We start from the raw sequence: 56,701 nt of genomic DNA, 5'->3' as shown, positions 1-56,701 counted from the left end.
CCGCCACGGGGCGGCGGTACGTATGTCGTGGCAGTCAGGGTTCTTGAGATAGTCGATCAATGCCTGATCCAACGGCGCGGCTTTTTTTACAACGATTTCAGCATCGTCAAAGGGTCTGAAAACTCCGCCGCCACCGGCGCGGTGATTGGTGACAGCGACCAGAAACTCCTGATCAGGGTCAACCAGCTTTCCCTGCCAGCGGATATCCGAGACCCGGCCCACTTCGTTGGATATTGCCTTGCCAGCCGCGTCAAAGCGCGGGGCGCGTGTCGGATCGATCTCGTAGGTCAACCCGTAGATGGCATCATATCGAAAACCCGGAACCTGAGGATCGACCAACATCTGATCACCATCGCCAGGGCGGAGCACATTGAACAAAAGCGCAGAGCGCTCCAACCATCCCGACAAGCGCGCACCCGTCGCCTTCACGGCCCAGACCTGGTTTGCATAGGGCAGCAAACCCGCCACATGGCGACGTTTCAATTCTCCCGCGGGAAGCGATACGAAGTTTTCAGGACCATCAAATCCGCCGGTAGCCGGGGTTGCAACCGCCGCCAGGAGCGGTAGCCTTTCCAGCTCCGTTCCGGCGATTGCCTCCGATATTGCTTTGCGTTTGGCCGCAGCAAGCAGCGCTGGCACGTGGCTCGGACGGGCCAAGGCGAAATAGCTGTGCATGGGATTTGACAACTGGGCAACCGGGCGGGCCAGGTAAGCGCGGGTTTTATCATGCGCCATCTCGCTGACTGCTGCGATTTCTGTATCTTCAGGCGTTTCGCCGTCAACGCTGCGCAGTTGCACAGTGCACGAGACCACCTGCGGATGCAGAGCATTTTCAGGACGATGCAGGCGCAGATCAATTACGCCAAGGTCTGATCCGCTATTGCCGGGCATGACGGTCGGGACCCGTCCGATGAGACCGGTCTCGCTATCAACACCCTGCACCCCATTGTGGTCAGGCCCTGGAAAACGCAGATGGGTGTGTCCTCCGACAACGGCGTCAATTCCTGGGATGCCAGCAATCGCAACGATCTCATTTTGCGCGTCTTCGCCTTCGTCGATTGTTGCGATTCCCATGTGGGCCAGGGCGACGACAACATCAGCGCCCTGATTTCGGACCTCTTGAACAGCCCGCACCAATGACGGCATCGCGGGTTCGACATCAGCGTTGCCTGCCAATTGGTGACGGTTCCATGAGGCGGTCAGCTGGGGCATTGCAGAGACAACTCCAAGGCGCAGAGAAATGGTCTCTCCACTTGCCGTCTGAACTTCCCGCTGAAAAATCGTGTGCGGCATGATCATTGGCAACGCGCTGGTTTTCAGGTTTGCGCAAAGAACCGGCGCTTGAAATTGCGCAAGGCAACGGCCCAGATAGTCGAGCCCATAGTCGAGGTCATGATTGCCAAGACCCACCGCATCATAGCGCAAGGCGTTCAAGGCATCGACCATCGGGTGAGGGTGCGTGCCGGGGTGTTTGGCCAGGAAATCGCTGACTGGGGTGCCCTGAAAGGTATCGCCGTTGTCGAGCAGAATACATAAAGCGCCTGTTTCAGCCGCCTCTTCGCGCGCCTGGCGAATGAGCGATGCCATCTTGGCAAGACTACCCCCATCTGTTTTGCGGTCGTTCACATAGTCATAGGCAATCAATTGCATATGCAGGTCACTGGTGGCCAACAATCGCAGATGTATGTCTTTGTCCGACGTGTCAGATGCGTGGGAGGGCGTTATCTCAAAGATCTCCTGAAAATTGATCGCTTCAACTTATACAAGAACCAGTATCGACCAGATCATGCGAGAGTTGGCAAGACCTCTGGCGCAGGTTCATCACCTTTGGTCTTGCAAGCGGCATTTGAGCGTGCAAGTCCTCGCACTATATTGCAAAGAGGCTGGTCATGAGGCATGCGGAAACGGTTACTTTCGGGGGGTCCGGCCTCGACCGGGCGGGGGAAATACGCGACAATCCCGATGCTCTTGCCGATGCCCGGACACATGCTGACAGTCGTGCAATCGTATTCTGGCGTGGCAAGCCGCTGATCACCCGGGAAACGCCGGCGACATTGGTCCGGCTGCCATTGAATCACCCGGCTCTCGCCGACCCTAATGCAGAAACCGTGATGCTGGGGCGCGAGGAAGGTGCGTTTCGATTCGCGTTTGATATCTCCGGCTGGCAACCGGAAGATCTGGATGAAGATACACTGGGCGGGTTCCTTGATCCTTCCGAGCAGCAGCATCCATTGCTTGCGGACAATATGGTTTTTGCGGAGCTGCGTCGCATTATGACATGGCTTTCGCCGCGCGATGCCGAATTGGCGGCAACCGGCAAAGCCATTCTCGGTTGGCATGAGACCCATCCATTTTGCTCCAGATGCGGTCAAAAATCCGAAGCCTATCAAGCGGGGTGGCAAAGAAAATGCCCCGATTGCGATGCGGCTCATTTTCCCCGAACCGACCCGGTTGTCATCATGCTGATTACCCATGGAAACAAGGTTCTGATGGGGCGGTCCCCTGGTTGGCCAGAGGGCATGTATTCCCTGCTGGCAGGTTTTGTCGAACCGGGTGAGACCCTTGAGGCGGCGGTCAGGCGGGAAGTTCTCGAAGAATCCGGCATCCGGGTGGGAGCCGTCCGCTATCTTGCCAGTCAACCGTGGCCGTTTCCGGCATCGCTGATGGTTGGCTGCGCGGGTGAGGCCATATCAAAGGACATAACCATTGACCCGGTTGAGATCGAGGACGCCCGGTGGGTCAGTCGGGAGGATATGATGCAGGCTTTTTCGGGCCATCACCCGACCATTTTGCCGGCGCGTAAGGGCGCCATCGCACATTTTCTGCTGGAAAACTGGCTTGCGGACAGGTTGGATTGATCGGACAATTGGTAATTCAAGCGAACGCGAGCGGCTAAATGAAATTCTCGACCAATGAAGATGTTGACGCGCCAATCTCATCGGTCTTCGAAATGATATCGTCATTCGCATATTATGAACGCGCTGCCATGCGCCGCGGAGCGGACGTGCAACGCACTGTTGACCCCGGAAAACCGGGCGTTGGCATGGCCTGGGCCGCGCGGTTCTACCTGCGCGGGCGAACCCGTGATGTTGATCTGAAAATGGTTACCTACGACCCGCCAAATGAAATGGTTCTGGAACTCCTGTCACAAGGATTGCGGGGCGAAACACGGTTTGAGCTGATGGCCCTGTCCCGCAGTCGTACCCGAATAATGATCAGTCTTGAATTGCGCCCGCTGACATTGCCCGCGCGATTGTTTCTTCAATCTCTCAAACTTACAAAAACAACGCTCACAAAGCAGTACAAGGCGCGCATCAGGAAGTATGTGAAAGAAATGGAAGATCGATATCAGGCCAGCGCCTGATACCTCACCACCCTTTTGTCAGATACCGGTCCCGAGTTCACCATCTTTTGGTGGTTCAACCGGCCCATGAAAATACTGATCCAGCTCCACTACCGCCGCGTTTTGATGGGCACATTGCTCTATGGGCTCGCCGGTTTCTTGATGTTTCAAGCAACAACGCCTGAGGCATCAATGCTGCAGAACGTTATCATTTCACTTGTTTTCGTGGTGATCGTAGCGGTGCTCGGCTTTGTTGGTGTTGCGGTGTTTCCCAGCTTTCGTGTTGTGATGGAACTTGGCGGGGTGGTGTTTCTTTTTTCCGCGATCATGCAAAATATTTGGTTGGTGACCACAATTCCAGCGCTGCCTGATTGGATGATCACCGTCGGGTACCTCGTTTCTTTCGCTCTGTTACATCAGGGAATCTACGGCACATGGTGGCAGAAGGTTGGGTTGGGTGTTTCAGTGCGACTGCATTCGCGGTTTTCGACACGGTTATCCCCGTCAAAGACATGGTCGCGTCTCGTGCCGGATGAGCATAATCTGGAGGCCTATTATACGCAGACCCTGAGGGGGTTTGACCCTGTCGCAGGTATCGAAAATCGATACATCCAGAAAATCGGGTTGGGTCAGGGGGCCGTATTGGAGGTGCAGATGGATATCACCGAATGCACTCCAAACAAGCGTTTTGCCTATCGTTTTCAAGCGGTGACAAACCAACGAAACGAAGAATTCAATCGCGGGACCTGCGTCATTTCATTGGCTGAGACACCAGATGGGGGGACGTGCGTCGAGATTTTGGAAATCAACGAAAAACTGGCGGTGGGTCAGGCGGTATTGATGTGGATTGACAATCTTGGCGCGCAGGTAGGAGCGTCCGCCGTGGCGGTTCTCGACGGTGGGCGGGATTTCACCCTGCTGGGAAAACTGCGACGAGATGTCCAGGCCTTGGGCTAATTTGCCAATTGATCAGAAACGGCCGGGATCGGCTGGGTAAACCCCCAGGATCTCGATCATGTTGGTGAAGTAATCCAACTCCTCCAACGCGCGTTTGACGCCCGGGTCGTCCGGGTGACCTTCGATATCGGCGTAAAACTGCGTGGCTGTGAAAGAGCCGCCAACCATGTAGCTCTCAAGTTTTGTCATGTTGATTCCATTGGTCGCGAAACCACCCATTGCCTTGTAGAGGGCGGCCGGGATGTTGCGCACTTCGAATACGAAGCTGGTGATCATCCCGTGATCGCCCCGGCGCGACTGGTCAGCCTCAGGCGACATCAGCAAGAATCGCGTTGTGTTGTTGCCTTCGTCCTCGATGTGTCGTGCCAAGAGATCCAGGCCGTAAATCTCCCCGGCCAGCTCACTGGCGAGCGCTGCCATAGTTGGGTCCCCGCCTGCCGCGATATCTTTGGCGGAGCCAGCGGTGTCAGCGCCAGTGACCCGCGAAATACCGTGTTCAGCAAGAAAACTCTTGCATTGTCCCAGCAGAACCGTGTGGCTCATTGCGGATTTGATTTCGCCGATCTCTGTGCCCGGCAGGGCCAGAAGATTGATATGCACGCGAACAAATGCTTCTTCGATAATATGCAGGCCGGATTTCGGCAAAAGAGAGTGAATATCCGCAACCCGGCCATAGGTCGAATTCTCTACCGGCAACATCGCAAGTTCAGCACGACCAGATCGAACGGCTTCGATCGCGTCCTCAAACGTGGCGCATGGCACGGGTGTCATATCGGGCCGCGCAATGCGGCAGGCTTCATGGCTGTAGGCGCCCAATTCGCCCTGAAATGCGATACTGGCGGAATCTGAGGGGGTCATTAGGCAGTCCTTGGGTTTTTTCTACTGGTCGGGGTCGATTGGTCGCGGTAAGTACACCTTGCCACAGCCAAGGTGAAGCAATAGATAGCCCCAAACCCATAGCAATGGACTGACAAGCATGTTCGACACAATGACCTTTACGAAAGCAGCCGGCGGTATCTGCGGTGCACTGCTCGTTTTTCTTCTGGGCAAATGGGCGGCCGAAGAGCTGTACCACATGGAAAGCCATGGAGAAGCGGCCTACGTAATCGAAGTGGAAGGTGGCGAAGAAGTAGCCGAAGTGGAAGAAGTCGATTTTGCCACGATCCTCGCGTCTGCGGATATCGAGAAGGGCGCGAAAGTGTTCAAGAAATGCTCCGCCTGCCACAAGATCGTTGAGGGCGAGAATGGCACAGGCCCCTATCTTTATGGTGTGGTTGGTCGCGATAAAGGCGCAGTATCTGGATTTAAGTATTCTGACGCTTTGGCATCGATGGACGGTGATTGGACCCCGGAAAATCTGAGCGGCTTCCTCGAAAAGCCCTCTTCTTATGCCGCAGGCACTTCCATGAGCTTTGCAGGCCTGAAAAAAGTGCAGGACCGTGCTGACGTAATTGCCTATCTCGACAGCCTCGATAACTAATCTTAACCCGACATTAACCAAAAAAGCCGCTTGCTACAGTGCGAGCGGCTTTTTTGTGCCTTGGGGCGAATTTCGCACCCCGGATCACATTTTCGCAACTTGTAACTTGGCGCTGCGTCCCGTTAGCTTACATGGTTAACGAACAAGACGCCAAAAGCGACGGCGCTAGACCGGAGGATATGCCAGATGACAGGCCCACAGGCGCGCGGGATGACGCGATACCATGCAAATCGAGCGTTGGAATTATGGGTGTCGTTTCTGGTTCTGCTGACAACGATCTACTGGGCCTCTGCCGCAGCCGCCGAGGACAAGATGATCGTCAGTCATGGGTATTCCTTCTATGGCGATCTTACCTATCCGCCCGATTATGAGCATTTCAGTTATGTAAACCCAGATGCACCCAAGGGCGGTGAGATCGCATTATCTGCCCTCGGCACGTTCGATTCGATGAACCCCTACACCCGGAAAGGTCGCGGTGGCGCATTGAGCACCATCATGTTTGAGAGCTTGCTGGGAGATGGCAACGGCGGCATCTCGGTGCCTTCTGATGTGTACGGCGAAAGCTATGGGTTATTGGCAGAACGTTTGGAATATCCGGAAGGCAAGGATTGGGTCATCTTCCACATGCGCAAGGAGGCCAGGTTCTCTAATGGCGATCCGGTAACCGCGCATGATATCGCGTTTTCGCATAATCTGCTGCTCGACGATGGTTTGAAGTCCTATGCAGACGCCGTGCGCAAGCGCATTCCTAAGGTCGAGGTCATCGGCGATCATACGATCAAATTCTATTTCACACCCGGCATATCTCGCCGTAGCCTGATTGATCAGGTGGGCGGCGTTCCGGCTTGGTCGAAAAAGTGGTACGAAGAAAACGATGCCAGGTTGGACGAGGCGCGCCTCGTGACCTCGCCCGGTTCCGGCCCTTACATGATTGATACGGTCGATGTGAACCGCCGCATCGTCTACAAGCGTAACCCTGACTATTGGGGAAAGGATTTGCCGTTCAACGTCGGGCGGCATAATTTCGATCGTATTCGCATCGAATACTTTGGCGACGAAAATGCAGCATTTGAGGCCTTCAAGGCGGGTGAATACACCTTCAGAACAGAAGGGAACTCGCGCCAATGGGCTTCAGCATATGACTTTCCGAAAGTGAAAAACGGGCAGATCATCAAGAAAGAACTGCCCGACGGATCACCCCCGACACCGTCTGGTATCGTTTTCAATCTTGGTCGCGAGGTTTTCCAGGACAAACGCGTGCGCGAGGCGGTTTCGCTTGGCTTCAATTTCGAATGGACCAATGAATCTCTGCAATTTGGTCTTTTCAAACCGCGAGCCTCCTTTACGCAAGACACTGAACTGATGGCGACAGGTGTTCCCGAGGGGGAAGAGCTGGCGTTTCTGCAATCTCTGGGAGATGTCGTTCCGGCAGATATTCTGACGCAAGAAGCGCGAGTGCCGCATGTGTCAAAGGCTGACAGGCTTCTGGATCGGCGTAACCTGAGACGTGCGATGAAACTGCTGGAGGAAGCCGGTTGGGGTGTCGACGCAAATGGCAAACGCGTGAATGCGGGTGGCCAGCCGATGACGCTGACTTTCCTGTTGAATTCCGCTGGCTCCTCGACGCTTCGCGCTGTGGTCGAAAATTTCGCGTCTAACCTGCAAGCCATGGGGATCGATGCGATTGTGGAGGCAGTTGATGCCTCGCAGTACACCGCGCGAGAACGCGACCGGGATTATGATCTGGTCTTCGACAGCTATGCTGCGTTCCTTGGGACAGGAACAGGCCTGATGCAACGGTATGGATCAGAGGCCGCACAGTTCAGCCTGTTCAATCCTGCGGGTCTTGCCAGCCCTTTGGTCGATACGATCATCGAGGCGTCCTTGCAGGCGCAAAGCTCAGAGGAAGAACGCATCACCCTGACAGCACTCGACCGCGCGTTGCGGTATGAATTTATTATGATCCCCACATGGTACAATGACAGCTTCTGGGTGGCTTACTACGATCAGTATGAGCACCCCGAAGAAATACCCGCCTTCGCTTTGGGTCAGCTGGATTTCTGGTGGTACAATCAGGACAAGGCGGATGCCTTGCGCGCAGCCGGTGCACTGAGGTAACTGCCGACCATGGGCGCCTATATTGTCAGAAGGTTACTACTGATCATCCCCACGTTGTTGGGGATCATGTTGATTAACTTTGCTCTTGTTCAATTCGTCCCCGGCGGCCCGGTGGAACAGGCCATTGCGCGGATTCAGGGAGGCGGTGACGTTTTCGAAGGGTTCGCCGGCGCGGGCAACGATGCGGGTAATTCGGAGCTTCCCAGCAATGACAGCCAATACGTCGGCGCGCGCGGCCTGCCGCCGGAATTCATCGAAGAGCTGGAGAAGGAATTCGGTTTCGACAAACCACCCGTCGAACGTTTCCTGAACATGATCTGGAACTACTCGCGGTTCGATTTTGGCGAGAGCTATTTCCGTTCCATCTCGGTCATCGACCTGATCAAGGAAAAGCTGCCCGTTTCGATCACTCTGGGCCTCTGGTCGACACTGATTGCCTATCTGGTGTCGATCCCGTTGGGCATTCGCAAGGCCGTGAAAGATGGTTCCAGCTTCGATACCTGGACGTCAGGCGCGATTATCGCCGCCTATGCTATCCCCGGATTTCTCTTTGCGATCCTGCTGCTTGTGCTTTTCGCGGGCGGGTCCTACTGGCAAATCTTTCCTTTGCGCGGTCTGACTTCGGACAATTTTGATCAGCTCAGCCCGCTGGGCAAGGTGGCGGATTACTTCTGGCACATCGCGCTACCGGTGCTGGCCTCGACCATATCGGCCTTTGCGACCCTGACGCTGCTGACCAAAAACAGTTTTCTCGACGAGATCAAAAAGCAATATGTCATCACGGCGCGGGCTAAGGGTCTGTCTGAGCGCAAAGTGCTTTACGGTCATGTGTTCCGCAATGCGATGCTGATCGTGATCGCGGGGTTTCCGGCCGTCTTCATCGGGGTTTTCTTCGGGGGATCGCTGATCATCGAAACGATTTTCAGCCTGGATGGTCTGGGCCGTTTGGGTTTTGAGGCCGCCGTGGCGCGAGACTACCCGATTGTCTTTGGCACCCTGTTCATTTTCGGGCTGATCGGATTGCTGGTCGGGATCATCTCGGACCTGATGTATGTGTTGGTTGATCCGCGCATTGATTTTGAACGGAGAGAGGGCTGATGGCGCTTTCCCCGCTCAATCAGCGACGCTGGCGCAATTTCAAACGCAACAAGCGTGCCTTCTGGTCGCTCTGGATATTCGCGGTGCTTTTCGGGCTTTCGCTGATCGCCGAGTTTATCGCCTATGACAAGCCGATCCTCGTGCAATACCGGGGCAGCTACTACACACCAATCTGGAATTTTTACCCGGAAACTGAATTTGGCGGCGATTTCCAGACGGAAGCGGTCTACCGCGATCCTGAGGTGAAATGCCTGATCGAAACCGGTGGCCTGCTGGAGTGTTTCGACGATCCGGAGCTTTATTACGAGGACGCCCAGGATGGTATCGTCGACGGGGAGGAGATCGAGAAGGGCTGGGCGATCTGGCCGCTCATTCCCTATTCCTTTGATACGGCGGTGGATCGCCCCGGGGCGGCCCCTTTGCCCCCGAACGGTCAAAACCTGCTGGGAACCGACGGCACCAAGCGGGACGTTCTGGCGCGGGTCATTCACGGGTTCCGGTTGTCGATCTTCTTTACTCTGCTGGTGACGGGCGCTTCCAGTTTGATTGGGATCATCGCGGGTGCCGTACAGGGCTTTTTCGGCGGCAAGACCGACCTGATTTTCCAGCGGGTGATCGAAATATGGGCGTCCACCCCGTCGCTTTATGTGATCATCATCATGTTTGCCATTCTGGGTCGAAGTTTCTGGCTGCTGGTGATCCTGCTGGTGCTTTTCAGTTGGACATCTCTGGTCGGGGTCGTGCGTGCCGAATTCCTGCGCGCCCGCAATCTTGAATATGTCCGCGCGGCCCGCGCATTGGGGGTCAGCAACGTCACGATCATGTTCCGCCACATGCTGCCGAATGCCATGGTCGCGATGCTGACCATGCTGCCTTTCATCATCACCGGAACCATTTCGACCCTCGCCATTCTCGACTTTCTCGGGTTTGGTCTGCCGTCCTCCGCCCCCTCGCTGGGGGAGTTGACCCTGCAGGCCAAGCAGAACCTTCAGGCACCCTGGCTGGCCTTCACCGCCTTTTTCACCTTCGCGATCATGCTGTCGCTGCTGGTGTTCATTTTCGAGGGCATCCGCGATGCCTTTGATCCGCGAAAGACCTTTTCATGACCGCGCTGTTGGATGTCAAAGACCTGCGGGTGAGCTTCCGGCAGGACGGAGCACTGACCGAAGCGGTCAAGGGCGTGAGCTTTGCTGTCGAGCGCGGCGAGACCGTTGCCCTGGTCGGCGAATCCGGTTCCGGCAAATCGGTCTCTGCGCTGTCGACGGTTTCCTTGCTGGGCGAGAGCGCGGAAGTGTCGGGCTCGGTCACCTATGACGGACAGCAGATGATCGGCGCCGGTGAGGATTTGTTGCGTAAGGTGCGCGGCAATGACATCAGTTTCATCTTTCAGGAGCCGATGACATCGCTCAATCCGCTGCACACAATCGAAAAGCAATTGGGTGAAAGCCTGGCGTTGCACCAGGGGCTTGCCGGATCAGAAGCGCGTGCCAGAATTCTGGACCTGCTGGAACAGGTGGGCATTCAGGATGCGGAAAGCCGGATTACAAGCTACCCGCATCAATTGTCGGGCGGACAACGCCAGCGTGTCATGATCGCCATGGCGCTGGCCAACAAGCCGGACGTTCTGATCGCGGACGAGCCGACGACAGCGCTGGATGTCACCATTCAGGCACAAATTCTGGATCTGCTGAAAGAGCTCAAAAACCGCATGGGTATGGGGCTTTTGTTCATCACCCACGATCTGGGGATCGTGCGCCGCATCGCGGATCGCGTCTGCGTCATGCAGAAAGGCGAGATCGTCGAAACCGGACCGACGCGCGAGATTTTCGAGAACCCCAAACACCCCTACACGATCAAGCTGCTGAGTGCCGAGCCTTCAGGCGCGCCCGCGCCGGTGCCCGAAAATGCGGACGTTGTGGCCAAGGCGGAAAATCTGAAAATCTGGTTTCCGATTCAGGCAGGTTTGCTGCGCCGCACGGTGGGGCACGTCAAGGCGGTGAACGATGCGAGTTTCACGGTACGGGCTGGCGAAACCATCGGTATCGTGGGCGAAAGCGGATCGGGCAAGACGACGCTCGCACTCGCGCTCATGCGGCTGATCTCGTCAGAGGGGCAGATCGTTTTCATGGGGCAGGACGTGCGTCAATGGTCTACGCGGCAGCTGCGAGGATTGCGCAAGGACATGCAAATTGTCTTTCAAGACCCTTTTGGCAGCCTGAGCCCGCGGATGACCTGTGCGCAGATCATCTCTGAAGGTCTGGGCATTCACCAGGTGGACGCCGACCGAGACCCGCGCGAACTTGTACGAGAGGTGATGGTCGAGGTGGGTCTCGATCCCGACACCATGGACCGCTATCCTCACGAGTTTTCGGGAGGGCAGCGTCAAAGGATTGCGATTGCCCGTGCCATGGTGCTGCGACCGCGCCTGCTGGTGCTGGATGAGCCAACCTCGGCGCTGGACATGACCGTTCAGGTGCAGATCGTCGATCTGTTGCGGAACTTGCAGCAAAAATACGGGTTGGCCTATATCTTCATCAGCCACGACCTGAATGTGGTGCGTGCGATGTCTCATCAGGTCATCGTCATGAAACGCGGTGACGTGATCGAAGTTGGCGATGTCGACAAGATATTCGATGCACCCTCCGAGGAATACACTCAAACCCTGCTGCAAGCTGCGACCTGAAATTTCCGTCAGATCGCGGAGGCGTGCCCGGCCCCCGACATGTCATAGGCGTCGAAATGCCGCGCGATGATCCGTGTCAGTGGTTGTCCCTCGGGCAGAATGCGTAGACCGCGTTTTGTGACCTGTACGATATCGCCGAACTGCTCCGCTGCATCTTTGATGAGGCGCGTAACCTGTCCTTCGCTGTTTGGGAAACGGGTCGTGATATCGGAGGTTTGTACTTCGAAATCGCACATAATTGCTTCGATGATACGGGCACGGAGCGTATCCTGACCGGAAAAGACATGCCCTCGGGCTGTCGAAAACCTGCCAGTCTCAATAGCTTTGACATGAGCAGAGGTTGCGGCGGCATTTTGGGCATAACCCTGCGGGAATTTTGAAATCGCCGACGCGCCAAGCCCAACCAGCGTGTCTGCGGGGTCATCGGTATATCCTTGGAAATTTCGTTTGAGTTGGCCCGCTTTCGCAGCGATGGCCAATCGATCCTCGGGCGATGCGAAATGGTCGATGCCGATCTGATGGTATCCATCCCACTCGAAAAGTTTGCGCGCGGTCTCAAAGAGGCGCAGTCGGTGTTCTGGTGCTGGCAATGCGTCGCTGGGGATCAATGACTGGCGCCGCGCCATCCAGGGCACATGCGCGTACCCAAAAAGCGCCACGCGATCGGGATTGAGGGTCAGTAATTTCTGCACCGATGTGGCGATCCGTGCTTCGTCCTGATGGGGTAATCCGAAAAGGATGTCAGCGTTCAGCGAGGTGATGCCTGATTCCCGCAGCATTTCCACAGCCGTTCGGGTGATTTCAAACCCCTGAATGCGGCCAATGGTGGTTTGCACCTCGGGGTCGAAATCCTGCACGCCGATAGAAGCGCGCGTCATGCCGACATCGACCAGAGCCCTGACCCGTTCCGCATCAATTTCGTTGGGGTCGATTTCGACTGAAAACTCTGCATCGGGCGCGAGTGGCACCACGTGCGCTACCGCCTGAGCGAGATCGCGGATCATTTCCGCGGACAGAAGCGTTGGCGTACCCCCGCCCCAATGCATCCGACTCAACCGAACACCGCTGGGCAGGCAACGCCCGAGCAAGGCAATTTCCTTCTTCAAGGTATTCAGGTAGCCTGCAACGGGGGACAGGGTTTTCGTGCCTTGGGTTCTACAGGCGCAGAACCAGCACAGCCTGCGGCAGAAGGGTATGTGCAGGTAGAGCGATATCTGGCTGTCCGGGGCGATGGACCTGATCCATTCTTGCATCTGGTCAGACCCTATCGCAGGTTTGAACTGAGGCGCTGTCGGGTAGCTTGTGTAACGGGGGACCATCGCGTCAAAAAGCCCCAGCTTTGCTAATTTGGATGTCATAGGCATGGTGATGGCTTAAAGTGCCGAATGTCGACTGACCTTGATACAGATCAAAAAAAGGATCGCGCAATTGCAACAGATGGTGTCGCCTGCTTTCAAAAACTGCGAGGAGTGCCCTATTCGGCATCGCGCTGTTTGCGCAAAATGCGACAGCGATGAATTGGCGTTGTTGGAAGACATCAAGTACTACCGGAGTTTCAGCGCCGGCCAGCATGTGATGTGGGCCGGAGACCAGATGGATTTCGTGGCCTCAGTGGTCTCGGGTGTGGCTTCCTTGACGCAGACCATGGAAGACGGGCGCACGCAGATGGTCGGATTGCTGTTGCCGTCTGACTTTGTCGGGCGACCGGGTCGCAATATTGCGACCTATACCGTTACGGCAACATCAGATCTGTTGATGTGTTGTTTTAGGCGCAAACCATTCGAGCAGATGATCGACAGCACACCGCATGTGGCGCACCGCCTGCTGGAAATGACCCTAGACGAGTTGGATGCGGCGCGAGAGTGGATGCTTGTTCTTGGGCGTAAAACCGCGCGGGAAAAAATCGCCAGCCTGTTGTCGATCATTGCGCGCCGGGATGCTGCCCTAGGTACGGCGAACCCGGGCAAGGCCCTGACGTTCGAACTACCTCTGACACGGGAAGCCATGGCGGATTACCTTGGATTGACGCTTGAGACCGTCAGCAGACAGATGTCGGCTCTGAAACGCGATCAGATAATCACGCTTTCGGGAAAGCGCCGGATTACCGTCCCTGACATGGATAAACTGCTTTTGGAAGCAGGTGATGATAGCGATGGCGGCTTCCTGATCTGACAGGAACTTCCCGGAGCCGCCACCGCGCGCCGAAGCCCGTTAGTGGGCCATGAATACCGGAGCTTTTGCATGTTCCAGCATTTCCCGGGTGGCGCCCCCCAGGACCGCCTCGCGAAACCGGGAATGACCATATCCTCCCATCACCAGCATCTGCGAGTTGGTTTCAGTAACGTGTCGCTGAAGTCTTTCACTGACTTTCGCGCCACCGCGTGACATCACCTGAATGTCGCAATTCACGCCGTGACGGGACAGCATGACCGCAAGCGCGCCGCCCGGATCGGACCGGTCGGCAGCGTGCTCGGGCGGATCAATGATCGCGATGTGCACACTCTTTGCGGCGGACAATATTGGCATCGCGGATCGCACCGCGCGCAATGCCTCTGAACTTTCATTCCACCCGATGACCACATTTTCGGGGATGGCTTGTCCTTGGGTATCGGGCACCACGATTGTCGGGCAGGCGGCATCAAAGAGCATTGTTTCAAGAATCAGCGTGTCCCCGTCATGGCTGTCGTCGCGGTAGGGAAGTGGCACCACGCAGAGATCGGCGAACCGGGCAGTGCGTGTCAGGGGCCGCCCGGCGTCTGCCAAAGTGGCAACCGCGTTTGAGGCATTCCATCGCAGCGTTGCTTTTTCCAACCACGCTACCGTCTGAACACGGACAGCTTCAGCCTTGTTGTGCGCTTCTTCGATCGCTGCCTGCATGATGATGGCGTTGGCACCGGCCTCGTAATAGTTAGCGCGTGAGCGATCCACCCCAAGACACATAACCTCAAGATGAGCGTCATGAGACTCCGCAAGGGCCGCTGCCTGCTCCAGAGCCACCTTGTTCGACTCAAACGAAGTTATGGCGGTGAAGATCGTTTTGTAAGACATGATCCTAGTCCTTTCCAAACGGGTATGTTCGGTATCATACTCGCGTTACGTGTGCGGACATTGATCAGTGTCAGCCAAATTGCCTGCTGCGCTTGATGCAGATCAAAGCGGCGCAGTGCTTTGCCGGGCAAAACCCGGCCATACCACGAACATCCGCGTGTCTTTGCGCGTGGACAACCGGAAGGGAACCCGGAGCAATGAATACCGGAACACAGAACTATGTGAAGCTGGTGGTCCTGGCACTTGCCACGCTGTTTGCGATGATTGCCGCAAGTTACGCGCGTGATCTGGCCTATCAGGTCCATATGGTGATTTTCATGATCGTGGGCGCAGGCTTGTTTCTGACGACCCTGCGCGCAACGGATGAACCGATAAAGCCAATACCGACCAATGAATATTTTGACAGCGTGGTGCGCGCGGGCGTCATTGCCACCGCGTTCTGGGGTGTTGTCGGGTTTCTGGTCGGTGTGGTGATTGCTTTCCAACTAGCGTTCCCCAGCCTGAATTTTGAGTGGGCGGAGGGCTATGCCAACTTCGGCAGGCTGCGACCGCTGCACACATCGGCGGTGATCTTTGCCTTTGGTGGCAATGCCTTGATCGCCACGTCCTTTTTTGTCGTGCAACGCACATCTGCCGCGCGGCTCTGGGGTGGAAATCTGGGATGGTTCGTCTTCTGGGGGTATCAGCTTTTCATTGTTCTGGCTGCAACGGGCTATCTGCTCGGCGGTACGCAATCAAAAGAATACGCTGAACCCGAATGGTACGTGGATATCTGGCTGACCATCGTCTGGGTCGCCTATCTGGCCTGTTTCCTCGGCACCATCGTCAAGCGCAAAGAGCCACATATTTACGTTGCGAACTGGTTCTTTCTGGGCTTCATCGTGACCGTTGCGATGCTGCATATCGTCAACAATATTTCCATCCCGGTCTCCATCTGGGGCAGCAAATCGGTACAGGTCTTTTCAGGCGTGCAGGATGCGATGGTGCAATGGTGGTACGGCCACAACGCCGTCGGCTTTTTCCTGACCGCAGGTTTTCTGGGCATGATGTATTACTTCGTGCCTAAACAGGCCGAACGCCCCGTGTTCTCCTACAAACTGTCGATCATCCACTTCTGGGCGCTGATCTTCCTCTACATCTGGGCGGGTCCGCACCATCTGCACTACACAGCACTGCCCGATTGGGCATCAACTCTGGGCATGGTTTTCTCTATCATTCTTTGGATGCCAAGCTGGGGGGGCATGATCAACGGTCTGATGACGCTGCAAGGGGCCTGGGACAAGCTGCGCACCGATCCGGTGTTGCGGATGATGGTGACCAGCCTGGCCTTCTACGGCATGTCCACATTTGAGGGGCCGATGATGTCGATCCGTTCGGTCAATTCGCTGTCGCATTACACCGACTGGACCATTGGCCATGTGCATTCCGGTGCCCTGGGCTGGAACGGTCTGATCACATTCGGTGCGCTCTACTATCTTGTGCCGGTGCTCTGGAAGCGCGAGCGTCTCTATTCCCTGTCGCTGGTCAGCTGGCACTTCTGGCTCGCCACAATCGGCATCGTGCTTTACGCCGCATCCATGTGGGTGACCGGCATCATGGAAGGTCTGATGTGGCGCGAAGTCGATGCAAACGGCTTCCTTGTGAACAGTTTTGCCGACACCGTCAGCGCCAAGTTCCCGATGTATGTGGTGCGCGGGTTGGGGGGCGTTCTGTTCCTCTCCGGTGCGGTGATCATGTGCTATAACCTATGGATGACTGTTCGAGCCGCGCCTGCCAAGGCCGCTCTCGGCACAGCCGTCCCCGCTGAATAAGGAGGGGCGAGATGTCGATCCTGTCAAAACATAAGTTCATCGAAACCAACGCCTCCCTTCTGCTGATCCTCAGCTTTCTGGTGGTCACGATCGGGGGGCTGGTGCAGATTGTGCCGCTCTTCTATCTGGAAAATACCATCGAAAAGGTGGAGGGCATGCGTCCCTATTCCCCTCTCGAACTCACCGGTCGGGACATATACGTCCGCGAAGGCTGCTACGTCTGTCACAGCCAGATGATCCGCCCGATGCGCGACGAGGTGGAGCGTTACGGTCACTACTCGCTGGCCGCCGAATCCATGTATGACCACCCGCACCAGTGGGGCTCGAAACGTACCGGGCCGGATCTGGCGCGTGTCGGCGGGCGGTATTCGGATGACTGGCACCTTGATCACCTGCGTGACCCGCAATCGGTTGTGCCGGAATCGATCATGCCGAAATACGGGTTCCTGGAACGCACGCTGCTGGAAAGCGAGCACATCGAGGACCTGCTGAAAACGCATGCGATTGTCGGGGTGCCTTACACCGACGAGATGATCGAAGCGGCGGCGGCAGATTTCCGGGCGCAGGCTGATCCAGACAGCGATTACGACGACATGCTTGAACGCTATCCCGGCGCGCAGGTGCGCAACTTCGATGGCCAACCGGGTATTTCAGAGGCGGATGCGCTGATCGCCTATCTGCAGATGCTGGGCACATTGGTCGATTTCTCGACCTTCACCCCAGACGCAAACCGGTAGGGAGAGAGACGTGGAAACCTATTCTTTCCTGCGCGAATTTGCGGATAGCTGGATGCTGCTATTACTGTTTGGGGTCTTTGTCGGCATGGTTTTCTGGGTCTTCCGCCCGGGCAGCCGCAAAGTTCATCAGGATACCGCCAACATCCCTTTCCGACATGAAGACAGACCGGCCCCAGATCAGGAGGCACCAAAATGAGCAAGATACCCCCGAAGCAAGAGGGCGATCCCAATACCACCGGCCATAGTTGGGACGGGATCGAGGAATTCGACAATCCGATGCCGCGCTGGTGGCTATGGACATTTTACGCAACCATTCTCTGGGGTGTGATTTACACCATTGCCTATCCCGCATGGCCGCTTGTGTCCTCGGCGACGGCGGGGTTGCTGGGCTATTCCACGCGCGCTGAGGTCGCGGCAGAAATCGCCGCGGTAGAAGAAGCCAACGCGGGCATCAACGTGCAACTTGCCTCCGCTGAGCTGACCGAAATCGCGAGTGATGCCACGCTGAACGGCTACGCGGTTTCAGCAGGTGCCGCAGTTTTCCGGACCTGGTGCGCGCAATGCCACGGCTCCGGCGCGGCGGGTTTCAAAGGATACCCAAACCTGCTGGATGACGATTGGCTCTGGGGGGGGGATATCGAAGCGATCCACACAACAATTTCGCACGGTATCCGCAATGAAGAGGATGAGGATGCGCGCTATTCAGAGATGCCCGCTTTCGGAGAGATACTGGAAGAAGAGGAAATCGCGCAGGTCGTCAACTATGTGCTTGAGCTGTCAGGTGCCGAGGCTGATCCAGCTCTGGCTGGTCCGGGCGCAGAGGTTTTTGCCGACAATTGTTCAGCCTGCCACGGTGAAAATGGCATGGGTGACCGCGAACAGGGCGCCCCGAATCTTTCCGATGCCATTTGGCTTTACGGAGGTGATGCCGAAACATTGACCGAGACTGTGACCTATAGCCGCTATGGCGTCATGCCACCTTGGACCCAACGATTGACCGAGGCACAGATCAGGGCGGTGTCGCTCTACGTGCACCAGTTGGGCGGGGGCGAATAACTCCGCTGGCTACACCTTTTGTGGTAAGATGCTGTTGTCCAACAGCGCCGGACCCAACTTGCAAGGACCGCCGTGACCGATCAAGCACCGCCTCCCAGCCTCTATGCCGCGCGTGAACCGATTTTCCCGCGCCGTGTGTCGGGCGCGTTCCGTAATCTCAAATGGGTGATCCTAGCGGTCACCCTGGGCATCTATTACCTTGTTCCGTGGATCAGATGGGATAGGGGCCCCAGCTTGCCGGATCAGGCCGTACTGCTCGATCTGGCCAACCGACGGTTCTACTTCTTCTGGATCGAGATCTGGAGCCACGAATTCTATTTTGTCGCCGGCCTGCTGATCATGGCCGGGTTGGGATTGTTTTTGTTCACCTCTGCGCTGGGGCGGGTCTGGTGCGGTTATGCCTGCCCGCAAACTGTCTGGACCGATCTCTTCATCCTGGTGGAACGCTGGGTCGAAGGGGATCGCAATGCGCGCCTGAGATTGCACCGGCAAAAGAAAATGGACGCGCGCAAGTTGCGGCTGCGACTGACGAAATGGCTGCTGTGGCTGCTGATCGCGGTGGCCACCGGCGGGGCCTGGGTCTTTTATTTTGCCGATGCACCCACGCTGATGGTCGATCTTTTCACCGGTCAGGCGCATTCGGTGGCCTATGGCACGGTGGCTTTTCTGACCGCAACAACCTTTGTCTTCGGCGGTTTCATGCGGGAGCAAATCTGCATCTATGCCTGTCCCTGGCCGCGCATTCAGGCCGCCATGATGGACGAAGACACCCTGACCGTGGCTTACCGTGACTGGCGGGGCGAGCCGCGCAAGCACAGTCAGGAAGCAAAAACCGAGCCGATGGGCGACTGTATTGACTGCATGGCCTGTGTCAACGTGTGCCCCATGGGGATCGACATCCGCGACGGGCAGCAGATGGAGTGCATTACCTGCGCGCTCTGCATTGACGCCTGTGATGACGTGATGGAACGCATTGGCAAGCCTCGGGGGTTGATTGACTACATTGCGTTGTCGGACGAAACGCTTGAGCGCGAAGGCAATGCGCCGCGCCCGATCTGGTGGCATATTTTCCGGCCTCGCACGATGCTTTATACCGCCCTTTGGGGTGGGATTGGTGTAGCTCTGATCATCGCGCTCTTTATTCGGGCTGATATTGAAATGACCGTGGCGCCTGTGCGGAATCCAACCTTCGTGACGCTCTCTGACGGCTCGATCCGCAACACCTATGACATCCGTTTGCGCAATAAGAACAACGATGAACGCCTGTTTCGGATCTTTGCACTGGGCGACCCCGCGCTGCGCATCCAGCTTGAAGGGACACCCTATGCTTCTGTGCCCGTCGCGGCAGATACGTCACATCTCCAACGGGTTTACGTGATTGCGCCTCCCGGTTCAGATCCGGCCAATGGCGCGCGTACGGATCTGCGGTTCTGGGTGGAAGATTTGTCCAATGGTGACCGCGCTTACAGAGACAGCAGCTTTACCGGCAAAGGAGACGTGCAATGACACCCGCAACAAAACGGCTGACGGGCCGCCACGTCGCCATCATTTTTGTGTCCGGATTTGCAATCATTATCGGTGTCAACTTGCTGTTGGCCTATAGCGCGATCGCCACCTTCCCAGGGTTGGAAGTCAAGAATTCATACGTGGCCAGCCAGCAATTTGATCGCGATCGCGATGCGCAGACAAAACTTGGGTGGTCGGTTGCCCTAAAAGCTGAGGAAACCGATGTCATACTGTCGATCACCGATAAAAAGGGTGATCCGGTCAAGGTCAAGTCCCTGGAAACAACACTGGGTCGAGCGACACATGTACGTGATGATCAAAAGCCGGCCTTTGTTTTTGACGGGCGGAATTATGTAGCTTCGGTAACGCTGGCAGAGGGCAATTGGAACCTTCGGATGGTGGCGATTGCTGACGATGGCACAGCCTTTCGGCAACGTGTGCCTCTGCATGTGCCCAAGGCGGACAAGTGACGAGCGTTCAGACGAATACGCCGGTCGCTTGTCCGGGGTGTGTGGCGATGCCCCCGCGAGAGATGGAACTGCCTGCCCAGGCTGCAAAGCTGGTCCTGTCATTGCCGACAATCCATTGTCAGAACTGTATCGCTTCGGTTGAGAGAGCGCTGAGCGCACATGCAAAGGTTCGGTCCGCGCGGGTAAATCTGACACTCAAACGCGCGCTGATTGATGCCGAACCTGATGTCATGGCACCGGAGTTGATTGCGCTTTTGGACGCCTCCGGATTTGAAGCCTACGAGCTTGATCCCAAAGCGCTGAATGAAACCGCCACGAATACGGCGGGCCGTGATTTGTTGATGCGCTTGGCCGTCGCGGGCTTTGCTTCCATGAACGTCATGCTTTTGTCCGTCGCGGTGTGGTCCGGAGCGGCAGATGCCACACGTGATCTGTTCCACTGGATCTCTGCCGCCATCGCATTGCCTGCAATTGCCTTTTCCGCACAGCCATTTTTTCGCAATGCATGGAGCGCTCTGCGCGCGGGTCGATTGAACATGGATGTCCCGATCAGTCTTGCCATCCTTCTGGCTTTGGCGACCTCTCTTTGGGAGACGTGGCTTTCGGGACATCACGCCTATTTTGATGCGGCTCTCACGCTTACTTTCTTCCTTCTAGCGGGGCGTTGGTTGGATGCGCGGGCGCGTTCCGCTGCCCGCTCAGCTGCCGAAGAGCTTACGGCGCTTGAAGTGCCGCGTGCATGGAAAATCGAAGGTGGCAAACCCGTTGAAGTGCCCGTTGCAACCTTGGGCGTGGGCGATCACGTGTTGGTGCATCCCGGGGCGCGCGCGCCGTCAGACGGCATGGTCCTCGAAGGGCACTCTGAAGTAGACAGATCCATGTTGACCGGTGAAACAGTGCCAGTGCCCAGACGACCGGGTGACGAGATGGGCGCAGGGGAAGTCAACCTGACAGGCCTTTTGGTCCTGCGCGCCACGGCGGTCGGTCAAGACACTTCGTTGCAACGGATGGCGGCATTGGTGGCCATCGCCGAAGGGGGGCGGTCTCGATACACCTCTCTTGCGGACCGTGCTGCGAAACTCTACGCGCCGGGGGTGCACATCCTGTCGGCTCTGGCCTTCCTCGGCTGGTTGATCTGGTCGGGAGATCTACGCGTTTCGCTGAACATCGCCGCTGCGGTTCTGATTATTACATGCCCCTGTGCCCTCGGGCTTGCTGTGCCGGCTGTTACAACAGCGGCTTCCGGGCGGCTTTTTGGCAAGGGCCTTCTTATCAAGAATGCCACCGCTCTGGAACGGCTAGCAGAAGTCGACACCGTCGTTTTTGACAAAACCGGAACTTTGACAACCGGTCACCCGGCGCTGATGAACTGGGATGACCTGACCGTTTCCCAGCAAAGGCTGGTCTACGCTTTGGCGCGCGGATCAGAGCATCCTCTGTCGCGGGCGATTGTTGACGCGGCTGAGAGGGCGAAACTTGAGCCAGCGCCGGTAAGTGACCTCCGCGAGCTGCCGGGCTTTGGCACCTCGGCGATGATGAATGGCAGGTTGTCGAAACTTGGTCGCCTGGAATGGGTTGGAGCCGTTTCAGATTTTGACGGGCTTTGCGCGGCATTTGACTGCGGTGACGGACGCCCTTTTGTGTTGAAATTCGAGGATAGTGAACGGCCCGGTGCGAGACCCTCGATCAAAGGTCTCCGCGACATGGGGATTAATGTTATCCTGTTGTCTGGTGATCGAACTCCCGTCGTCAAAAGCTTCGCCCGGAATATGAATATTTCCGATTGGCAAGCCGAGCTGTTACCGGTCGACAAGGAAGGTTTGGTGCGCGCCATGGGTGAAAATGGCCGAAAAGTCCTGATGGTCGGAGATGGATTGAATGATACGGCGGCACTAGCGGCGGCTCATGTTTCGATCAGCCCGGCCCAGGCTCTGGATGCAGCGCGGGCTGCATCCGATATTGTTTTGCTGGGCAATGACCTCGCACCCATTGCAGAAGCCGTGTCGGTTGCGCAAAATGCAACCCAGCGCATAAAGGAGAACTTCCGGATCGCGACGCTGTACAATGTCATTGCGATACCCCTTGCAGTCGCGGGAATGGCGACACCGCTGATTGCGGCACTGGCCATGTCCGCGTCCTCCATATCGGTTTCACTGAACGCATTGCGTGTCAGGGGGCGCAGATGAATGTGCTGGCTTATTTAATCCCGATCTCGCTTTTTCTCGGCGGGATCGGATTGCTAGCGTTCATCTACACCTTGAGAAGCCGCCAATATGACGATCCTGACGGTGACAGTCGGCGGATTCTGAGCGACACTTGGGATGATCGTCCCAAGCAGTAAGGGCTGTTTCAGGATGGCCCAACCATCAGACAACTGATATTCCGTGCGGCCAGGCGACGGCAGGCGAGATCTGCGCTGTCGCGGGTCATGCCCAGGAAATTGGCATCGAAGCCTGTCGGTTTTTTAACGACCTTGCGTAGTGTACCATCCAGCGTGGCCATTTCAGCGAGCGCCGTGGTGACCAATGCACGTTCGGCCTTGTAGCGACTTGGGTATCGCCCAACGTTCACGCCCCACTGATGCCCCCCAGATGTAGACATGCGTGTAACGACTTCGTTCTCCTCGGTCGGTGCCGGCTGAACAACTCCCAGCAGGCTGGCGGGTCGCATGACCGGGCGGGGCGTTACCGCAGCCAGGCTGTTGTTGGGCACCTGCGTTGGTGCAGGGGTTGCCTCAATCGGTGTTTTTTGTGCTTCAATCAGGGCCGAAGTAATGTCGGCGGAAAGAACACCGCTTGTGCTTGCCTGAGAAGCCGCGGGCGTTTCGACAGCAGCAAGTGCGTTTTCCGGTATTGTGGTCGCATCAACCGGGCGGAGCCTTGGTCGTTTGCTGATTTTTGTAAGGCCGCTGACGCGCACTGTTTTGCCAGCGCCACCACCGGTATAGACGGGCCGCGAGGGTTTTTTCAGAGCGGCGCGTGTAGGTGAGCGTTTGAAACCCATGTCCAACAACTCTGCCACACGGGCGTTCCGCGCGCTTGTGGAGGTGCCGCCAAACACAGTCGCGATAACCCTTTCGTTGCCGCGCTCCGCCGAGGCAACCAGATTGAAACCCGCAGCGCGCGTGTATCCTGTCTTGATTCCATCAGCGCCACGATATGCCGCCAAAAGGCGGCGGTTCGTATTGGCCACTTCGCGAACCCCGGCATTTGTCGAGCGACGTGAGAAGAGGTTGTAATACTCTGGGTAGTCATAAAGCACATGACGCCCAAGAATGGACATGTCTCGCGCGGTGGACAGGTGGCCCTTTTCCGTCAAACCATGGGCATTTCGGAAAGTTGTACGGCTCATACCCAGCGCTTTCGCCGTGCGGTTCATACGGCGTGCAAAAGCAGCTTCCGAGCCTTCCAACGCCTCGCCAATGGCCGTTGCAGCGTCATTGGCCGATTTCACAGCAGCGGCGCGGATCAGATAGCGAAAGGCAATACGCTGCCCCGATTTCAGCCCGAGTTTCGATGGCGGTTCCGAGGCGGCATGGCGTGAGATTTTCACCTTGGTATCCAAGGAGATTTCGCCACGCTCCACAGCTTCGAAAGCGATGTAAAGCGTCATCATCTTCGTCAATGAGGCTGGATGCAGGCGCGTATCGGCATTTCGCGAATGCAGAACCTTGCCCGTTCGGGCGTCCATGACAAGCGCTGCGTAAGGAGCAGCGGCGGCACTCAGTGGCAGAACCACCAGCATCCAGAAAGCTGCAAGGAGAAATAGCCCGTAACGGGCCGGCACTGCGCGCCGAACCTTCATGATAACCTGCCTTTTTTCTGCCTCATGCCGCCGATTTGTCCGACTGGCTGTTTTATGTGTGGGAGACTACCACAGCATTAGGTTTCAATAAAGTCTTTGTTTTAAAGTATTTGCGTTAACTTTCGGTGAAGCCTGACCCACATCTTGCGGATGCGCCCCGCAATAGGCCCATAAAATCGATTTTGTCAGAAATGTGGCAGTTGCCCCGGCGGTGAACTTCATTTTGGGTGGCCTGTTTCAGAGAGAGATTCTCGGGAGTTTTCGATGTTTTCGATGAGTTGGGCGAAGTGCCCGAGGTCGGGCAGCGACCGATACCGTTCATCGTCTTGCGGTGGTGCTGCTTTTTCCAGTTCCCATTCATGTCCATGGGGCACGAAAACGCCCCAGCCACCAGCGTCTATCATGGGCAGGACATCAGACTTCATGGAGTTTCCAACCATGAGACCCCGGTTGGTTCCGTCCCCATGTCGTTTGAATATCTCATGATAGATTTGGGGGTTTTTGTCCGAGACGATCTCAACGGCATCGAAGTAATCGCCAAGCCCCGATTGCGCCAGTTTGCGCTCCTGATCCAGCAAATCCCCCTTTGTGATCAGAAGTATCCTGTGGGTCTGGCAAACCGTTTCAACGGCTTCCCGCGCATGTGGCAGAAGATCAACAGGATGGCGCAGCATCTCCCGCCCGGCCTCCATGATCTCGGCAATGACCTTTGTGGCCACCCTGCCGTCCGTCACGTCGATTGCGGTTTCAATCATGGACAGGGTAAACCCTTTGACCCCGAACCCATAATGCCCAAGGTTCCGTTTTTCCGCGGCAAGTAGTCGTGACATGAGCGTCTGATGATCGGTGAACTCCGCCAATAGGTCCGCAAAATGGGCCTGCGTCATTTGAAAGATGCGTTCATTGTGCCAGAGCGTATCGTCTGCATCGAAGGCTACTGTGGTGAGTGTCTTAACCATGTCGCCCGACCCCTTTCCTAAATGCTCAGACAGTTTATATAGAGCGTTCAACGACTCACCATGGCCAAAAGCAGATCAGGAGCAGAAATGCACCGCGACGCATTCATCATGGCAGGCCGTTCAGAAGATGATGGTGACACCTCTGTTCTGACCGCGACCAAGCCCAAGACCAAGCGCCCGCCGCTTTACAAAGTCTTGTTGCTTAACGACGACTTCACGCCGATGGAGTTCGTCGTGCATGTTCTTGAGCGGTTTTTTGGTCTCAACCACGCACAGGCTTTTGAAATCATGCTGACGGTGCATAAAAAAGGCGTTGCCGTGGTGGGTGTCTTTAGCCATGAAATTGCCGAGACGAAGGTCGCGCAGGTCATGGATTTTGCGCGTCGGCATCAGCACCCTTTGCAATGCACAATGGAAAAAGAAGAATAGCATCGTGATCGATGCCCGACTGCAATTGGCCCTCAAAGGGGGCGGCTTGGCGTGGCCGAAAGAGGGCCGTATCGCCGTCGTTCTGCCCCGAGCGGATGCGATTCTCTCTGGCGTGCCAAGAGATCGTATCGAGATAATCGAGGGTTTCAGACCCACTTATGATGCGTGGACTGCGCGGGGATATTGCTGTTCAGTTCAATTGGAGGGGCGTTATTCGGCTGCTCTGGTTTGCTTGCCGCGCGCGAAATCCGAAGCGCGTGCTTTGATAGCCAGTGCCGTGTCGCGCACCGATGGGCCGATTGTCGTCGATGGTCAAAAGACGGATGGTGTCGATAGTATTTTCAAGGACCTGCGCCAGCGCGCCAACGTAAGCAATCCCATCTCCAAGGCACATGGCAAACTGTTCTGGACGGCCAACCCGGAGCCTGAAGCGTTTCGGGATTGGGAGGCTGGGCCTGCGTTGACGACAGGTGGTTTCTGGACGGCGCCTGGGGTCTTTTCCGCCGATGCCGTGGACCCTGCATCCGCTTTGCTGGCGTCTGCTTTGCCAGAAGACATGGGCAAACGCGTTGCCGATCTGGGGGCTGGCTGGGGGTATTTATCGGCGCATATCCTGACCCGACCAACGGTCGAGCACGTGCACCTGGTCGAGGCAGGTCATATTGCCTTGGAGTGCGCGCGGCACAATGTAACTGACGCGCGCGCGTCTTTTCATTGGGAGGATGCGACCCATTGGGCGCCGGAAACCAAGATGGATACGGTGGTCATGAACCCGCCCTTTCATACGGGTCGGGCCGCAGACCCGGCTCTCGGTCAAGCCTTCGTCCAGTCCGCTGCCAGACTTCTCCACCCCCGGGGGCATCTTTGGATGGTGGCAAACCGCCATCTGCCCTATGAGACCACCTTGCAAAAGTGTTTTGCACAGGTCACAGAATCTGGAGCGGATACACGCTTCAAACTGTTTCATGCAAGCAGACCACTTCGCAAAAGAACGTGAACCGGTTTAGACTGGGTTACCGTGAGAAAGGGATTCCATGTCATTTTCGATCAACGGCAAGACGGCGATTGTCACCGGCGCTGCAAACGGGATCGGTCTGGCCATATCGCGTCAGTTTGCGGATCGTGGGGCCAATGTCATGTGTGCCGACATGGATGAAAAGAAGCTCGCCTCAGAATGGGGCGAGCAGTCCGATGATGGCAATCTGCGCTACTTTGCCGGTGATCTGCGGCAGCGGCTGACGATTGCCAATCTCGTCTCTGCGACAATTGATGCATTCGAGCGGGTGGACGTTCTGGTCAATGCCTCGCGTCAAGTCATGGCGACAGATGCCCTGGATGTGGAAGACAATTCGGTCGCGGTTCTGTTGGAGCAGAACCTCATGACGTCGCTTCACCTCACGCAGCAGGTGGCCCGACGTATGATCAAGCAGGGGGCTGACCAACCGGAGGGGCAGGTGGGGTCGATCATTAACCTCAGCTCGATTGCTGCCCGCAACACACGGCCAGAACTAATGGGGTATTCCATTGCATCGGCAGCACTGGAACAGATGACCCGTTCGATGGCTCTTGCCCTGGCACCCGAACGCATTCGCGTGAATGCAGTTGCTTTCGGATCGGTCATGAGTGCTTCGCTCAAGTCCTCGGTGGTTGAGAACAGCGAGTGGCGAGATGACATTCGCAGTCACACGCCGCTGGGCCGAATTGCGGGCCCTTCTGAACTGGCTGACGCGGTCCAGTTTCTGGCCGCGGAAGGGTCGGGCTTCATGACGGGCGAGATCATCACCGTAGATGGCGGGCGCAGTCTTCTGGATGCCGTTGCAGCACCAGCGCACTAGATTGACACTTTCCGTTTCGCGCAGATCAGGTTTACATAAGCGTGAGCAGATCGTGACAAACTGGACGCCCCATGACCGATAATTTTGAGACTGAAAAGGACCGCGCGTCCGCGTGGTTCAGAGAATTGCGTGACCAGATTGTGGCGTCTTTTGAAACGCTGGAGCAAGATCACGATCAAGGCCCGCTGTCGGATACAGTACCGGGCGTTTTCGAGGTGACCGAAACCCAACGCAGCAGCGATGACGGATCAGACGCCGGCGGCGGGTTGATGAGTGTCATGCGGGGCGGGCGCGTGTTTGAAAAGGTGGGGGTCAATATCTCCACCGTCTACGGCACATTGGGTGAACGGGCGCAGATGGCAATGGCTGCGCGCAAGGGCATACCCGGCATGAAAGACGATCCACGTTTCTGGGCGTCCGGCATCAGTCTTGTGGCCCATATGCAGAACCCGCATGCGCCAGCGGTTCACATGAATACACGCATGTTCTGGACGCCGCATGCCTGGTGGTTCGGCGGCGGTTCCGATCTCAACCCCTGTATTGAGTATGCCGAGGATACGGCGCATTTTCATGCCACGCAAAAGCAGCACCTCGACCGGCATGGGCCCGCGTATTACCCAAAGCTCAAGGATTGGGCGGATGAGTATTTCTACATCCCGCACCGCTATCGTGCGCGCGGCGTCGGCGGCATTTTCATGGATGATCACTGCACTGGTGACTGGGCTGCGGATTTCGCGCTGACGCAGGACATTGGGCGCGCGTTCCTGCCTGCTTTTGTGCCGCTTGTGCAAAAACGCCGCGTGCAGGACTGGTCAGAGGCTGACAAGGACGCGCAATTGGTCCACCGGGGGCTTTATGCCGAATACAACCTTGTCTATGACCGCGGCACCAAATTCGGGCTGGAAACCGGGCATGATGCCAATGCGGTTCTGATGAGTCTGCCGCCGCTGGCAAAATGGGTGTGAATGCCCCTAGCTGCCGTGCCAGTCGAAAAAACCGGGCCCTGCGCGCGACAAAAGCTCCTCGGCAAGCTCTTGGCCCATGTTAGCACCCTCTGAAATCGCGCCGATGCGTTCACCTGTGATCGCTTGCGAGCCATTGGGCCGCAGTACCTCTCCGCGCAACCGCAACTGACCGCCCTCAAGTTCGGCGAGCCCGGCAATGGGCGTTTCGCAAGATCCATCAAGCGTCAGCAGGAACCTGCGTTCGGCCGCCAACCGCTGACCGGTTTCCATGTGATGGATCGCGGCCAGGATTTCAGCGGTGTTTTCATCATTGGTCCGGCGCTCAATGCCAATGGCACCCTGGGCGACAGCGGGCAACATATCATCGGGGCTGATGGGCGTGGCGGGAACATCCTCCATGGCCAGCCTGTTCAGCCCGGCCGTGGCAAGAAAAGTACATTCCGCGACCCCATCGTGGAGCTTTTTCAACCGTGTCTGCACGTTGCCACGAAACTCGACCACATTCAGGTCAGGCCGCCGGTTCAGCAGTTGGGCCTTGCGGCGCAGGCTGGATGTGCCCACAACAGCCCCGGGTGCAAGATCGGCAACGGCCGTGAGTGCGGGGGACACAAAGGCATCGCGCACATCTTCGCGCGGCAGGTATGTGTCAAGGATCAGCCCATCCGGCTGAACCGTCGGCATGTCCTTCATTGAATGGACCGCGATGTCAATTTTGCCCGACAACAGGTCTTCTTCGATCTCGCGCGTGAAAAGACCCTTGCCACCGATTTCCTTAAGCGGGCGATCCTGTATGGCGTCGCCTGTGACCTTGATCACCACAATGTCAAAGCAGTTTTCAGACAAGCCGAAGGCCGCGGATAAGCGTTCGCGTGTCTCATACGCCTGGGCCAGCGCTAGAGGAGATCCGCGTGTACCAATTTTCAGAGGCGTGTCGGGAGTGGGAAGCGTTAATGTCATGCGACAATCAATAGGCGCGTCAAATTACCCTGACAACCCGTCAGTCTCTTGACATCAGGGCCGCTGGCGCTGACCAACGGAGAAATTGAAAATGAGGACATCATGGCCCCGACCAAAACGATCCTGCGCGCTCTTGCTGGCGAGACGCTTGCGACCCCACCGATCTGGATGATGCGGCAGGCTGGACGGTATTTGCCGGAATACCGTGCGACAAGGGCGCAGGCAGGTGACTTTCTGTCCTTGTGCTACAATTCCGAGCTTGCCGCAGAGGTCACGTTACAGCCCATTCGACGCTATGGATTTGATGCGGCGATCCTCTTTGCGGATATCTTGTTGTTGCCGCAGGCTCTGGGGGCCGATCTGTGGTTTGTGACGGGTGAGGGGCCAAGGTTGTCGACAATTCAGACGCAGGCGGATTTCGACAGGTTGGGACCGGTGGCGGACATCCATGAAACGTTGGGCCCAATCTATGAAACCGTACGTATCCTGCGCCGCGAACTGCCCCAAGACACAACGCTGATCGGGTTTGCCGGGGCGCCCTGGACTGTTGCGACCTATATGATCGCCGGGCGCGGGACGCCAGATCAGGGGCCAGCACATGCGTTGATGCAGGAGAACACACCACTTTTTGAAGCGCTGCTTGATCGGATCACGGCGGGCACAATTGACTATCTGGCCGCTCAGATCGAGGCCGGCGCAGAAGTGGTCAAGATATTCGACAGTTGGGCGGGTTCGCTGAAAGGCGATGCCTTCCAGAAATATGCCCTGAAACCCGCAAAAGAGATCACCGCTGCGCTCAAAGCCCGTTATCCACAAATTCCTGTTATCGGGTTCCCCCGTGAGGCGGGTGACAACTACATCGGGTTTGCCAAAGAGACGGGCGTGGATTGCGTTGCTTTGGACAATTCCATCAGCGCGGATTGGGCCGCTCAACATGTTCAGGTGGATGGTTGCGTGCAGGGAAACCTTGCCAGCAGCCATATGGTAACGGGTGGCCAGGCGCTGATCGACGATACGCGCGCCATTGTGAAGGCGTTTTCCAACGGGCCGCATATCTTCAATCTCGGGCATGGGATCACGCCGGATGCAGACCCCGACAATGTGCAGCGCATGATTGATGCGGTTCGCGCGGGATAATCGGTATTTCTGGCTTGACGGCGCAGCATGGCTGGCATAGTCCACGCCCCGATGGCGTTATAGCTCAGTTGGTTAGAGCGAACGACTCATAATCGTTAGGTCGGTGGTTCAAGTCCACCTAACGCCACCATCCTACCCTCGCCCCAACCAATTGACCTTCGCGCTGCTCAGCGCAAGGGTTTGTGGCGAAAAGGCGCATTGTTGCGGGCCTGCGATGACCGTCCTCGACTACGCAACCATCAATGCAGCTTTCAATGGTCATAGTCCGAAGGATCGGCGGCGCTGCAAACCGGTACGCCGCTCTGCGGACGAGTCCTGCTTGGCGCAGACGAATTATGGTGCGAGTTCGGACCCAGCTGGTCAGTGATGTCGGCCCGAAGCCCGGAGGAATGGCTCGACCAGATTGCCTGACTTTACGGGTCAACCGGCCTTGATGGTAAGATTTCCGATGAGACCGGGGGCATTGCGTCGCCTGCGACTGATTGCGATCAGATAGTTACAAACACGGGTGACAACCTGTCTGATCTGCAATAGCAATTTGTCTGGGAAGAAAAGTCACAGGCCGCGCCAAGAAGGCCTGACCAAATAATTGGGAGGAATACCATGACGATCTCACGGAAATCATTTCTGAATGTGGCGGCGGCTGCGGCGCTGGCCTTCGGCTTTGGGGCCGCGCCCGCGCTGGCTCAGGAAGTTACCCTGCGCCTGCACCAATTCCTGCCGCCGCAAGCCAATGTGCCCAAGCTGGTTCTGGATGTCTGGGCGGATAATGTCGAGAAAGACAGTGGCGGGCGCATCAAAGTCGAGCGTTATCCGTCCATGCAACTGGGTGGCAAGCCGCCAGAGCTGATGGATCAGGCCATTGACGGCGTCGCCGATATCGTCTGGACCGTTGTCGGCTATACACCGGGCCGGTACCCATCGACGGAAGTGTTCGAGTTGCCCTTCATGATGACAAACGCCCGTGCCGCCTCCCGCGCGTATTGGGAAATGTTCGAAAAGCATATGAAGGATACCGAATTCAAAGATGTGCACATCCTTGGGACCTGGGTGCATGGTCCCGGTTTGATCCATGCCAACAAGGAAGTTCGCAAGCCCTCTGACATGGAAGGTCTGAAAATCCGCGGTGGATCACGCTTGGCCAATGCTCTGCTGGAGAAGGTTGGCGCGACGCCCGTTGGCATGCCGGTACCTGCTGTGCCCGAGGGTCTGTCCAAGGGTGTGATCGACGGTACAACGATCCCGTGGGAGGTCACGGCTGCGCTCAAGATCCCGGAGTTGGTCAGCAACCATACGGAATTCACCGGCAATGCGCTCTATGTTCTGACATTTGTTTTGGCGATGAACAAAGACCGCTATGATGGTCTGCCCGAAGATCTGCAAAAAGTGATCGACGATAACTCGGGATTGGAATTCTCGGTATTTGCGGGTGGCACTCAAGCCGACAGTGACGGTCCGGCGCGCAAGGCTGCGGCCGATCGGGGCAACAACATCGTTACGCTCAACGAGGCTGAAACCGCTGAGTGGAAAGCTGTGGCTGAACCGATTTATGCGGAATGGGTCGCTGACATGAATGAAAAAGGCATTGATGGTCAGGCGTTGATTGATGAAGCACGTATGCTCATCGACAAATACACCGAGTAAGCTTTGAAATCTGAAAAAGACCCGCGGCAAGCAGCACTTGCGGCGGGTCTTTTTTGATCTTGGACGGGGATGACAGATGCATCAGTTGATAAAGCTGCTCGCGCGGGGCACGGCGGTTGTTGGTGGCCTCGTGCTGGTCGGGCTGATTGTCCTCACCACCCTGTCGATCATCGGACGTTCGCTGAACAAGATGCTCCATTCCGACCGTGCAGAGGGCCTGCTTGGAGGTTTCACTCAAAGCTTGCTGGATCTTGGTATTGGTGAGGTCAATGGCAGCTATGAGTTACTGGAAGCTGGGGTCGCCTTTGCGATCTTCTCCTTCTTTCCGGTTTGCCAGCTTTACGGCGGGCATGCGACCGTCGATATATTCACGTCGAAACTGCCGTCGAGGGTCAACAGGGCCATCGTCGCGTTTTGGGAGGTCGTTCTGACGGCGACGCTGATCCTGATCAGCTGGCGGCTCTACGAAGGGATGCAGCGCTACATTGGCAATGGTGAAACCACCCTGTTTCTGCAATTTCCGGTCTGGTGGGCCTATGCGGCAAGCTTCGCGGCATCGACCGTGACCTGTATCGTCGCGCTGTATTGTGCCGTGATGCGGATTGGCGAGAGCCTCTCGGGGCGCGTACTCTTGCCAACCTCATGAGGATCTGACTGTGAGTAATCTCGAGCTGGGCTTCATGTCATTCCCAATCCTGCTGCTCATGGTGTTTTTGCGCGCACCAATCGGGCTTGCCATGTTGCTTTGCGGCTTTGCGGGGTGGTATTTTGCCATGGGTGGCAACCCCAATGTGCTGCTGAACAAACTCAAATCGGAAACCTACACACAGTTTTCGAGCTATTCGCTTTCCATCATCCCGATGTTCCTACTGATGGGCCAGTTTGCGACCCTCTCGGGCATGTCCAGTTCGCTGTTCAAAGCGGCGGAGAGCTTTCTAGGGCACAGACGTGGCGGGGTGGCTATGGCCGCAGTGGGGGCCTGTGCAGGCTTCGGAGCGATTTGCGGATCGTCTCTGGCAACAGCGGCAACCATGTCCAAAGTCGCCCTGCCGGAGTTGCGTCGCTACGGGTATTCAGGCGGTTTTTCGACGGCCACACTGGCGGCTGGCGGCACGCTGGGCATCCTTATCCCGCCCTCTGTGATCCTCGTCATCTACGCCATTCTGACCGAACAGAACATTGCAAAGCTGTTCCTCGCCGCCTTTATTCCGGGCATCCTCGCGGCGATCGGTTACATGTTGACCATCTCGCTTTACGTGCGCTTGAATCCGAAATCTGCCGGGACGAGGCCCCCGCAACCCATGTCAGAGCGTTGGGCTGCATTGGCGGAAACCTGGCCGGTGCTGGTGATTTTCGGCCTTGTGGTCGGCGGCATCTATCTTGGCTGGTTCACGCCGACAGAAGGCTCGGCCATCGGTGCTGCGGGCACAGGGCTGGTGGCACTGGTCTCGGGCAGCCTCAACTGGGCTGTTTTCCGCGACAGTCTTCTGGGTACCGCCAAAACGACTGCCATGATCTTCTTCATTGTACTAGGCGCCAGCTTCTACAACAGCTTCCTCGCCCTTTCCGGCGTGCCGCAATACATGGCGGACTGGGTCCTCAGCCAGGGCTTCAGCCCGTGGTTCGTACTGTCGATCGTTCTCATCTTCTATCTCGTGTTCGGTTGCCTGATGGACAGCCTGTCAATGATTCTGCTCACCGTCCCGATCTTTTTCCCTGTTATCTCTGCGATGGATTTCGGAATGTCGCCGGAACACGTGGCGATCTGGTTTGGCATTTTGGTGTTGATCGTCGTCGAGGTCGGGTTGATCACGCCACCAGTGGGCATGAACCTCTTCATCATCAATGCGATGGACCGTGAGACCCCGATGACGGAAACCTATAAGGCCGTGATGTTTTTTGTGGGATCAGATATTCTGCGTGTCGTTATTCTTGTGATGTTCCCAGCAATTACCTTGTTCCTGATCCCCGCCTGAGGACAGGCAAGGTGCCAACTGGTCTTCAAGAGTTTGCGATATAGTGCACTAATTTCTGCACTCGCCTTGCAGGCAGGGTTTGTGCGTGCAGTATAAAACCAATTCCGGCTTTTGACTTGGGGGAGGCGCCAGTGACCAGCGCGACGGAAAACGCAGCCAGTTATTTTGTTGACCGCCATCTACAAGAAGGGCGGGGCGACAAGACGGCCTACCGGGAAGCGGGAACGGGCCGGAACCTGACTTACCAGCAACTGGCGGAAGGGGCGAATTGCATTGCCGGTGCATTCCGACGTGCCGGATTTCGCGCGGAAGAGCGGGCTGCGATGTTGGTGCTCGATACTCTGGAGTTCCCCCAGATTTTCTTTGGGGCTTTGAAATCCGGGGTTGTGCCGGTTCCGATCAACACGCTTTTGGCCGCGCCTGTCTATGACAGCATCCTGCGCGACAGCCGCGCCTCTGTGCTTTTTGTTTCCGCAGCTTTGCTCGACGTTGTGGCGCCGGTATTGGCGGATAATCCTTTCTTGCGCGCGGTGATCGTTATTGGCGAAGCTTCTGTCGGCGACAGCCTGAACTACGCGGATTTTGTCGCGGGAGCAGAAGCTCTGGAGACCCAGCCTGCCTCGGGCGATGAAACCGCGTTCTGGCTCTATTCTTCTGGGTCCACAGGGTCACCGAAAGGCGTTCAGCATGTACATTCCAGCTTGAAGGCCACCGCTGACACCTACGGGGCAAACGTTCTGAACTTGACCGAAGATGACATCGTGCTTTCTGCGGCAAAACTCTTTTTTGCCTATGGCCTCGGCAACGCGATGACATTCCCGCTCGCGGTTGGAGCCACGACGGTACTTTTTGAAGGCAGGCCCACGCCCGGAGATATGATCGCGACACTCAATGCGGAACAGGCAACGGTGTTTTGTGGCGTGCCAACACTTTTTGCGGCGATGGTCGCCGAAATGGACAAATCAGGCGCCCCGACAGCCCCTTTGCGTCGCTGCATTTCTGCGGGCGAGGCGCTGCCCGAGGACGTCGGAAACCGGTGGCAGGCGCATACAGGCGTTGCCATTCTTGACGGTGTCGGATCAACCGAGATGCTGCATATTTTCCTGAGCAACCGGGAGGGGGACGTGGTCTACGGGACCTCCGGGACCCCGGTGCCGGGCTATGATGTCCGGCTTGTGAGTGAAAATGGCGCCGAGGTTGGAGACAATGAGATCGGCGAATTGCTCGTCAGCGGAGCCTCCGCCGCCTCTGGCTACTGGAATCAACGCAGCAAATCACGCGCAACCTTTGAAGGTATCTGGACAAGGACGGGGGACAAATATGAGCGTCGCCCTGATGGGCGTTATATCTACTGCGGTCGGACAGACGATATGTTCAAAGTCTCTGGTATCTGGGTGTCACCTTTCGAAGTGGAGCAAGCGCTTGCCAGCCATTCAACTGTCCTCGAAGCTGCCGTCGTTGCGGCCAAGGATGACGCGGGTCTGGACAAGCCCAAAGCCTTCATCGTGCTGGCGACTGAGGCTCCTGATGACCTGAAAGAGGTGCTGACGGACCACGTGAAAACACGGATCGGCAAGTGGAAGTATCCCCGATGGATCGAAATCGTCGATGATCTGCCAAAAACAGCAACCGGGAAAATCCAGCGCTTCAAGTTGCGCGAGGGGCTGGCGTGAGTTTTCGTTGGGCGGCGGACGAAGGACAAACGCTCGCAGCAGGTGACGCGGCTCTGGAATACAGGTGCTACGGTCCACCTCCTGGATCGACGCCGACGCTCGTGTTGCTGCATGAAGGATTGGGATCGGTTGACCTTTGGCGTGATGTCCCCCGAAAAATTGCCGAAGCCACCGGACTTGGTGTGCTCGCATATTCGCGACAAGGGCATGGGCGGTCTTCGCAAGCCAGTCTACCTCGACCATTGAACTATATGACGCAGGAAGCGGAAGATACGCTTGGAAAGGTGCTGGACGCTGCGGGCATCACGGCAACCATTCTTCTGGGCCATTCTGATGGGGCGACCATTGCTGGCATTTATGCGGGTTCAGTCAGCGATATGCGGGTCAGAGGTCTGATCCTTATCGCGCCGCATTTTTTCACTGAACCGATCGGGCTTTCCGCGATACGTGCTGCGGGAAAGGATTTCGACGCCAGTGATCTGCGTGCGAAGCTTTCGCGATACCACGATGATGCCGACGCTCTCTTCCGGGGATGGCACGACGTTTGGGTTCATCCGGAATTTGAAACCTGGAACGTGGCGGATGCGATTGATCATTGGCGCATTCCGGTTCTTGCTCTTCAGGGGACGGATGATCCCTATGGCAGTCTGGCGCAGATCGACGAGATCGAGACCCGTGTCTATTCTCCGCTTGAACGCGTGATCCTGCGCGATTGCGGGCATGCACCGCATCTGGAGCGCCCGGAAGAAACAAAACGGGCGATTGTCGCATTCTGCGCCCGACTTGTGCGACTGGAGCAGGAAGATGTCCTGCTCTCCTGATCTTCCCGAAGGTGTCCCGCGCCCCCCGCATGTCTACGTGCCGGGCAAGACGGACCGACACCCGGAAGACTGGTTCGACGGGATCAAGGCAAGCGCGTTGACAGCGAAGACCCCGCAGGCACTGCATCAGACTGCCGCATTCCAGGCCGGTTTGGCGTATCTGGAGGCTGGTTACTTCTGGGAGTGCCATGAAGTGTTGGAGGCTGTTTGGCTTCAGACAGTTGTTCCAAGCGCGGAGCGTGACATGGTTCAGGCCCTGATCCAACTGGCCAACGCGCAGCTGAAACTGTTGATGGAGCGCCCGCGCGCAACCCTGCGATTATGCGAAAGGGTTGGCGCGCATTTGGAGCGCTGCCCCCAGAGTGCTGTGACGCTTGGGCTTCGGCCCGCTGCTATCCGTGCGCAGATGGAAGATGTTCAGAAACGCGCGAAAGATGAATTATAGTGCATTAGAAGCAGGGATATTGTCTGATTTTTGCGCCTATATGCGCTTTACGGCCAAACATACGGAACTATAATTCATTATGAAGCAGAATGGCGTCCTCTGGCGCTAGAAGGTGCCAAAGTGACCAAACACATCGATTTTCAGGTCGACCCGAATTCAATGAAACACTGGCGCGTCAGTTATGACGGCGCAGTGGCCAACCTTTACATGGATGTCGACGAGCAAGGCGGACTTTTTGAGGGATATGAGCTCAAATTGAACTCTTATGATCTGGGGGTTGATATTGAGCTTGCGGATGTCGTTCAGCGCATGCGGTTTGAACACCCGGAGGTTAAGGTTGTTGTCTTGCGCTCTGCGAAGGACAAGGTTTTTTGCGCAGGCGCCAACATCCGTATGCTGGGAGGGGCTGCCCATGCGCATAAGGTGAACTTCTGCAAATTCACCAATGAAACGCGCAACACTTTCGAAGCAGCGCTCCGGGACAGTGGCCAGAACTATATCTGCGCTGTAAGGGGTGCTTGTGCAGGTGGCGGCTATGAGCTCGCGCTGGCGTGCAATCACATCATGCTGACGGACGACAGCACCTCGTCTGTGGCGCTGCCGGAGGTGCCATTGCTCGCCGTTCTGCCGGGAACGGGCGGGCTGACGCGTGTGACCGACAAGCGCAAGGTGCGGCGGGATCTGGCGGATGTCTTTTGTTCGGTTGAAGAGGGGGTCAAAGGCAAGCGGGCGCTGGATTGGAAGCTGGTGGATGAGGTGATACCGAACTCCAAATTTGATGAAACCGTTGCAGCACGCGCTCAGGAACTCGCGACCAATTCAGCCAAATCTGACGTCCCGCAGGGCATTGAGCTTAAGCCCCTGTCTCGCAGGATAGGCGAAAGTGACGTGCAATATTCAACCGTGGGCATTGAGATCGACCGGGGCGGGCGACGTGCGATCATCACGATCCAGGGGCCAAAGGAGGCCGCACCTGCTGACATGAACGCCTTCACAGCCGAGGGGTCGGACGCATGGTTGCTGCGCTGTGCGCGCGAATTGGATGACGCGATCCTGCACCTTCGAACCAACGAAGATGAATTGGGTCTGATCGAATTCCGGACACAAGGTGATCCTGATCTGGTGTGCGCTCATGAGGCGGTTTTACTGACCGACAAGGAGCACTGGCTTGCAAATGAGGTTCTGTGCCTATGGAAGCGCGTGCTTAAGCGTATTGATATGACGTCGCGCAGCCTCGTGGCGATGGTCGAGCATGGTTCGTGTTTTGCGGGGGTTCTGGCGGAAATTCTCTGGGCGGTGGATCGCAGCTACATGATGCTGGACGATTTTGAGGATGACGATCGTCCGCTGGCTTCGGTCATGCTGAGTGAAGCCAATTTCGGTCAATATCCGATGGGCAATGATCTCAGTCGCCTCGCGACCCGTTTCTATGGTGACCCGAAGCAGGTGGAAGCTCTGAAGACCCGTACCGGAGAGCTTTTGGAGGCAGAGGATGCAGAGACGCTGGGTCTCGTTACTTATGCCTACGACGACATCGACTGGGACGACGAAGTGCGTCTTTTCCGCGAGGAGCGTGCGAGTTTTTCCCCTGATGCGATGACGGGGCTTGAAGCAAATCTGCGGTTTGTCGGGCCGGAAACGATGGAAACGCGTATTTTTGGTCGACTCACAGCTTGGCAAAACTGGATTTTCCAGCGCCCGAATGCCGTGGGTCCTGAAGGTGCGTTGCAGCGATACGGGTCCGGCTTGCGGGCCGACTACAATATGCAGCGCGTCTGAGAAACAAATGTAATCGTCGGGCTGCCGTCTGACAGGAGGAAAGAATGCTCGATCTCATCAACGTCAGTTACGACAGTCAAATCCCAAACAATGTCGGTCTGAGCTCGGATAAAAAAGTGCTGAAGGCGCTCGAAAAATGGCACCCGGGATATATCAACTGGTGGAACGATCTGATCCCTCAGAACTTTCAGGACAGCATGGTCTATCTGCGGACGGCTGTGTCCGTTGACCCCAAGGGATGGGCAAAGTTCGACTATGTGAAAATGCCCGAATACCGTTGGGGTGTCCTTTTGGCACCGGCGGTCGAGGACCGAAAGATCCCCATGGGAGAGCACCACGGCGAACTGGCCTGGCAAGAGGTTCCGGGTGAGTATCGCAACATGCTCAAGCGCCTGATCGTCATCCAGGGTGATACCGAGCCCGGCTCGGTTGAGCAGCAAAGGTTCCTGGGGCTTACGGCCCCTTCGCTTTACGACATGCGCAATCTCTTTCAGGTCAACGTGGAAGAGGGTCGGCATCTTTGGGCGATGGTGTATTTGCTGCAGAAGTACTTCGGCCGCGACGGTCGTGAAGAGGCAAATGATTTGCTCGTGCGGTCATCGGGCAGCGAAGAAGCGCCGCGGATGCTGGGGGCGTTCAACGAAGAAACGCCTGATTGGCTGTCGTTTTTCATGTTCACCTATTTCACGGATCGCGACGGCAAGATGCAGCTGGAAAGCCTGGCACAATCGGGTTTCGACCCGCTGTCGCGCACTTGCCGTTTCATGCTGACCGAAGAAGCACACCATATGTTTGTGGGCGAAACCGGTGTCGGGCGCACCATTCAGGCCACTCTGGAGGCTATGAACAAGCACGGGATCAGCGATCCCTTTGACATCAACAAGATTCGCGACCTCGGGGTCATTGATCTGCCGACGATCCAGAAGAAGCTGAACCTGCACTATACGCTCAGCCTTGATCTTTTTGGTCAGGAGGTCTCCACCAACGCCGCCAATGCGTTCAACGCCGGTATCAAGGGGCGTTACATGGAGCAGCGCATTGACGATGATCACAAGCTGCAAGATGACACCTATGCCGTCACATCTATCCAGGATGGTCAGATCGTCACAGAAGACGCGCCTGCGTTGACCGCCATAAACATGCGCTTGCGGGACGATTATGTGCGTGACGCGGCGGGTGGTGTTGGCCGCTGGAACAAGGCAATCGCCAAAGCGGGTGTCGCGTTTGAGCTGAAGTTACCCCATGAAGGTTTCCACCGTCAGATCGGTGTCTTTTCGTCGGTTGCTGTGGACCCGTCAGGCAACATCATTTCAACCGCGGAATGGGAGGCACAGAAAGACGACTGGTTGCCGACAAAGGCGGATGGCGATTTCATTCAGTCTTTGATGGTGCCGTGCTACGAGCCGGGGCAGTACGCGTCCTGGATCGCGCCACCGAAGGTTGGCATTGATAACAAACCCGGAGATTTCGAGTATGTAAAACTGCACATGGCTTGATCCAAGTCAACGCAATCGTAACGCAGGCTGATCAAACTGGTCTGCGTCACCGCCAGTGACCTTTCGTTTCAAAGGAGACCGGACCATGCAAGCTAAGACCATGAAAACGCCCGTGATGTTGCAACAAAACTGCCTCGGATGCCCCGATTGTAAGGGCATATGCCGAGAGCTCTATGAACTTGCGTTTTTGCCGAATCTGGTGCTGCAGCGGTCCGCTGCCAGTCCATGAACAAGCCGGTAAAACAACACCTCATTGATCCTGAAATCTGCATCCGCTGCTATACCTGCGAGATGACCTGCCCCATTGGCGCCATTCAACATGACGACAACAATGTCGTCGTTGACCCCGATACCTGTAATTTCTGTATGGACTGTATCCCGGTATGCCCCACCGGGTCGATCGACGAATGGCGCGTGGTGGAAACGCCCTACAGCCTTGATCAGCAATTCGACTTCGAAGAATTGCCAGAGCAGCAAGACATCGCGTCAGAACCTGACGCACAGGATGACGGGATTGAAGCGCACGACGATGTGGTCGCGGCACTGCTCGCCGAAGCCCACAAGGGGGCGGGGGGGAAGGCCAAGGCACCGGCGTCTGCGTCAAAACCCACGATCAACCTATACAATCTGGGCAATCCGGCGACGGCGAAAGTCCAAGGCAACTACCGTCTCACAGAAGCAGATAGTGATAGCGATGTCCGGCACATCATTCTTGATCTGTCGAATTTGCCTTTTCCTGTCCTGGAGGGTCAAAGCATCGGGATCATTGCACCCGGCCTGGATGACAAGGGGCAGCCTCACTTACCGCGCCTGTATTCCATCTCAAGTCCACGGGACGGCGAAAGGCCAGGTTTCAACAATGTTTCCCTTACGGTGAAACGTGAAGACAAAGGTGTCTGTTCGAACTACGTGTGCGATCTCGAAAAAGGTGATGAGGTTCAAATCACAGGGCCTTTTGGGTCTACGTTCCTGATGCCCTCCGATCCCAATGCGCATTTGCTGATGATTTGTACTGGCACCGGGTCCGCGCCCTTCCGCGGCTTTACCATGCGCAGGCAACGCGAGTTACCGTCCGTAAAGGATAGTCTGACGCTGGTCTTTGGCGCGCGCAGCCCGCGTGATCTGCCTTATTTCGGGCCTCTCAAGAAGGTGCCAGACACCTTCATGCGCAAGGAATTTGCTTTTAGTCGCCAAAAGGATGCGCCTAAGCAATATGTGCAGGACAAGCTGCGTGAACAGTCGCAAACGATTGCCGAACTGCTTGGTGATACCCATACTCACATCTACATTTGCGGACTAAAAGCGATGGAGCAGGGTGTCGAAGAAGCCATGAGTGATATCGCAAGAGGGGTGGGTTTGCATTGGTCAGAGCTACGAGACCAAATGCGTGATGCGGGGCGGTATCACGTCGAAACTTACTGATGGCCAAGAAAAAAATATGCGACATTTTGCCATAATGACCTGAAATTCGATGCATCTGGACTAGTTCCCTAAGTGTCTTATGCATTATTTTTCGAGTACGGGATGTCCATGTCTGAGGTAATCACCCAACCCAAAACCACGTCAAAGGTCATATCGCGTTTGGCGACGCGCGTGCGCGAGGCGCGCAAGGCGCAGGGATTGCCACGGCGTGCATTATCAGAACGTTCCGGCGTCTCGCCGCGCTATCTGGCGCAGCTTGAGGCTGGTGAGGGGAATATATCGATCGCGTTGTTGCAGCGCATTTCGGATGCCCTTGATATCAAGATCGAACATTTGCTTTCAGAAAATGCGCCCTGGGATCTGGAAGTGCAGCGTGTGGCGATGCTCTACCGGCATGCGCCGGAAAGCGTCCAACAACAGGTTCGCGCTATTCTCGCACCGCAAAACCCTGCCACGCTCAGGGCAGGTCGCATCTGCCTGATCGGTCTGCGTGGCGCAGGCAAGAGCACTTTGGGCAAACTGGCGGGAGAGGCGCTTCGGCTGCCGTTTGTCGAACTGAACAAGGAAATCGAAACCCACACCGGCATGCCATTGTCCGAAGTGATGGCGTTTTATGGACAGGACGGTTACCGCGGTCTTGAAGCCGAAGCCGTGTCGCGGATTGTTGAACGCCACGACAAGGTGATCCTGGCGGTCGCGGGAGGGCTAGTGGCCGAAGAAAGAACCTATGCGCAGGTATTGGAGCGCTTTCACACCGTTTGGTTACGAACCTCGCCGGCTGAACACATGCAACGAGTGCGGGCGCAGGGTGACTTGCGACCCATGCGGAACAACCCGGCGGCAATGCAGCAACTCAAGGCATTGCTGCAGTCGCGTACGCCGCTTTACGAACGCGCAGAGGCCCGGATCGATACCTCGAACAGGACCGTTTCGACCTCCTTGAATGATCTGATCAAGGTCATTGCGTCAAACCGGTTCCTGGAATTTCCCGGCGCATGAACGAAAGCGCGATTGGTCTGGCCTTGCAAGCCGCCCTGCGATCAATGTCAGAAGTGTTGTTGTTCGAGGCCACCAATCCCTGGGAACTGGATGAGGCCATGACGGAGTTCGGATTTTCAAGTGGTGCCTGTGAGGCGCAAGACATCGAGGGTTTGGATGTAGCACTTGCGCATAACAGTCAATCGGGCTGCCATCAGATCACCCCGATCCTTCCCAGAATGGTCGCAGAAGGCCGCCTGGGTCGCAAGGTAAGTGTCGGTTGGTATCGCTATCCGGGAGGCGGTGGATTGGTAATCGACCCACTTGTCGAAGATTTACTACGCGAGGAGGCGCGGTTTGAAGGGATCACGCGGCGCGATATTTCGAATAATGAGATTGTCGCGCATCTTACGCTGGCCTTGGTCAACGCCTCTGCGGATATTATGGCCAACACAAGTCTTTCGAATATCGGGCAGGTTAACGATGCGAGTATCAAGTACCTTGGGTTTCCGGCGGCAACCGGGGGCGTCCTCAGCTACGCTGCTGGAGCGGGGATCGATGCAATCCTTGCGCGACTGACAGGGCTGCGCTACGGGCCGTCGAAGGCAATGAAGATCAGCAACCACCTTGAACTGTTGCGAGGTCAGCTTTGACTGATCAGGATCAGGGTTGCCAAACCCCATAGCGTCATCTGGAAATGCGTATTTTGAGCGCCCTCGTGGCAGAACCAATAACAAAAGTGATTTCCGACAATCAAAAATCCGGCCCAGATGGCGGTGAAACTCAGGGCACCGAGCATTGCGATAATGCGCGCTGCTTCGAGCGCATCGGGATTACTGATACTGATCAGCAGCCCCAAAACACCAAGCCACAATAGAATACAGGTCACGAATTCCGCGACCAGAACACAACGGAATGCAAACTGCTGCGTTTGCCGATTTGTGATGGCCCTATGGGCGACGGTTTTGAACTCTTCGGGATATTGCGCGCGCATACGTGTCATGGCGAGCACTTCGGCGGTGTATTTTTCATTTACTGATGGATGCAGAAAATTGTCTTTGAGGCCTAAGGTCAGCCACAATGCGATTAACCCTGTAGCGACCGCTTGTGCCAGTAGGAGCGTGGCTTCCATCTTGAAATCTTCCGGAATCCGCAGTGCTTGCAATAAAAAAGGGCCGTGCGAACACGGCCCTTTGTAACGTGGTCTCTATCAGGTCCAGGCCATGCGCGCCGGATGATATTCGAACGAAATGTGGTGCCCAGCACCGATGAGGCCTTCTTTGGTGAAATTGTAGAGAGAGCGCCAGTAGGGCTGGATTGTCACACCCTCGTCCTGGATCAAGGCTTCCATGTCTTTCATCAAAGCGCGGCGTTTATCGACATCGGCTGTCGCCAACGCGACGTCGAGCATCTTGTCAAATTCGGCATTGGACCAGCCGAATTCATTCCACGCCTCGCCTGAACGATACGCCAATGCCCAGATTTGCACACCCAAAGGACGGTGGTTCCAATTCGTTGACGAGAAAGGGTATTTGACCCAGTCGTTCCAGAAAGTGGAGCCCGGCAGAATGGTGCGTTTGACCTTGATGCCCGCATCGCGCAGCTGTGCTGCAACCGCGTCGGTGGTGTCTTTGCGCCATGCATCGTCGATTGAAAACAGCTCATGCTCATAGTCGCCCATTCCGGCCTCGTCCATCAGCGCTTTTGCCGCTGCGGGGTCGACCTTCCGGGGAGGAAGCTCAGCGTAGTCTGGATGCATCGGGCCCACGTGGTGGTTTTCGGCAACAATGCCGCGCCCGCCATATCCCAATTCCAACAGAACGGCGTTGTCGACTGCCATCGACAGGGCCTGGCGCACCCGCTTGTCTTCATAGGGCTTTACGCCGTCGATCTCTGCCAACTGATTGGGGCGGATCACGATGGTGGCGGCTGTTGCAATCGAGTTCTCGACCCAGCCATCAAGTGTCGCGAAGATATCAATGAAGTCGCCCTCGATTGAATAGAGCGCATCAATTTCTTCGGCCTCGGCTGCCGCCACAAACGCTGACGGGTCGGTGCCGTAGTCGATATATTCGAGACGATCAATGTAGGGACCGCCAAAGACATCGGTACCCCACCAGGCGTGATCGGGGTTCTTGACCAGAACACCTTTAACGCCGACTTCCAGCGATTCCGGCAAATAGGGGCCGGTGCCAACGGGATTTTCCAACATGGATTCTGCGTTAAACCCTGCCGGTGTGATCGCCGCCGGATAGTCAGCCATGCCGGGGATCAGCGAGATATCCGGACGTGGCAGGGCCAGTTTTACTGTGTGGCTGTCCACAATTGTGATCGCGCCATCAATTGCCTGACCTGAGCCCTCGTCGATGAGTACACCAAAACGGCCAGCCATCGAATTGCCTTCCAGACCTTTGTCGCACCATCCGGCGATGTTGCGTGCAACGTCGTCTGCGGTGAAGTCGTCGCCATTGTTCCATTTGACGCCTTTACGGACGTTCAATGTATATTCAGTGGCATCGTCGTTGATTTCCCAGCTTTCCAGAAGCGCAGGAGAGAAAGTCCCGTCGTTCTCATAGATCACCAGATACTCGAGCCAGCCGCGGCTGAAGTTGGCAATCTGGGACCAATCGTAGGTGCGCGGATCTTTCAGCGCGCGAACTTCCTGCTGCATGCGGACAACGCCGCCTTCCTTGTGGCCATCAGCATGCGCGGGCGCAGCCATACCGATCATGGAATATGCGGTCGCTGCAGTCGCGCCAAAGGCGCTGGCCATCGCCAGGAACTCGCGACGATTGACCGGATCAGATCCGACCTTCCCGGCTGAGTCCACGACGGACTGCGGCAGGGGTCTGCCGGTACGTGTGAAAAATGTCATCTTCTTCCTCTCTGTTGGCGCGCTGTGTGCTGGCGCTCTACGCCGGCAATCTGTGCCGGCATCGGTGATGCAGTTGATCTGCTTTCTTGACGCCCTCTCGGGGACGGCGGGAGTGTCAAAATTTTATGTCGGGTCGTCAACCCCACGCACATCACCGCTGCCTCTGTTCTGGAGAAGCAGCGGGATACAGTGATCCGATTTCGAAGCCTGTCGAGGTGCCCCAGTGGGAAATCGGACCAAATTCTGGTGGGCTATCTTCGCGGGGTTAATGTGGCCTTGCGACGATTTTCCCAATAAGCGGCGCGATTTGAATAGTCTGTGTCGCTCCTGCACCTTGATCGAGAGGTGGAAACCGTGAAAGCGGCACGCCATTGGTTTCCGCGTCTTCATGCGGAAGCACTCTACTCATAAGCGGCCAAAGCGCTTTAAAATTTTTTTCATGCATCAGAAAAATTTTGGTTTGGTTCGCGTGCCACGCGTGGAAAACGGCGGTTTATCGTCAGTGGATTGTGAACGAATCTCTCGAAATTGAGACCTTACGCCTCAACATTCGGCCTGATGAGGCATTCAAATTTTGACCTTCGGCTTGCGCTTGTGTCTTTGCTTGTGCTGAATTTGGTGTGCGGTTTGATTTATGTCCGCGACGGACTTGGAGGATCTTGTGAAATCGCTGCAACCAAGTCAGATAGCTCCCCCCTTTGCGCGGTATTCCCACGGCGTGGAAATTCCCATTGGTATGCGTATCGTGCGGACCGCCGGGCAGTTGGGAATGGCGCAAGATGGCAGCGTGCCTGATACCGCTGAGGCTCAGGCAAACATCTGCTTTGCCAATATTCAGGCGATATTGGCTGAGGCTCAGATGTCGGCAAAGGATGTTTGCCATGTCAGCGCTTACGTGACCGATCGCATTCATTTTGCCGGCTACATGAAAGCGCGTGACGCCTTCGTTCAGGGTGCCAGGGTCTTGCCGTCTTCCACTTTGCTGATCGTATCGGGGTTTACCCGGCCAGAATATTTAGTGGAAGTGGAGGTCTGGGCCGCCGCAAGGTGATCCACCCCGCGAGCCCGCCTATCCTTACCAGATCACGATCCTTACAAGGGGCCTAGGGGGTTTCAGTCGCGGGCAGAATTTTCCCGATGCAACGGCCAAAACCCACACGGTATCCATCACCCTGCGCATGACCGGAAAGCGTTAGAGTGTCGCCATCCTCGATAAAGCTGCGCGATTGCCCGTCCTGTAACGTCAGAGGTTCCTTACCGCCCCAGGACAATTCCAGCATGGAGCCGCGCTGATCTTTTTCAGGGCCGGAAATCGTACCCGATCCAAGCAGATCGCCAGCATTCATCGCACAACCCGACGAGGCGTGATGAGCAAGCTGCTGGGCTGCGGAGTAATACATCTCGTTATAATTGGTGCGCGCGATGACTTCTTCAGTGCCGTTCTCGGGTTCTATGAGAACTGAAAGATCAATGTCGAAGAGCATGGGAGAGGGCTCCTGCAGATAGGGAAGAAGTTCTTTTTCGCGTGTCGGCGTTGATGTGCGGAAGGGGGCGAGTGCGGCTGCGGTGACGATCCACGGGCTGATGGATGTCGCGAAGGCTTTTGCCTGAAATGGTCCAAGCGGCTGATATTCCCATGCCTGAATGTCACGGGCTGACCAATCGTTCAGCAATACATAACCAAAAATCATCTTGTCGGCTTCTGCGACCGTGACGCGCTGACCCATTTCCGTTGAAGCGCCGACGATTGCGCCCATCTCCAACTCGATATCCAGCCGCTTGCAGGGACCAAACACCGGCATATCGGCGTCCGGTGCCTTTGTTTGCCCCATTGGGCGGCGGATGTCGGTGCCGCTGACCACAACCGTGCTTGCGCGGCCATTGTAACCAATTGGAATATGAAGCCAGTTGGGAGGTAGCGCGTTCTCCGCCCCTCGGAACATCGTGCCTACGTTGGTCGCATGGTGCCGACCCGCGTAGAAGTCAGTGTATTCCGAAACAACCAGCGGCATGTGCAGCTGAACATCCACCAGCGGAACAAGGTGCGGGGATACCAATGCCTGTTCGCTGGCACCTTCCACAAGCAAGGCGGTGAGGCGTTCGCGCAAGGCCTGCCAGGCGTCGGGGCCCAATTCCATCACATCGTTCCAGAATGGAAGGTCAAACACGGGCTCGTCGCTGAGTGTTATCAGTTCTGCCGCCTCAAGCGATGCCAGATCGAGAACCTGATCGCCGATCGCCACACCGCAACGCGCGTCCCGATCATCGGTCGAAAATACGCCGTATGGCAGATTGTTCAGCGGAAAGTCACATTCCGGATCGTTGGCACTGGCAATCCAGCTTTTCGTCAGGGGCATTTAGTCGTCCTTGGGGTTTTGGCTGCGCTTTTTTCGGGCCTGTAGCCAGCGAAAAAGAAAGAACAGGGCCACGAAGGCCCCGATCCAGAACAGAAGGTCAATGAGAGCGGTATTCATCGGCAAAAACTACTTTCCTGCTTGGTCAGAGAGATGTGGAGGGGCATGTCTGAACTTTAACAAATTGCCTCGTACAAATTCATCATATGTCGAGATCATTTGCACGCAAATGCACCAATCTGCCTCCTTGCCAAAGAATGGGGCTCTTGTATTAGTTGTTTTTGTAACTAACAAGGCCGGTTTCTTCAGATGTCGCATTCCGAGGACTTTAATTTGCAGGCGTTTTTGCCCTATTTGCTGAACCAGGCGGCCGAACAGAGCAGTCTGGAGTTTCACCAGATCTACAAAGACAGATACGGGATGCTGCGCACTGAATGGCGGGTTCTTTTTCACCTGGGCCTTTTCGGTTGCATGACGGCAGGCGAGATCGTTGATGCGGCCAAGATTCACAAGACCAAAATAAGCCGTGCCGTGCATCGATTGGCAGAGAGACGGTTCCTGACCCGTACGCGTCGTGAAGACGATCGCCGCGTAGAGCTTTTGAAACTGACGCCAAGAGGGGTGGCGGTTTATGAGGATTTGCGCGGCATCGCACGGGCCTATGATGACGCGCTCAGCAGCCAATTTGATGAAGAGGAACTGGAAATTCTGCGCCGGGCGTTGAGGGTCCTTGCGCAGATGCCAAAGGCAGAAAATGTGAAAGGCCAATGATTTGGCCCTTCACAGATGATGAAATTAGGCGGCTTTGCGACGACTACGCCAGCCGATCAATCCCAAAGCACCTAGCAAGAGCGGCGCGCTGGCGGGCAGCGGCACTGGAGCGAGCTCTGAAATCTCGATGGTCAAGAGGTTGAACGCCCCCGGATTGGATGTGAAGTCGATCAGTGAGGGGTTCAGCGTATCACCGGTTGCAAGCAAAACATCGGGTCCAAAAAGCTCACTCGACAAAGGAATTCCTTGCTGAATTGTGCCTTCGCCCGCTGGGCTGGCGGTGATGTCTGCGCCTTGAATGAAGGCTGCGCCGGTCAATCCGTTGGCTTCTGTTCCGGCATCATAGATTTGCGCGCCGGTCACGTTGATCGTGCGATTGCCGGTGAAATTTCCAGCATCGTCAAATAGCTGATACGCAAGCGGATTATCATTGCCGATGAAATGATCATTGGACGGCAACAACATCGACAAGAAAGTAAAATACACTGCCGAGTTTGCATCCACATGCAGCGTTGTGCTTCCGGTCTCGCCAGGCTGGATTGGGGGTGGGTTGGAAGTCATCGGGGCACCCGCAGCAATCACCGTGCCTTGCGAATTTGGCAATTGCGCCTCGCGCTCGACCGCGATGCCAAAGGGTGTGTTATCGGGTAAGACGCCGCGGGGCATACCGGTTTCGGCAATAAGTTCCAGCCCTGCCGATGCAGTGCCGCCGAGATCAAAGGCGTCAAAGCTCCCGTCATGAAAAGCCGTGTAAAGGGGGGTGATCGCTAGTCCGCCGCTGGCCTGATTGTTGGTCACGGTGATCTGGATCGTGGTCGCTTGCGCCGAGAATGCGAATGACGCACCAACGGCGGATACGGCCAGAGCCAAAAGGTTTCTGGTTACAAATTTCATTTTTCACTCCTGTCAGAAAAGCCAATCCAAGCGGAAAGGCTGGCGCACCTTAGGGGCAGTTCCAGATCAACAAACACTCACACCTGCGTGACATCCGCGCGTCTCTCTGCGTTGTGAAGAAAACTGAAATTTCCGTGAGGGAGGCGGATCAGAAATCGACGGTAACGCCGGGCAGTTCCAACGCCTTCATCAGATCGCGAAGTTCCTGACGTGCCGCCACGTTTGATATGTTGAGTTGCTTGACGCCAATGTCTTTCAGATCAAGTAACGTAAGGCCCCGCGGGAACAATTCGCGAAAGACAACGCGTTCCGAAAAGCCGGGCGCAATGCGGAACCCGATGCGCTTGCTCAGGTTTCTTACGGCACGCTCCATCTTTTCCTTGTTGACCATGCGTTGAGCGCCCATTCGGTTGCGCACAACAATCCAGTCAATCGGGGTCAGGCCGGCTTGCGCGCGTAGCTGTCGCGCATTCCAGACCATTTCAGAATAGACGGATGGCCCCAGGATTTCGTCGCCCGAAGAATCAGTGCGCGCAAGCAGGTCAAAATCCACGAAGCTGTCATTTAGCGGCGTGATGAGCGTATCAGCCAGAGAATGCGCAACCTGGCTCAGCCGTGTGTGAGATCCCGGGCAGTCGATCAGGATAAAATCATTGTCAGGTTCCAGCGAAGCGACAGCCGCAGAAAGGCGATGATCGTAGATATTTTCACCGGGTTTCAGGGCGTCCGCCGAAATGTCGGGCAATTCATGGGTGTTGGGGCTGGCCAGTTTCAGCCCGGCCTTTGCAAGAAACGATTTTCTGTTTTCGGTATAACGTCCAAATGTGCGTTGACGTAAATCCAGATCGAGTGCGCTGACTTTGTGACCCATGCGCGCCAGTGCTGTGGCGACATGCATCGACACAGTCGATTTCCCCGCGCCGCCCTTTTCGTTTCCGACGACGATGATATGCGCCATGTGCCCGATCCTTTGTTCCAGCCACTTGGTGCGGCTTTCTATTGCGCGGCACTATATGTGGGGTTCATTGATTTGGGAAGCGGTGAAGGGCGTATGGCGCTGCTAAATCTGGCAGGCCTGTTGCGTCCGTAGCCGCTGCAAATTTAGGTGCCGTTTTGAGCGATCGGGCATGATGGACGCAGGTTTTTTTGGCAAAGGTTGCGCTGGGTGGAAATCGCAGAGGTCGCTTGAAGATTGGTGTGACCGCCGGTGGCGGACCGGAGTTCATTTCAGAGACCTTGCGATGTGCGGCTTGGCCGCTTCTTAACTGATCAGTGTGTAAAAATAGTATATATATCAGTATTTTAATCGCCATTTCGATCATTTTCTCATGGGAGATACAACCATAAGGATAAAAAATGAAACGTTTCATATTGACTCGAATCAAGATTGCTGGCTTCTTGATGGCAGGTCAAAAGCCTGCGCCACGCGGCGTCGGTGTGACCCTCAAACGCTTAGGGAGGCTCTTATGAAGCTCATTAAATTCGCTGCTGCGGCAGCGACCGGAATCCTGTTGTCTGCTGGTATCGTGGCGGCCGAGGACAAACCCGTTGTTGGTCTGATCATGAAGTCGCTCGCCAACGAGTTCTTTCAGAATATGCTTGAAGGCGCAGAAGCCCACGCGGCAGAGCGTGGCGACTACGAATTGCGTGCAGTCGGGATGCAAAACGAGACTGATTTTGAATCCCAGATAAACGCTGTTGAAAACTTCATCACTCAGGGCGTTGATGCAATCGTTGTTGCACCGGCAGATTCCAAAGCCATGGTGCGCCCGTTGAAGCGGGCGATGGAGGCAGGCATTGTCGTTGTCAATTTTGATGTCGCTCTGGATGAGGACGCAAAGAAACAGCAGGGTATCGATCTGGCATTTGTGGGTCCGGACAATCGCGGCGGTGCTAAACTTGCTGGCGATGCTCTGGCGCAGAAACTGGGTGCCGGTGGCAAGGTTGTCATTATCGAGGGCAATCCGGGCGCCGATAATGCGAACCAGCGGCGCTTGGGTTTTGAGGATTCAGTGACGGAACACAAGCTGGAGTTGCTCGATAGCCGGACCGCTCATTGGGAAACAGAGGAAGCCAATCAGGTGTTTTCGGCAATGTTGACCGCCAACCCCGACATTCAGGGTGTCATGGCAGCTAATGACTCCATGGCGATCGGTGTCGTGAAGGCATTGGAAGCCGCCGGGCGGACAGATATCGAGGTCGTGGGTTTTGACGCGATCCCAGCAGTCCTGCCAATGATCGAAGACGGGCGTCTGTTGGCCTCGGTTGATCAGTTTGGCAAGGAAATGGCTGCCAACTCCATTGATCTTGCTCTGGAGGTCCTGGCGGGCGGTCCGGCTCTTGAAGGCTGGGTCAGGACCCCGATCGAATTGGTTGCGGGCGAATAATTTGCAGCAGCCGACGCCCGGTGTCTTCAGCCGGGCGTCTGTTTGTCAACCCAAAGAGATAGAGGCGAGATCATGCCAAACCTGGCGAGTTCCCCACTGCTGTCGGTAACCGATTTGCGTAAATCATTTGGAGGCATCCATGCGCTCGATGGCGTGAGTTTTGCCCTGACGTCAGGAGAGGTGCATGCCTTGGTCGGAGAAAATGGTGCAGGAAAATCGACATTGATCAAGGTCCTGTCCGGTGTTCACATGTTTGAGGCCGGCGAGATCAGAATGGATGGTGATGGTTACCGGCCCACCTCCCCCCATGCCGCAAAAGTCGCCGGAATTCAGGTCGTGCATCAGGAATTCAACCTTTTGGGTGACTTGAGCGTGGCGGAGAACATCTCCATCGAAGCTCTGCCGAAAACGAGGTTCGGCCTGCTGGACCGCAAGGAAATGAACCGCCGGGCCCGAACGGCCCTGGATGCGATCGGCCTCAACGACGTGGATGTCACCGCGCCGGTCAGGTCGCTGGGCATCGCGCATCGTCAATTGATCGAAATTGCCCGCGCCTTGCAAAGTGACAGCCGCATTCTGATCCTGGATGAACCTACGGCCACGCTTACAGAGCGCGAGACAGCGCGTCTTTTCGACATCGTCAGCGGGATCAAGGCTAAAGGGGTCACCGTCGTCTTTGTGTCGCATCATCTTAACGAGGTTTTCGGTATTTGTGATCGCGTGACAGTTTTCCGAAATGGCAAAACCATAACGACCGAAAATATTGCAGATGTCACACCTCCCGACGTGGTGCGTTTCATGGTCGGGCACGCGCTTGAAGAGACGGCATCTGACGCCGCTGCCCCAGCGCACTCCGGCGAGGTTGCGCTCGCAGTTGAAGGTTTGCAAACGACGGCCAACCCGGCGACCGATGGGATCAGTTTTGAGCTGCGAAAAGGAGAAATTCTGGGCATAGCCGGGCTGGTTGGCGCTGGTCGCACCGAGGTCCTGAGAGCCATATTTGGCGCCGACCCGATGTTGTCTGGCCGGGTTCTGAAAGACGGCGCGCCTTTGACCATTCGTCAACCAAGAGACGCAATTGCTGCCGGCATCGGTTTCGTCACCGAGGATCGCAAGGACGAGGGCCTGATCCTCGAAATGCCGATTGCGGCAAACAGTTCTTTGGTCGATATCGGATCGGTTTCGCGCCGGGGTTTGGTAGATTTTACCGCAGAACGTGCCATGGCCACGCAAGGTGGTGCACGGCTGAAGCTCAAGTACGGCAAATTGTCTGACCCGGTGTCCAGCCTGTCCGGCGGCAATCAACAAAAAGTGGTTCTGGCCAAATGGCTTGCGGGAAATCCGAGCATTCTGCTGCTGGACGAGCCGACGCGCGGCGTCGATGTCGGCGCAAAGGCTGAAATCTACAGCATCCTGCGCGGACTGGCAGCGCAGGGGATATCCATGATTGTCGTCTCGTCAGAACTGCCTGAACTCACTGCCTTGACCGATCGCATTTTGGTGATGGCCGGGCATCAAATTCAAGGCGTGCTCGACCGGTCCGAATTCTCGCAAGAACGGATTCTTCAGCTCGCATATGGGCAGGAGATCAACTCAGAAAGGAAAACGGCATGAGCATCGCTGAGGAAGTTTCATTCACACCGAGGAGAAAAACCGTGTCGATCCGTTCCATTGTCAACAACGCAGGCATCGGATTGGCCTTGCTTGTGATGATCGCATTCTTTTCGGTCGCCAGTGAGCATTTTCTGTCTGCCAACAACATCACCAACATTCTGACCCAGATTACGATCAACCTGATCCTGGCGGTGGGGATGACATTCGTGATCCTTATCGGTGGCATTGACCTGTCCGTCGGGTCGGTTATGGCTTTCGCCGCTGTTGTTGCTGGCAAAGCCATCACACTGCCGGGCCTGGGTCCCACTGAGCTGATTATCCTCGCGGTTCTGGCCGGGGTGGTGGCAGGCACGATATGTGGTGTTCTGAATGGGGTCGTCAGCGCCTATTGGTCGTTGCCGTCCTTTATCATCACGTTAGGCATGCTCAACATCGCCCGTGGGGCCGCGCTACAGATTTCCGGGGCGCAAACCATCTACTCCTTTCCCTTTGCCTTCGAAGAATTCGGATCCTTGCTGGTCTACGGTGTTCCGGTCGTTTTCATTGTGGCATTGGCGCTGGTTGTGATTGCCTGGTTCATCCTCAATCGCACCGTTTTTGGCCGCCTTATCTACGGGATTGGAAACAACGAGGAGGCTGTACGCCTCGCCGGGCACCCCGTTTTCTGGTACAAGGTCGCGGCGTTTTCGATCTGTGGGTTCACAGCTGGAATCGCCGCCATCATCTACATGGCGCGACTGAACATTGCCTCCCCGATTGCCGGTATCGGTTTTGAGCTGAACGCCATTGCCGCGGTGATTATCGGAGGGACCAGCCTGAGCGGCGGGCGTGGCTCCGTGATCGGAACGCTTCTGGGCGCTTTCATAATTGGCGTTCTTGCAAACGGGCTTATTCTGATTGGACTGAGCGATTTCATGCGGCAGATGATTACTGGTGTTGTGATCGTGGTCGCCGTCATCCTCGACCATTACCGAGCGAAGTATTCCGCGTCATGAGGCCGCCTTCGCTGATCCTCGCAACCCCTTGCGGCGGGATCACGGGTCTTGCGGAGCATCACATGCGGTCCGGCTCGGGCCTCAAGTTGAAACCAATCACCGAGGTATCTTCATGACAGACGTTGTTGTCGTTGGAAGCATTAACGTGGATATGGTCAGCTATCTGGATCGCTGGCCTGTCGTTGGAGAGACAGTTGCCGCTCAGGAGACAAAGATTTGCCTGGGGGGCAAGGGCGCCAATCAGGCGATCGCTGCGGCGCGTTTAGGGGCTTCGGTCAGGATGATCGGTGCCATCGGATCAGACGAACTGGGCCGCGACGTTGCAAACCGCCTGCGCGCGGCAGATGTCCAACTCTCGCTGCGTGAGAAAAGCGACAAGACCAGCGGCATGGCCTTCATCGACGTGGGGCCCGATGGTGGCAACATCATTCGACTATCGGAGGGCGCAAACAAGTGTCTGACCGCGGCCAACGTCCATGATTGCGCAGCAGATGTGACGGACGCGAAGGTTCTGCTTATTCAAAACGAAGTGCCGCTTGAGGCGTCTTTGGCGGCAGCCCGTGTGGCTCGGGCGAATGGTCTGACCGTCATCATGGATCCGGCCCCGGCCCCGGTGCCCTTCTGGAACGCGGAAGTGTTGTCCGAGTTCGACATTATCACGCCGAACGCCCATGAGGCCCATCTTATGCTAGGCGCACTGCCCAAGACATTGCAGGCGGCGGAGCACGCGGCAGCGCGCCTCAGAACCATGGGACCGCGCGGCGCAATCGTTACAATGGGGGCCAGCGGTGTCGGGTGGAGCATAGGGTCTTGCAGCGGTCATGTCGTCGCCCCTAACGTGCCTGCAATTGATACGGTTGCGGCAGGCGATTGTTTCAACGGAGCCTTTGCAACTTTCCTGTCACGGGGCGCTTGCGTGGAAGAGGCCATTTCCTTTGCTGTGGATGCAGCCGCACTCGCCACGACCCGTCGCGGCGCGGCCGATGCGATGCCATCCGGGGATGAATTACGGGAATTCAACGTGGCAAATCATGCCAAGGCCTTGGAAATCGGCTGATTATGGTTTCAAACTGCGCAGCAGGGGAACGTAAATGCTAAGGTAGAACAGATGTCGACCGTCAAAGATGTCGCGCGTGAAGCGGGGGTATCCGTCGGTACCGTCTCAAAGGTTTTGTCCAACGACCAAACGGTGAAACCCGTCCTGCGCGCTCGGGTAATGCAGGCGGTCACGGAACTGAACTACCGGCCGAACATGGCTGCGCGCGCCCTGCGGACAAACAAGATCAATACGATCGGGCTAGTGGTTCCGGACATCACCAACCCGTTCTTTGCCCAGCTGGCGCTTGGGATTGAAACCGAAGCGGCAAAACGCGGGCATCTGGTCATGCTGACAAATTCGCATGAAGACCCGCACACCGAGCAGCGACAGATCGCGGCACTGTTGGAGCAGTCTCCGCGCGGGTTGATTGTTGTGGCCTCGAATGATTCCAGTGCGGCTCTGGATGATGCAAAAGTTCGGGTTCTCTCTGTGGATCGACGTTTTCACGCCTGCCCATTGATCAGCACAAACCATGTGATCGGCGCGTCAAAGGTTGCCTCGCACCTGGTTAATTTGGGTCATCGTCGGCTTGCCTACCTCTCAGGCCCGCAAAACACGGAAGTAGGTCGCCAGCGGTTGCGGGGCTTCAAGACGCAATTTGAGTGGCATCAAAAACAGGATGCATCTTTGTCACTGGTAACCAGGGAGGGGCAGTTTGACTACGAAAGCGGTGAGCAGCATGCCCGTGACCTTCTGACAGGACCGAAGCATACCCGCCCGACCGCAATCGCGGCGGCGAGCGACCAGATGGCAATTGGTGTTCTGCGTGCGGCCCGTGACATGGAGATTTCCGTGCCGGAGGAGCTTTCCGTCACTGGTTATGACGATATCACGTTGGCATCCTTGGTGGTGCCGCGCCTGACGACACTGGCCCAACCCACCATGGCGCTTGCAGCGGAGGCTGTGACGCAAATTTTGCAGGATGCGGACGTTGCGCTGACGGATGCGTTGGTCGAGGGTGAGTTGATCATTCGTGGATCAACGGCTGCTGCACCGCGGTGACACGCATCACTCAAGGCTGATTTTCGGCTGGCGAAATCGCAAGCAAAAGGGCCGCTCCCAAAGGTGCGGCCCATTCCGTTTTC

At 56.4% G+C, this 56,701-nt stretch carries 53 protein-coding genes and 1 tRNA gene (1 of these 54 only partly in view); 41 read left to right on the top strand and 13 right to left on the bottom strand.

From position 1 onward, the window contains the following. Nucleotides 1-1,671, bottom strand: the 5' portion of a protein-coding gene (locus ACOTTU_RS13880) for a 5'-nucleotidase C-terminal domain-containing protein (protein WP_425658841.1). It extends 141 nt beyond the left edge of the window; the window shows 1,671 of its 1,812 coding nt (coding positions 1-1,671); its start codon is at nucleotides 1,669-1,671; its stop codon lies off the left edge, out of view. Nucleotides 1,672-1,889: 218 nt separating this feature from the next. Between ACOTTU_RS13880 and nudC the strand changes: the two genes are divergently transcribed. The 3 genes from nudC to ACOTTU_RS13865 all read left to right on the top strand — a co-directional run bounded on the left by nudC (nucleotide 1,890) and on the right by ACOTTU_RS13865 (nucleotide 4,300). Next, nucleotides 1,890-2,858: an NAD(+) diphosphatase gene (gene nudC, locus ACOTTU_RS13875; RefSeq protein WP_425658839.1), complete on the top strand. Its 969-nt coding sequence runs from the start codon at nucleotides 1,890-1,892 to the stop codon at nucleotides 2,856-2,858. 38 nt (nucleotides 2,859-2,896) lie between these two features. Then, on the top strand, nucleotides 2,897-3,364 hold the full coding sequence (locus tag ACOTTU_RS13870; protein ID WP_298920313.1) for an SRPBCC family protein: 468 nt from the start codon (nucleotides 2,897-2,899) through the stop codon (nucleotides 3,362-3,364). A 66-nt stretch (nucleotides 3,365-3,430) separates the two neighbouring features. Then, nucleotides 3,431-4,300: a hypothetical protein gene (locus ACOTTU_RS13865; protein WP_425658837.1), complete on the top strand. Its 870-nt coding sequence runs from the start codon at nucleotides 3,431-3,433 to the stop codon at nucleotides 4,298-4,300. Nucleotides 4,301-4,312: 12 nt separating this feature from the next. Here ACOTTU_RS13865 and ACOTTU_RS13860 read toward each other — a convergent pair whose 3' ends face one another. Then, a complete protein-coding gene (locus tag ACOTTU_RS13860) occupies nucleotides 4,313-5,158 on the bottom strand; it encodes a prephenate dehydratase (protein ID WP_425658835.1) in 846 nt (281 codons plus the stop codon). A gap of 118 nt (nucleotides 5,159-5,276) precedes the next feature. On the opposite strand from ACOTTU_RS13860, the gene ACOTTU_RS13855 reads away from it, so the two are divergent. The 5 genes from ACOTTU_RS13855 (at nucleotide 5,277) to ACOTTU_RS13835 (ending at nucleotide 11,679) form a co-directional block, all read left to right on the top strand. Then, nucleotides 5,277-5,780 (top strand): c-type cytochrome, encoded by a 504-nt coding sequence (locus ACOTTU_RS13855; RefSeq protein WP_425658833.1) that lies wholly within the window; start codon nucleotides 5,277-5,279, stop codon nucleotides 5,778-5,780. Between the two features lie 186 nt (nucleotides 5,781-5,966). After that, the gene (locus ACOTTU_RS13850) at nucleotides 5,967-7,898 is read left to right on the top strand and encodes an extracellular solute-binding protein (RefSeq protein ID WP_425658831.1); all 1,932 of its coding nucleotides are present in this window, start codon (nucleotides 5,967-5,969) and stop codon (nucleotides 7,896-7,898) included. 9 nt (nucleotides 7,899-7,907) lie between these two features. Beyond that, the gene (locus ACOTTU_RS13845; protein ID WP_298920320.1) at nucleotides 7,908-8,996 is read left to right on the top strand and encodes a microcin C ABC transporter permease YejB; all 1,089 of its coding nucleotides are present in this window, start codon (nucleotides 7,908-7,910) and stop codon (nucleotides 8,994-8,996) included. Beyond that, entirely contained in the window at nucleotides 8,996-10,102 is a 1,107-nt protein-coding gene (locus ACOTTU_RS13840; RefSeq protein ID WP_298920321.1) for an ABC transporter permease, read from the top strand. Before ACOTTU_RS13845 ends, ACOTTU_RS13840 begins: the two co-directional genes overlap by 1 nt. Then, nucleotides 10,099-11,679 carry an ABC transporter ATP-binding protein gene (locus ACOTTU_RS13835; protein WP_425658828.1) on the top strand — a complete coding sequence of 527 codons (1,581 nt, stop codon included), beginning with the start codon at nucleotides 10,099-10,101 and terminating at the stop codon, nucleotides 11,677-11,679. The genes ACOTTU_RS13840 and ACOTTU_RS13835 overlap by 4 nt, the downstream gene beginning before the upstream one ends. An 8-nt stretch (nucleotides 11,680-11,687) precedes the next feature. Here the strand turns inward: ACOTTU_RS13835 and hemN are convergent, their stop codons facing one another. Then, complete coding sequence (gene hemN / locus ACOTTU_RS13830) at nucleotides 11,688-13,043, bottom strand: oxygen-independent coproporphyrinogen III oxidase (protein WP_425658826.1); 1,356 nt, start codon at nucleotides 13,041-13,043, stop codon at nucleotides 11,688-11,690. 73 nt (nucleotides 13,044-13,116) lie between these two features. Between hemN and fnrL the strand changes: the two genes are divergently transcribed. Continuing rightward, nucleotides 13,117-13,851 carry a transcriptional regulator FnrL gene (gene fnrL / locus ACOTTU_RS13825; RefSeq protein WP_298920547.1) on the top strand — a complete coding sequence of 245 codons (735 nt, stop codon included), beginning with the start codon at nucleotides 13,117-13,119 and terminating at the stop codon, nucleotides 13,849-13,851. Between the two features lie 39 nt (nucleotides 13,852-13,890). On the opposite strand, the gene ACOTTU_RS13820 is transcribed toward fnrL, so the two are convergent. Next, nucleotides 13,891-14,727, bottom strand: coding sequence for a universal stress protein (locus tag ACOTTU_RS13820; protein ID WP_425658825.1), 837 nt, complete (start codon nucleotides 14,725-14,727; stop codon nucleotides 13,891-13,893). Nucleotides 14,728-14,924: 197 nt separating this feature from the next. On the opposite strand from ACOTTU_RS13820, the gene ccoN reads away from it, so the two are divergent. From ccoN to ccoS, 8 genes are all read left to right on the top strand, one after another. Then, entirely contained in the window at nucleotides 14,925-16,538 is a 1,614-nt protein-coding gene (ccoN, locus tag ACOTTU_RS13815) for a cytochrome-c oxidase, cbb3-type subunit I (protein ID WP_298920329.1), read from the top strand. An 11-nt stretch (nucleotides 16,539-16,549) separates the two neighbouring features. Further along, nucleotides 16,550-17,275, top strand: coding sequence for a cytochrome-c oxidase, cbb3-type subunit II (gene ccoO, locus ACOTTU_RS13810; RefSeq protein ID WP_298920331.1), 726 nt, complete (start codon nucleotides 16,550-16,552; stop codon nucleotides 17,273-17,275). Between the two features lie 10 nt (nucleotides 17,276-17,285). Then, nucleotides 17,286-17,471 (top strand): cbb3-type cytochrome c oxidase subunit 3, encoded by a 186-nt coding sequence (locus tag ACOTTU_RS13805; RefSeq protein WP_298920333.1) that lies wholly within the window; start codon nucleotides 17,286-17,288, stop codon nucleotides 17,469-17,471. Next, entirely contained in the window at nucleotides 17,468-18,331 is an 864-nt protein-coding gene (gene ccoP, locus ACOTTU_RS13800; protein ID WP_425658822.1) for a cytochrome-c oxidase, cbb3-type subunit III, read from the top strand. The genes ACOTTU_RS13805 and ccoP overlap by 4 nt, the downstream gene beginning before the upstream one ends. 72 nt (nucleotides 18,332-18,403) lie before the next feature. After that, nucleotides 18,404-19,837, top strand: coding sequence for a cytochrome c oxidase accessory protein CcoG (gene ccoG, locus ACOTTU_RS13795; protein ID WP_425658820.1), 1,434 nt, complete (start codon nucleotides 18,404-18,406; stop codon nucleotides 19,835-19,837). Continuing rightward, a complete protein-coding gene (locus ACOTTU_RS13790) occupies nucleotides 19,834-20,307 on the top strand; it encodes a FixH family protein (RefSeq protein ID WP_425658819.1) in 474 nt (157 codons plus the stop codon). Before ccoG ends, ACOTTU_RS13790 begins: the two co-directional genes overlap by 4 nt. Continuing rightward, entirely contained in the window at nucleotides 20,304-22,493 is a 2,190-nt protein-coding gene (locus ACOTTU_RS13785; RefSeq protein ID WP_425658817.1) for a heavy metal translocating P-type ATPase, read from the top strand. Before ACOTTU_RS13790 ends, ACOTTU_RS13785 begins: the two co-directional genes overlap by 4 nt. Beyond that, on the top strand, nucleotides 22,490-22,648 hold the full coding sequence (gene ccoS, locus ACOTTU_RS13780; RefSeq protein WP_298920343.1) for a cbb3-type cytochrome oxidase assembly protein CcoS: 159 nt from the start codon (nucleotides 22,490-22,492) through the stop codon (nucleotides 22,646-22,648). The genes ACOTTU_RS13785 and ccoS overlap by 4 nt, the downstream gene beginning before the upstream one ends. Nucleotides 22,649-22,656: 8 nt before the next feature. On the opposite strand, the gene ACOTTU_RS13775 is transcribed toward ccoS, so the two are convergent. Beyond that, nucleotides 22,657-24,111, bottom strand: coding sequence for a D-alanyl-D-alanine carboxypeptidase family protein (locus tag ACOTTU_RS13775; RefSeq protein ID WP_425658815.1), 1,455 nt, complete (start codon nucleotides 24,109-24,111; stop codon nucleotides 22,657-22,659). A 218-nt stretch (nucleotides 24,112-24,329) separates the two neighbouring features. Further along, nucleotides 24,330-25,070 carry an HAD family hydrolase gene (locus ACOTTU_RS13770; RefSeq protein WP_425658813.1) on the bottom strand — a complete coding sequence of 247 codons (741 nt, stop codon included), beginning with the start codon at nucleotides 25,068-25,070 and terminating at the stop codon, nucleotides 24,330-24,332. Nucleotides 25,071-25,157: 87 nt separating this feature from the next. On the opposite strand from ACOTTU_RS13770, the gene clpS reads away from it, so the two are divergent. The 4 genes from clpS (at nucleotide 25,158) to hemF (ending at nucleotide 28,299) form a co-directional block, all read left to right on the top strand. Next, a complete protein-coding gene (gene clpS / locus ACOTTU_RS13765; RefSeq protein WP_298920349.1) occupies nucleotides 25,158-25,499 on the top strand; it encodes an ATP-dependent Clp protease adapter ClpS in 342 nt (113 codons plus the stop codon). Nucleotides 25,500-25,503: 4 nt separating this feature from the next. Then, the gene (locus ACOTTU_RS13760) at nucleotides 25,504-26,496 is read left to right on the top strand and encodes a class I SAM-dependent methyltransferase (protein WP_425658811.1); all 993 of its coding nucleotides are present in this window, start codon (nucleotides 25,504-25,506) and stop codon (nucleotides 26,494-26,496) included. A gap of 37 nt (nucleotides 26,497-26,533) precedes the next feature. Further along, the gene (locus tag ACOTTU_RS13755; protein WP_425658809.1) at nucleotides 26,534-27,334 is read left to right on the top strand and encodes an SDR family NAD(P)-dependent oxidoreductase; all 801 of its coding nucleotides are present in this window, start codon (nucleotides 26,534-26,536) and stop codon (nucleotides 27,332-27,334) included. A gap of 71 nt (nucleotides 27,335-27,405) precedes the next feature. Continuing rightward, nucleotides 27,406-28,299 (top strand): oxygen-dependent coproporphyrinogen oxidase, encoded by an 894-nt coding sequence (gene hemF, locus ACOTTU_RS13750; protein ID WP_425658807.1) that lies wholly within the window; start codon nucleotides 27,406-27,408, stop codon nucleotides 28,297-28,299. A 6-nt stretch (nucleotides 28,300-28,305) separates the two neighbouring features. Here hemF and hemC read toward each other — a convergent pair whose 3' ends face one another. Further along, entirely contained in the window at nucleotides 28,306-29,256 is a 951-nt protein-coding gene (gene hemC, locus ACOTTU_RS13745) for a hydroxymethylbilane synthase (RefSeq protein ID WP_425658805.1), read from the bottom strand. Nucleotides 29,257-29,358: 102 nt separating this feature from the next. On the opposite strand from hemC, the gene hemE reads away from it, so the two are divergent. From hemE to ACOTTU_RS13680, 13 genes are all read left to right on the top strand, one after another. Further along, nucleotides 29,359-30,393: a uroporphyrinogen decarboxylase gene (gene hemE, locus ACOTTU_RS13740; RefSeq protein WP_425658804.1), complete on the top strand. Its 1,035-nt coding sequence runs from the start codon at nucleotides 29,359-29,361 to the stop codon at nucleotides 30,391-30,393. Between the two features lie 53 nt (nucleotides 30,394-30,446). Next, nucleotides 30,447-30,523: transfer RNA gene (locus ACOTTU_RS13735), tRNA-Met, on the top strand. A gap of 473 nt (nucleotides 30,524-30,996) precedes the next feature. Beyond that, nucleotides 30,997-32,037, top strand: a complete 1,041-nt coding sequence (locus tag ACOTTU_RS13730) for a TRAP transporter substrate-binding protein (RefSeq protein WP_298920360.1) — start codon at nucleotides 30,997-30,999, stop codon at nucleotides 32,035-32,037. Nucleotides 32,038-32,113: 76 nt separating this feature from the next. Next, complete coding sequence (locus ACOTTU_RS13725; RefSeq protein ID WP_425658802.1) at nucleotides 32,114-32,683, top strand: TRAP transporter small permease; 570 nt, start codon at nucleotides 32,114-32,116, stop codon at nucleotides 32,681-32,683. 10 nt (nucleotides 32,684-32,693) lie between these two features. Further along, the gene (locus tag ACOTTU_RS13720) at nucleotides 32,694-34,013 is read left to right on the top strand and encodes a TRAP transporter large permease (protein ID WP_425658800.1); all 1,320 of its coding nucleotides are present in this window, start codon (nucleotides 32,694-32,696) and stop codon (nucleotides 34,011-34,013) included. 131 nt (nucleotides 34,014-34,144) lie between these two features. Next, nucleotides 34,145-35,686: a benzoate-CoA ligase family protein gene (locus ACOTTU_RS13715; RefSeq protein WP_425658799.1), complete on the top strand. Its 1,542-nt coding sequence runs from the start codon at nucleotides 34,145-34,147 to the stop codon at nucleotides 35,684-35,686. Continuing rightward, nucleotides 35,683-36,507, top strand: a complete 825-nt coding sequence (locus ACOTTU_RS13710) for an alpha/beta fold hydrolase (protein WP_425658797.1) — start codon at nucleotides 35,683-35,685, stop codon at nucleotides 36,505-36,507. Before ACOTTU_RS13715 ends, ACOTTU_RS13710 begins: the two co-directional genes overlap by 4 nt. After that, nucleotides 36,491-36,952, top strand: coding sequence for a DUF309 domain-containing protein (locus ACOTTU_RS13705; protein ID WP_425658795.1), 462 nt, complete (start codon nucleotides 36,491-36,493; stop codon nucleotides 36,950-36,952). The genes ACOTTU_RS13710 and ACOTTU_RS13705 overlap by 17 nt, the downstream gene beginning before the upstream one ends. A 120-nt stretch (nucleotides 36,953-37,072) precedes the next feature. Next, a complete protein-coding gene (boxC, locus tag ACOTTU_RS13700) occupies nucleotides 37,073-38,731 on the top strand; it encodes a 2,3-epoxybenzoyl-CoA dihydrolase (protein WP_425658793.1) in 1,659 nt (552 codons plus the stop codon). Nucleotides 38,732-38,775: 44 nt separating this feature from the next. After that, on the top strand, nucleotides 38,776-40,227 hold the full coding sequence (gene boxB, locus ACOTTU_RS13695) for a benzoyl-CoA 2,3-epoxidase subunit BoxB (RefSeq protein ID WP_425658791.1): 1,452 nt from the start codon (nucleotides 38,776-38,778) through the stop codon (nucleotides 40,225-40,227). A gap of 225 nt (nucleotides 40,228-40,452) precedes the next feature. Beyond that, nucleotides 40,453-41,649, top strand: coding sequence for a benzoyl-CoA 2,3-epoxidase subunit BoxA (boxA, locus tag ACOTTU_RS13690; RefSeq protein WP_425658789.1), 1,197 nt, complete (start codon nucleotides 40,453-40,455; stop codon nucleotides 41,647-41,649). Nucleotides 41,650-41,757: 108 nt separating this feature from the next. Beyond that, complete coding sequence (locus ACOTTU_RS13685) at nucleotides 41,758-42,648, top strand: helix-turn-helix transcriptional regulator (RefSeq protein WP_298920378.1); 891 nt, start codon at nucleotides 41,758-41,760, stop codon at nucleotides 42,646-42,648. After that, nucleotides 42,645-43,280 (top strand): 3-hydroxyacyl-CoA dehydrogenase family protein, encoded by a 636-nt coding sequence (locus ACOTTU_RS13680; RefSeq protein ID WP_425658788.1) that lies wholly within the window; start codon nucleotides 42,645-42,647, stop codon nucleotides 43,278-43,280. The genes ACOTTU_RS13685 and ACOTTU_RS13680 overlap by 4 nt, the downstream gene beginning before the upstream one ends. Here ACOTTU_RS13680 and ACOTTU_RS13675 read toward each other — a convergent pair. Further along, nucleotides 43,271-43,759: a DUF2165 family protein gene (locus ACOTTU_RS13675; RefSeq protein ID WP_425658786.1), complete on the bottom strand. Its 489-nt coding sequence runs from the start codon at nucleotides 43,757-43,759 to the stop codon at nucleotides 43,271-43,273. The genes ACOTTU_RS13680 and ACOTTU_RS13675 overlap by 10 nt on opposite strands. Nucleotides 43,760-43,837: 78 nt before the next feature. Further along, entirely contained in the window at nucleotides 43,838-45,502 is a 1,665-nt protein-coding gene (locus tag ACOTTU_RS13670; protein WP_425658784.1) for an ABC transporter substrate-binding protein, read from the bottom strand. A gap of 661 nt (nucleotides 45,503-46,163) precedes the next feature. Here ACOTTU_RS13670 and ACOTTU_RS13665 point away from each other — a divergent pair. Next, nucleotides 46,164-46,553: a RidA family protein gene (locus ACOTTU_RS13665; RefSeq protein ID WP_425658782.1), complete on the top strand. Its 390-nt coding sequence runs from the start codon at nucleotides 46,164-46,166 to the stop codon at nucleotides 46,551-46,553. Nucleotides 46,554-46,605: 52 nt separating this feature from the next. On the opposite strand, the gene fahA is transcribed toward ACOTTU_RS13665, so the two are convergent. Beyond that, a complete protein-coding gene (gene fahA, locus ACOTTU_RS13660) occupies nucleotides 46,606-47,859 on the bottom strand; it encodes a fumarylacetoacetase (RefSeq protein WP_425658780.1) in 1,254 nt (417 codons plus the stop codon). A gap of 306 nt (nucleotides 47,860-48,165) precedes the next feature. Between fahA and ACOTTU_RS13655 the strand changes: the two genes are divergently transcribed. Then, the gene (locus ACOTTU_RS13655; protein ID WP_298920390.1) at nucleotides 48,166-48,627 is read left to right on the top strand and encodes a MarR family winged helix-turn-helix transcriptional regulator; all 462 of its coding nucleotides are present in this window, start codon (nucleotides 48,166-48,168) and stop codon (nucleotides 48,625-48,627) included. 24 nt (nucleotides 48,628-48,651) lie between these two features. On the opposite strand, the gene ACOTTU_RS13650 is transcribed toward ACOTTU_RS13655, so the two are convergent. The 3 genes from ACOTTU_RS13650 to ACOTTU_RS13640 all read right to left on the bottom strand — a co-directional run bounded on the left by ACOTTU_RS13650 (nucleotide 48,652) and on the right by ACOTTU_RS13640 (nucleotide 50,891). After that, the gene (locus ACOTTU_RS13650) at nucleotides 48,652-49,521 is read right to left on the bottom strand and encodes a spondin domain-containing protein (protein WP_298920392.1); all 870 of its coding nucleotides are present in this window, start codon (nucleotides 49,519-49,521) and stop codon (nucleotides 48,652-48,654) included. Nucleotides 49,522-49,669: 148 nt separating this feature from the next. Further along, entirely contained in the window at nucleotides 49,670-50,479 is an 810-nt protein-coding gene (locus tag ACOTTU_RS13645) for a division plane positioning ATPase MipZ (RefSeq protein WP_298920393.1), read from the bottom strand. Between the two features lie 64 nt (nucleotides 50,480-50,543). Next, nucleotides 50,544-50,891 carry a hypothetical protein gene (locus ACOTTU_RS13640; RefSeq protein WP_425658777.1) on the bottom strand — a complete coding sequence of 116 codons (348 nt, stop codon included), beginning with the start codon at nucleotides 50,889-50,891 and terminating at the stop codon, nucleotides 50,544-50,546. Nucleotides 50,892-50,987: 96 nt separating this feature from the next. Here ACOTTU_RS13640 and ACOTTU_RS13635 point away from each other — a divergent pair, with 96 nt between their 5' ends. From ACOTTU_RS13635 to ACOTTU_RS13615, 5 genes are all read left to right on the top strand, one after another. Continuing rightward, nucleotides 50,988-51,908, top strand: a complete 921-nt coding sequence (locus tag ACOTTU_RS13635) for a sugar ABC transporter substrate-binding protein (protein ID WP_425658775.1) — start codon at nucleotides 50,988-50,990, stop codon at nucleotides 51,906-51,908. A gap of 72 nt (nucleotides 51,909-51,980) precedes the next feature. After that, nucleotides 51,981-53,522 carry a sugar ABC transporter ATP-binding protein gene (locus ACOTTU_RS13630; RefSeq protein WP_425658773.1) on the top strand — a complete coding sequence of 514 codons (1,542 nt, stop codon included), beginning with the start codon at nucleotides 51,981-51,983 and terminating at the stop codon, nucleotides 53,520-53,522. After that, nucleotides 53,519-54,517, top strand: coding sequence for an ABC transporter permease (locus ACOTTU_RS13625; RefSeq protein ID WP_425658771.1), 999 nt, complete (start codon nucleotides 53,519-53,521; stop codon nucleotides 54,515-54,517). The genes ACOTTU_RS13630 and ACOTTU_RS13625 overlap by 4 nt, the downstream gene beginning before the upstream one ends. Nucleotides 54,518-54,629: 112 nt before the next feature. Next, nucleotides 54,630-55,574: a ribokinase gene (rbsK, locus tag ACOTTU_RS13620; RefSeq protein WP_425658769.1), complete on the top strand. Its 945-nt coding sequence runs from the start codon at nucleotides 54,630-54,632 to the stop codon at nucleotides 55,572-55,574. Between the two features lie 51 nt (nucleotides 55,575-55,625). Next, nucleotides 55,626-56,618, top strand: a complete 993-nt coding sequence (locus ACOTTU_RS13615) for a LacI family DNA-binding transcriptional regulator (protein WP_425658767.1) — start codon at nucleotides 55,626-55,628, stop codon at nucleotides 56,616-56,618. Nucleotides 56,619-56,701: the final 83 nt, after the last annotated feature.

The sequence above is a fragment of the Roseobacter sp. EG26 genome, assembly GCF_049830555.1.
GTDB lineage: Bacteria > Pseudomonadota > Alphaproteobacteria > Rhodobacterales > Rhodobacteraceae > Roseobacter.
This window is presented reverse-complemented; position numbering and strand designations above follow the sequence as displayed.

What these genes read in the sequence shown, in the direction of transcription:
- nudC (WP_425658839.1), top strand. Translation starts at nt 1,890, where the DNA reads ATGAGGCATGCGGAAACGGTTACTTTCGGGGGGTCCGGCCTCGACCGG.
- ACOTTU_RS13870 (WP_298920313.1), top strand. Translation starts at nt 2,897, where the DNA reads ATGAAATTCTCGACCAATGAAGATGTTGACGCGCCAATCTCATCGGTC.
- ACOTTU_RS13865 (WP_425658837.1), top strand. Translation starts at nt 3,431, where the DNA reads ATGAAAATACTGATCCAGCTCCACTACCGCCGCGTTTTGATGGGCACA.
- ACOTTU_RS13860 (WP_425658835.1), bottom strand. Translation starts at nt 5,158, where the DNA reads ATGACCCCCTCAGATTCCGCCAGTATCGCATTTCAGGGCGAATTGGGC.
- ACOTTU_RS13855 (WP_425658833.1), top strand. Translation starts at nt 5,277, where the DNA reads ATGTTCGACACAATGACCTTTACGAAAGCAGCCGGCGGTATCTGCGGT.
- ACOTTU_RS13850 (WP_425658831.1), top strand. Translation starts at nt 5,967, where the DNA reads ATGACAGGCCCACAGGCGCGCGGGATGACGCGATACCATGCAAATCGA.
- ACOTTU_RS13845 (WP_298920320.1), top strand. Translation starts at nt 7,908, where the DNA reads ATGGGCGCCTATATTGTCAGAAGGTTACTACTGATCATCCCCACGTTG.
- ACOTTU_RS13840 (WP_298920321.1), top strand. Translation starts at nt 8,996, where the DNA reads ATGGCGCTTTCCCCGCTCAATCAGCGACGCTGGCGCAATTTCAAACGC.
- ACOTTU_RS13835 (WP_425658828.1), top strand. Translation starts at nt 10,099, where the DNA reads ATGACCGCGCTGTTGGATGTCAAAGACCTGCGGGTGAGCTTCCGGCAG.
- hemN (WP_425658826.1), bottom strand. Translation starts at nt 13,043, where the DNA reads ATGCCTATGACATCCAAATTAGCAAAGCTGGGGCTTTTTGACGCGATG.
- fnrL (WP_298920547.1), top strand. Translation starts at nt 13,117, where the DNA reads ATGGTGTCGCCTGCTTTCAAAAACTGCGAGGAGTGCCCTATTCGGCAT.
- ACOTTU_RS13820 (WP_425658825.1), bottom strand. Translation starts at nt 14,727, where the DNA reads ATGTCTTACAAAACGATCTTCACCGCCATAACTTCGTTTGAGTCGAAC.
- ccoN (WP_298920329.1), top strand. Translation starts at nt 14,925, where the DNA reads ATGAATACCGGAACACAGAACTATGTGAAGCTGGTGGTCCTGGCACTT.
- ccoO (WP_298920331.1), top strand. Translation starts at nt 16,550, where the DNA reads ATGTCGATCCTGTCAAAACATAAGTTCATCGAAACCAACGCCTCCCTT.
- ccoP (WP_425658822.1), top strand. Translation starts at nt 17,468, where the DNA reads ATGAGCAAGATACCCCCGAAGCAAGAGGGCGATCCCAATACCACCGGC.
- ACOTTU_RS13790 (WP_425658819.1), top strand. Translation starts at nt 19,834, where the DNA reads ATGACACCCGCAACAAAACGGCTGACGGGCCGCCACGTCGCCATCATT.
- ccoS (WP_298920343.1), top strand. Translation starts at nt 22,490, where the DNA reads ATGAATGTGCTGGCTTATTTAATCCCGATCTCGCTTTTTCTCGGCGGG.
- ACOTTU_RS13775 (WP_425658815.1), bottom strand. Translation starts at nt 24,111, where the DNA reads ATGAAGGTTCGGCGCGCAGTGCCGGCCCGTTACGGGCTATTTCTCCTT.
- ACOTTU_RS13770 (WP_425658813.1), bottom strand. Translation starts at nt 25,070, where the DNA reads ATGGTTAAGACACTCACCACAGTAGCCTTCGATGCAGACGATACGCTC.
- clpS (WP_298920349.1), top strand. Translation starts at nt 25,158, where the DNA reads ATGCACCGCGACGCATTCATCATGGCAGGCCGTTCAGAAGATGATGGT.
- ACOTTU_RS13755 (WP_425658809.1), top strand. Translation starts at nt 26,534, where the DNA reads ATGTCATTTTCGATCAACGGCAAGACGGCGATTGTCACCGGCGCTGCA.
- hemF (WP_425658807.1), top strand. Translation starts at nt 27,406, where the DNA reads ATGACCGATAATTTTGAGACTGAAAAGGACCGCGCGTCCGCGTGGTTC.
- hemC (WP_425658805.1), bottom strand. Translation starts at nt 29,256, where the DNA reads ATGACATTAACGCTTCCCACTCCCGACACGCCTCTGAAAATTGGTACA.
- hemE (WP_425658804.1), top strand. Translation starts at nt 29,359, where the DNA reads ATGGCCCCGACCAAAACGATCCTGCGCGCTCTTGCTGGCGAGACGCTT.
- ACOTTU_RS13730 (WP_298920360.1), top strand. Translation starts at nt 30,997, where the DNA reads ATGACGATCTCACGGAAATCATTTCTGAATGTGGCGGCGGCTGCGGCG.
- ACOTTU_RS13725 (WP_425658802.1), top strand. Translation starts at nt 32,114, where the DNA reads ATGCATCAGTTGATAAAGCTGCTCGCGCGGGGCACGGCGGTTGTTGGT.
- ACOTTU_RS13705 (WP_425658795.1), top strand. Translation starts at nt 36,491, where the DNA reads ATGTCCTGCTCTCCTGATCTTCCCGAAGGTGTCCCGCGCCCCCCGCAT.
- boxB (WP_425658791.1), top strand. Translation starts at nt 38,776, where the DNA reads ATGCTCGATCTCATCAACGTCAGTTACGACAGTCAAATCCCAAACAAT.
- boxA (WP_425658789.1), top strand. Translation starts at nt 40,453, where the DNA reads ATGAACAAGCCGGTAAAACAACACCTCATTGATCCTGAAATCTGCATC.
- ACOTTU_RS13685 (WP_298920378.1), top strand. Translation starts at nt 41,758, where the DNA reads ATGTCTGAGGTAATCACCCAACCCAAAACCACGTCAAAGGTCATATCG.
- ACOTTU_RS13680 (WP_425658788.1), top strand. Translation starts at nt 42,645, where the DNA reads ATGAACGAAAGCGCGATTGGTCTGGCCTTGCAAGCCGCCCTGCGATCA.
- ACOTTU_RS13675 (WP_425658786.1), bottom strand. Translation starts at nt 43,759, where the DNA reads ATGGAAGCCACGCTCCTACTGGCACAAGCGGTCGCTACAGGGTTAATC.
- ACOTTU_RS13670 (WP_425658784.1), bottom strand. Translation starts at nt 45,502, where the DNA reads ATGACATTTTTCACACGTACCGGCAGACCCCTGCCGCAGTCCGTCGTG.
- fahA (WP_425658780.1), bottom strand. Translation starts at nt 47,859, where the DNA reads ATGCCCCTGACGAAAAGCTGGATTGCCAGTGCCAACGATCCGGAATGT.
- ACOTTU_RS13655 (WP_298920390.1), top strand. Translation starts at nt 48,166, where the DNA reads ATGTCGCATTCCGAGGACTTTAATTTGCAGGCGTTTTTGCCCTATTTG.
- ACOTTU_RS13650 (WP_298920392.1), bottom strand. Translation starts at nt 49,521, where the DNA reads ATGAAATTTGTAACCAGAAACCTTTTGGCTCTGGCCGTATCCGCCGTT.
- ACOTTU_RS13645 (WP_298920393.1), bottom strand. Translation starts at nt 50,479, where the DNA reads ATGGCGCATATCATCGTCGTCGGAAACGAAAAGGGCGGCGCGGGGAAA.
- ACOTTU_RS13640 (WP_425658777.1), bottom strand. Translation starts at nt 50,891, where the DNA reads ATGAAACGTTTCATTTTTTATCCTTATGGTTGTATCTCCCATGAGAAA.
- ACOTTU_RS13635 (WP_425658775.1), top strand. Translation starts at nt 50,988, where the DNA reads ATGAAGCTCATTAAATTCGCTGCTGCGGCAGCGACCGGAATCCTGTTG.
- ACOTTU_RS13630 (WP_425658773.1), top strand. Translation starts at nt 51,981, where the DNA reads ATGCCAAACCTGGCGAGTTCCCCACTGCTGTCGGTAACCGATTTGCGT.
- ACOTTU_RS13625 (WP_425658771.1), top strand. Translation starts at nt 53,519, where the DNA reads ATGAGCATCGCTGAGGAAGTTTCATTCACACCGAGGAGAAAAACCGTG.
- rbsK (WP_425658769.1), top strand. Translation starts at nt 54,630, where the DNA reads ATGACAGACGTTGTTGTCGTTGGAAGCATTAACGTGGATATGGTCAGC.
- ACOTTU_RS13615 (WP_425658767.1), top strand. Translation starts at nt 55,626, where the DNA reads ATGTCGACCGTCAAAGATGTCGCGCGTGAAGCGGGGGTATCCGTCGGT.